Source organism: Cellulosimicrobium arenosum (assembly GCF_014837295.1).
Lineage (GTDB): Bacteria > Actinomycetota > Actinomycetes > Actinomycetales > Cellulomonadaceae > Cellulosimicrobium > Cellulosimicrobium arenosum.
This window is the reverse complement of the sequence record NZ_JACYHB010000001.1, coordinates 57,672-114,759: the sequence shown is the minus strand read 5'-3', so window position 1 is coordinate 114,759 and position 57,088 is coordinate 57,672. Positions and strand designations below refer to the sequence as shown.

The following is a 57,088-nucleotide window of genomic DNA, read 5'->3' as shown; positions in this document are numbered from 1 at the left end:
CCGCTCAACGCGACGACGACGGCGCCGAAGGGCAACCCGGTGCGACGCACGATCCCCTGGTGCAGCACGTCCCAGGGCATCCCGCCCTGGCCGGCCTGGATGAGCATCGCCATGGACAGCGTGTACGCGAGGAGACCGAGGATCAGCTGGACGATCCGGCGCGAGGGTGACATGGCCCCAGTGTCGTAGCCTGTTGGACTCGATCTCTATAGCCAATCGAGCGACAGTGGACCTCATGACCCCTCCCCGACCTGGCACCCCCGGCACGCGCCTCGACGTGCACCGCCACCTGTCGGCCGCCGCCGCGATCCGCCTCCTCGGCACCTGGCACGCGGGTGGCCCGGCGTACGTCGCGCTCGCGGACGCGCTGCGTGCCGCCGTCCTCGCCGGCACGCTCGCCCCACACACGCGGCTGCCCTCCGAGCGGGACCTCGCCGCGGCGCTGAGCGTCTCGCGCACCACGACGGCCGCCGCCTACGGACGGCTGCGCGACCTCGGTTTCGCACGGTCGCTCACGGGTGCGGGGACCGTCGTCGGCCTGCCCCGTGGGGCGGACAGGGCGCCGGCGACGCGTACCGCCGGCGGCGACGCGCCCGCACGCACCGAGCGGGCGACGACCGTGCCCCTTGTCCAGGCGGACCTCTCCCAGGCGACGTCGGTCGCGCCGTCGGGCCTGCACGCGGCCTACGGGCGCGCGCTCGAGCGGCTCCCCGCCTACCTGGGCGACGGTGGGTACGAGCCGCTCGGGCTGAGCGTGCTGCGCGAGGCCGTCGCGGCGCGCTTCACGGCCCGTGGGACCCCGACCACGCCCGACGAGATCCTCGTCACCACGGGCGGCCAGCACGCCATCACGACCGTCGCGGCGACGCTCCTCGGCAACGGCGACCGGGCGCTCGTGCAGTCGCCGACCTATTACCACGCGATGGAGACCCTGCGTCGTGCAGGCGCACGACTCGTCCCGCTCCCCGTCGGGCTCGGCGGCGACGACGGCAGGGCGGGTCTCGACGTCGAGCTCCTCGAGTCGACCGTGCGCCAGGTCGCCCCACGTCTCGTCTACCTCGTCCCGGACTTCCACAACCCGACGGGCTACACCCTGACCCCGGCCGAGCGTGCCGGGGTCAGGGAGGTGGCGGCACGCCACCGTGTCACCGTCATGGCCGACGAGACGCTGACCGACCTGTCGCTGGACACCCCGCCCGGTGACGAGCACGACCCCGCACCCCCGCTGGCCGGGACCGGTACCTCGCCCTACGTCGTCACGGTCGGGTCGGCGTCCAAGTCGTTCTGGGGCGGCCTGCGCGTCGGCTGGGTGCGGGCCCACCCCGACCTCGTGGCTCGTCTCGCGCGCACGCGCCAGTCGGCGGACGTCGCCACCGCGGTCCTGGAGCAGCTCGCCGTCGTCGAGCTGCTCGAGGACCGGCGAGCCGTGCTCGCCGAGCGGCGCGTCACGCTGCGTCGGCAGCGCGACCTGCTGTGCGGGCTTCTCGGCGCCGCCCTGCCCTGGCGCGTGCCGGTCCCACCCGGTGGCCTCTCGCTGTGGGCCGACCTCGGCGCGCCGCTCGCGCACGCGTTCACCGCCGCGGCCACCGCCGAGGGCGTCCTGCTCAACGCCGGGCCGACGTTCACCCCGGACGACAGCTCACCGGACCGGGTCCGCCTGACGTTCTCCCGCCCGTCCACCGAGCTCGAGCGGGCGGTCCCGCTGCTCACGGCCGCGTGGGCGCGGCTCACGGGGTGAGCCGCCCGTCATAGCGGACGCGGAGATCCTCGTGCTCGTCAGCCGGCGCGCAGATCGACCGGCGGCGTGGCCTGCGCACCGTCGTGCAGGAGCCGGACGACGGCGACGCCGTCCCCCGCGAGGCCGCGCCACGTCTCGCCGAGCCACTGCTCCGCGTCGAACTGCGCCGTGAAGACAGGGCTCACGGGCTCCGGCACGACCATGCCGTCGGCGTCCAGAAGCTCCCACACCCACTGCGCCCGGATCATCGCTCACCCCCGTGCGTCTCGGCCGCGCCCCGCACGTGCGGCCCGGGCTCGGGGTGACGGACCAGCGACCGGTTGACACGCGACGCCCAGAGCGGGCCCTCGAACACGAACGCGGTGTATCCCTGGACGAGGTCCGCCCCCGCTCGCAGGTAGTCGCGCGCGTCGTCCACGCTCGTGATGCCGCCGACACCGATGATGGCGCGGTCCGGGCCGAGCCGGTCCCGCAGGCGTGCCACGACCGCACGGCCGCGGACGCGCAGCGGCGGCCCCGACAGGCCGCCCGGCCCGCGCTCGTGCCCGATCGTCGTGTTGACCGCGACGACGCCGTCCAGGTCGAGCTCGACGACGAGCGCCGCGACGGAGTCCACGTCGTCGTCCGCGAGGTCGGGGGCGATCTTCACGAGCAGCGGGACCCGCGCCACCCCGGCGTCGGCCGTCGCCGTGTCGGTCGCCGCGCGCACCGCGAGGAGGATCGGCCGCAGCGACTCGACCTCCTGCAGGTCGCGCAGGCCCGGCGTGTTGGGCGACGAGACGTTCACCACCAGATAGTCCGCGTACGGCGCGAGCAGCCCCGCGCTCGTCGCGTAGTCCTGCGCCGCGCGGTCCGGCGGCGTGACCTTCGTCCTGCCGATGTTGGCGCCCACGACGACGGCACGTCCCGACGGGGTCGAGCGCAGCTCTCGCAGCCGGCGGGCCGCGACCGCCGCGCCCTCGTTGTTGAAGCCCATCCGGTTGCGCACGCCGCGCACGTCCAGCTCGCGCCACATCCGCGGGCGCTCGTTGCCCGGCTGGGCGTGCGCCGTCACCGTGCCGATCTCGACGAAGCCGAAGCCGAGCATCGTCAGCCCCCGCACCGCCCGGGCGTTCTTGTCGAACCCGCCGGCGATGCCGAGCGGCGACGGGAACACCCGTCCCAGCACCTCGACGCTGCCCGGCCCCCCGGCTCCGCGGCCCAGGTAGGGCGCGAGCGCTCCCTGCACGACGTCGCGCAGCACCGGTACGCGACCGGCGGTGGCGATCAGCGAGAACGCGAGCTCGTGCGCGCGCTCGGGGTCCATCCGCCGGAAGACCGTGTCGAAGAGCAACGAGTACAGCAGGGGGGAACGGCGGCTCATGCGGCCTCCTCTGGATCGGGAGCAGGGTCGGGAGCAGGGCCGAGGGACGAGTCCGGGGCGGCACGGGTGCGCCACAGCCACCACAGCCCGACGAACGGCAGGACGAGCGGTACGTAGCCGTACCCGCTGCCGAAGTCGGACCAGACGGTCGCGCGCGGGAACGCCTCGGGGTCGACGAGGGAGAGCGCGCCCACGGCGAGCACCCCGACGAGCTCCACACCCACGGCGACCCACGCGACCCGACGCGCGACGACGCGTCCCGGCCCGCCGCGGGCCAGGGCGACCGTCGCGACGACGTACACGACGGCGGCGAGCGCCGACAGCCCGTACGCGAGCGGCGCCTCGTGCCAGTCCCGCACGAGCTGGACTCCTGCGCGCGCGCTGGCGGCGAGCGCGAAGATCCCGTAGACGGCCACGAGGACACGCCCGAACCCGTCGCCCGTCCGTCGCGGACCCGGTTCGCCCGGTGCCGACGGACCGGTGCCACGCCGTCCGTCAGGTGCGTGCTCGCTCATCGCCGTCCTCACGCGTTCCAGATCTGCCACGCGCGCCACTCGAGGAACGCGACCGTGACCGCTGCGACGGCGAGCACGACCGAGCTCCACCGCGTGCGCTCCGCGAACGCCCAGACGGCGGCCGCGGGCAGGATGAACAGTGTCGTCACGAGGTAGCCCCACAGCAGGACCGGGTCGCTCGGGGCGGTCCCGGTCGCTCCGAGCACGCCCAGCACGATCATCTGCACGACCACCAGGGCCTCGATCCCCGCTGCGACCCACAGCTGGCGCAGGACGACCGCCCGGTCCTGGACGACGAAGACCACGGCCCAGGCCGCGAGCACGACGCAGACCGCGACGACCACGAGCAGGAGGGGAAGGACCACGCGCCGAGAGTACCGGGACGAGCACGCGCGGGCGGAATCGGAGTCGACCGCGGGCCGATGGACGACGGTGCCGCTCGTCGCACCGGCCGCTGCGCGCGGTCAGGGATAGCATCGCTGCTGTGGCTGAACTGATCGTCTCCAGCAAGAGTCCCTCCAGCGCCAAGGTCGACGTCCTCGTCGTGGGCGCCCAATCGACGTCGGACGGCGTCGCGATCGTCGGGGCAGACCTGCCCCGATCCGTGATCGCCGAGGTCGAGGCGCTGGCCCCGGCGCTCGGCATCACCGGCGCCGCCGACGAGGTCAGGACGATCCCGGCCGGGCCGGACGTCGCCGCGGACGTCCTCGTGCTCACCGGACTCGGTCCCCGCGCGGCCGACGGCACGTTCGGCGCCGAGTCGCTGCGCCGTGCGGCCGGGGCAGCGCTGCGCTCGCTCGCGCGGCCGGCGTCCGTGGCCGTCGCGCTCCCGACCGACGGCGAGGCCGACGTGGCGGCCGTCGCCGAGGGCGCGCTCCTGGGCGCCTACGCCTACACCCGCTACCGCACGGGCGACGACAAGGGCGCGAAGCGACCCGCGACGAGGGTCGAGGTGCTCGCCGCGAGTGCGCGCAGCGCCGCGGCGAAGGCCGCGGTCGAGCGTGCGAAGGTCGTGGCGGACGCGGTGAACGCGACCCGTGACCTGGTCAACATGCCGCCGAACGACCTGTTCCCGGCCGCGTTCGCGGACCTGGCCAAGCAGGCGGTGAAGGACGCGGGGGCCAAGGGCGTGAAGATCACCGTGCTCGACGAGAAGGCGCTCGCCGCGGGCGGGTACGGCGGCCTCATGGGCGTCGGCCAGGGCTCGTCCCGCGGACCACGGCTCGTCAAGGTGGCCTACTCCCCCGCGCGCCCGACGGCGAAGGTGGCCCTCGTCGGCAAGGGGATCACGTTCGACTCGGGCGGCCTCTCGCTCAAGCCGGCCAAGGGCATGGAGACCATGAAGCTGGACATGGCGGGTGCGGCCGCCGTGCTGAGCACGGTCGTCGCGGCCGCGCGGCTCGGCCTGCCGGTCGCCGTGACGGGGTGGCTGTGCCTCGCCGAGAACATGCCCTCGGGCACGGCGCAGCGCCCCTCCGACGTCATCACGATCCGCGGCGGCCGGACCGTCGAGGTGCTGAACACCGACGCGGAGGGTCGTCTCGTCATGGCTGACGGCCTGGCCGCCGCCACGGAGGAGTCGCCGGACGTCGTGCTCGACGTCGCGACCCTGACCGGGGCGCAGATGGTCGCGCTCGGCAACCGGGTCTCGGCCGTCATGGGCAGCGACGCCGTGCGGGGCGAGGTCGTCACCGCTGCCGACGCGGCAGGCGAGCAGTTCTGGCCGATGCCCCTGCCCGAGGAGCTGGGTGCGTCCCTGAAGTCCAAGGTCGCGGACCTGTCGAACATCGGCGACCGGTTCGGCGGCATGCTCGTCGCGGGGCTGTTCCTCCAGGAGTTCGTGGGGTCGACCCCGTGGGCGCACCTCGACATCGCTGGCCCGGCGTTCAACGAGGGGTCGGCCCACGGGTACACGCCCGCAGGCGGCACCGGGGTCGCGGTCCGCACGCTGCTGGGATTCGTCGAGGGCCGCGCCACGCGCTGAGCCCCGTTCCCGCCGGCGCCGTCAGGAGCGGCGCTGGCGGGAGTTCCAGTCCCGCATGCGCTGCGGGTACCCCGTGAAGTTCACGTTGTAGACGGGCACCTCGAGCGTGCGTGCGACGTCGAACGCCGTGCGCTCGTCCGGTACGCGCCTCCGGGTCCACTCCCCCGTGGTCGCGATGAGCAGCAACGTCGACCCCGTGTCCGGCGCGGGGGGCTCCACGTAGGCCTCGACACCCACACGGGTGCGCACGAACTCCTGCAGGTGCTGCACGGTCTCGCGACGGGCGTCCTGACGTCCGCCGCCCGAGGGCGTCGGGCGGCGGGAGAACAGACGGGGAAGTCGTGGCACAACCGGCAGGGTACAGCCCACCCGGACCCGCTGCGAGGACGGGGACGCGGGGGTGACGGACGTCCGCTGTCTCGATCGTCACAGCCCCGAAGGGCCCGTTCGATTGGGGAGCACGTGCACGAGGTGCCAAGATGGCACCCGGAGAACGTTCACGCGCTCCCGGCGGCTGCCGCTCCCTCCCGGTCCGTCGACGTGCCGTGGACGTCCGAGCTCGATCTCGCGTTGTTGAAGGAGTCGCACGTGGCCGATCCCGGCACATCATCCGACGTCGTCGTCCTCGGCGGGGGCAGCGCCGGCTATGCCACCGCGCTGCGCGCTGCGCAGCTCGGGCTGAAGGTCGTGCTCGTCGAGTCGGGAAAGCTGGGTGGGACATGCCTGCACAACGGCTGCATCCCCACCAAGGCGCTCCTGCACGCGGCAGAGCTGGCCGACGGCGCGCGCGAGGGTGAGCGGTTCGGCGTCCGCAGCACGTTCGACGGCGTGGACATGGACGGCGTCAACAACTACAAGGACGGCGTGGTCGCCGGGCTGTACAAGGGGCTGCAGGGACTCGTCGCGTCGCGCGGCATCACGTTCGTCCAGGGACACGGTCGCCTCGTCGCACCGGACACCGTCGAGGTCGACGGGACCCGGTTCACCGGCCGGCACGTGGTCCTGGCCACCGGCTCCTTCTCGCGCTCGCTGCCGGGCCTCGAGCTGGGAGGGCGCGTCATCACCTCCGACCAGGCGCTCGGCCTCGACCGCGTCCCGTCGTCCGTCGTCGTGCTCGGCGGCGGGGTCATCGGCGTCGAGTTCGCGAGCGTGTGGAAGTCGTTCGGCGCGGACGTCCAGATCGTCGAGGCCCTCCCCCACCTCGTCCCGAACGAGGACGAGGCGTTGTCGAAGTCGCTCGAGCGAGCCTTCCGCAAGCGCGGGATCGGCTTCTCCCTCGGCGACCGCTTCACCGGTGTCAAGCAGACCGACTCGGGCGTCACGGTGACCCTCGAGTCCGGCAAGACGTTCGACGCCGAGCTCCTGCTCGTCGCCGTCGGGCGCGGACCACGCACGGCCGGGCTGGGCCTCGAGGAGCAGGGGGTGCGGCTGGACCGCGGGTTCGTCGTCGTCGACGGGCGCCTGCACACCGGAGTCGGGAACATCTGGGCCGCGGGCGACATCGTGCCCGGGCTGCAGCTCGCCCACCGCGGGTTCGCGCAGGGCATCTTCCTCGCCGAGCAGATCGCCGGTCTCGAGCCGACGCCGCTCGTGGAGTCGTCGATCCCGCGCGTGACCTACTGCGAGCCCGAGGTCGCGTCCGTCGGACTGACCGAGGCCGACGCGCGCGAGGCGCACGGCTCGGACGCCGTCGAGACCCTCGAGTACAACCTCGCCGGCAACGGCAAGAGCAAGATCCTCGGGACCAGCGGCTTCGTCAAGCTCGTGCGCCGCAAGGACGGCCCGGTCGTCGGCGTGCACATGATCGGTGCCCGCGTCGGTGAGCTCGTCGGCGAGGGCCAGCTCATCGTGGGCTGGGAGGCGTACCCCGAGGACGTCGCCGCCCTGGTCCATGCCCATCCCACCCAGAACGAGGCACTCGGAGAGGCCCACCTGGCACTTGCCGGCAAGCCTCTGCACGCCCACAACTGACCCCAACGATCGAAGGAGACCAGGCAGGTCATGTCTGAGAACGTGCAGATGCCGGCCCTCGGCGAGTCCGTCACCGAAGGCACCGTCACCCGCTGGCTGAAGTCCGTCGGCGACACCGTCGAGGTCGACGAGCCCTTGCTCGAGGTCTCGACCGACAAGGTCGACACCGAGATCCCGTCGCCCGTCGCGGGCACCCTGGAGAAGATCCTGGTCGAGGAGGACGAGACCGTCGAGGTCGGGTCGAACCTCGCCGTGATCGGGGACGGCTCCGGAGGCGGCGACGCCGCTCCGGCGCAGTCGGACTCGGAGCAGCCCGAACCTGAGCCCGAGCCCGAAGCCGAAGCCGAAGCCGAGCCTGCCCAGGCCGAGCCCTCCGAGCAGCCGGAACCCGAGCAGGGGTCCGCTCCCGCCTCCACGTCGGGCTCCGAGGGCGAGGGCGAGGGCGAGGAGATCACCCTGCCCGCGCTCGGCGAGTCCGTCACCGAGGGCACCGTCACCCGGTGGCTGAAGTCGGTCGGCGACACCGTCGAGGTCGACGAGCCGCTGCTGGAGGTCTCGACCGACAAGGTCGACACCGAGGTCCCGTCGCCCGTCGCCGGAACCGTCCAGAAGATCCTGGTCGAGGAGGACGAGACCGTCGAGGTCGGCGCCGTCCTCGCGATCGTCGGCTCCGGCTCGGCACCCGCGCAGGAGGCTCCGAAGCAGGAGGAGCCGAAGCAGGAGGAAGCCCCGAAGCAGCAGTCCCCGGCGACCGAGGCGAAGACTCCGGCGAGCGAGGCGGACGTCCCGGCGCAGGCCGCTCAGGAGGAGTCGTCCTCCACGCAGCCGGCACCGGCCGAGAAGTCCGCGCCGTCGGCACCGGGCGCCACGCCGGCACCGGCAGCGAAGGCAGGCGGCACCTACCTCACGCCGCTCGTGCGCAAGCTCGCTGCCGACAAGGGCGTGGACCTGTCGGACGTCACGGGCACCGGGGTGGGTGGGCGTATCCGCAAGGAGGACGTCCTCGAGGCGGCCCGCAAGGCCGAGGAGAAGGCATCCGCACCTGCGGCCGCCGCGCCCGCTGCGTCGCCCACGGCGCCCAAGAAGCCGTCGGTCCCGGCCGTCTCGCCGCTGCGCGGCACGACCGAGAAGACGAGCCGGCTGCGCAAGCTCGTGGCGAGCCGCATGGTCGAGGCGCTCTCGACCCAGGCTCAGCTCACCACGGCGGTGGAGGTCGACGTCACCCGCGTCGCGGCGCTGCGCAACCGCGCCAAGGCCGACTTCAAGGCGCGCGAGGGTGCGAACCTCACGTTCCTGCCGTTCTTCACGCTGGCGGCCGTCGAGGCGCTGAAGGCGTACCCGAAAGTGAACGCGACCTTCGCCGAGGACGAGATCACGTACCACGGCTCGGAGAACGTCGGGATCGCCGTCGACACCGAGCGCGGTCTCGTCGTGCCGGTGATCAAGGACGCCGGTGACCTCAACCTCGCCGGCATCGCACGCAAGATCGGTGACCTCGGCGCGCGCACGCGTGCCAACAAGGTCGGTCCGGACGAGCTCGCGGGCGCGACGTTCACCATCACCAACACGGGCTCGGGCGGCGCGGTCTTCGACACACCGATCGTCCCGGTCGGACAGGTCGCGATCCTCGGGACGGGCACCATCACCAAGCGTGCGGCGGTCGTGACCGACGCGGACGGGAACGACACGATCGGCATCCGCTCGACGTGCTTCATCTTCCTGTCCTACGACCACCGGCTGGTGGACGGCGCGGACGCGGCGCGGTTCCTGACCGCGATCAAGAACCGCGTCGAGGAGGGCGCGTTCGAGGCCGAGGTCGGCCTCTGACGCTCCCGGCACCCCGACCTGCCTGACCTGCGGGCCCCGACCGTCCCCGGTCGGGGCCCGTGGTCCGTCCGGGCCGTCGTACCCGCGCGTGCGTGCCCGGGATCACCCGTACCGTGGTGACCATGGACATCGTCGTGGCCGGGTCGCACGGCCTGATCGGTTCGGAGCTCCTCGAGAGGCTGCGCGAGGACGGCCACCACGTGCGCCGCCTCGTGCGCCGCCCGCCGCAGACCGCGGACGAGCGCGAGTGGGATCCCGACGCGGGCGTGCTCGACCCGGGGCACCTCGAGGGTGCGGACGCCGTCGTCAACCTCGCCGGGGCAGGTGTCGGCGACCGCCGGTGGACCACCGCGTACAAGCGACTCCTCCTGACCTCCCGCACCCGCACGACCGGTCTCCTCGCCGCCCGGCTCGCCCAGGTCGACGGTCCCCCGCCCGTGTGGGTCCAGGGTTCGGCGATCGGGTACTACGGAGACCGTGGTGGCGAGGTGCTGACCGAGGCCTCCGCGTCGGGCGACGGCTTCCTCGCCCGGCTCTGCCGCGAGTGGGAGGCCGCCACCGAGCCCGCCCAGGAGGCCGGCGTCCGCGTCGCCCACGCACGGACCGGGATCGTCCTGTCGTCCCAGGGCGGAGCGCTCGGGCGGCTGCTCCCGCTGCTGCGGCTCGGTCTCGGCGGCCGGCTGGGACCGGGCACCCAGTACTGGAGCTGGATCACGCTGCACGACGAGGTCGCCGCGCTGTGCCACCTGCTGACCGCGCAGGTGCACGGCCCGGTCAACCTCTGCTCCCCGCACCCGGCGACGAACGCCGCCGTCACGCGGGCGCTCGCCGACGAGCTGCACCGGCCGGCCGGGCTCGCCGTGCCCGCCGTGGCGCTGAAGGTCGCCCTCGGGGAGCTCGCGACGGACATCCTCGGGTCGCAGCGCGGGAAGCCGACGGTCCTCGAGGCGAGCGGGTTCTCCTTCGCCCATCCAGACCTGTCCGACGCGGCGCGGTGGGTCGTCCAGGAGGGCTGAGGGTGCCGGCTATCCGACCTGGCTCACCCGCCAGCCGTCCTCCGTCCACCGCACCGTGAGCACCACGGTCGTGCGCGGCGTCTGCGGGACCTGGATCTCCTGGTCACCGGTGCGCTGCCGGTGCGCCGTGATCGCGTAGTCGACCTCGACCCGGGCAGTCCCGTCGGTGCCGGCGGTCCCGGTGGCTCCCTCCACGGCTCCCCCGTCCGCCCCCTCCTCCGGGTCTGCGGGCCTGGCGTCGAAGACGGTCGCGCGTGCGTCCAGCACGTCGACGCCGTCGAGCTCCGCGACGAGCGCTGCGTCGGTCTCCGCGGCCGGAGAACCCGCCGCGACGACCTGGCGCAGCTCGACCTCCCCACCCGTGAGCAGATCGAGTCGCCGCTGCGTGAGCTCGCGGGCTGCGCCGACGGGGTCCTCGGGGTCGAGCACCGGGCCGTCCGCGAGGGTCTGCGGTTCGGACGTGGACGTCGGGGCAGGCGCCGTGGCCGACGACCCGGCTCCCGGACCCGCCCCGGGGGCGTCGCTGGTCGCGCGGACTCCCGCCACGAGCACCGCGCACCCCGCGACGACGACGGCCAGCACGACCAGACCTCGACGCAGACCCTCGGGCGCCCGTCTCGTCGACCCCGTCCTGGCCCGGCGACGCGCTCCGCCACGCTCGGCGCGCCGGGCGGCGCCCGGCGCCTGCGTCTGCCGCAGACCGGTCGGGGCGAAGGCGTTCGCGACGAGCCGTGCCGGGTCCGGCATCTCGAGGGGGCACGGTGGGGCGGCGTCGTAGCACCGGGCGGCGAACGTGCCCGCCGCAGGACGCGCCCGCGGGTCGTCGCGCAGTGCCTCGACCAGCTCCGCGTGGAGGGCGTCCAGCCGCAACGCCTCCTGCGGGTCCGCTGCCCGCTCGAACGTGGGATGGCTCGACGCCGGCGCCGGCACGAGGTCGACGACGAGCTGGGCCAGGTCGCGCACGTCGTCCGCCTCGGTGCCCGCGACCGGGACCAGCGGCACGGCCACGACGGCACGTCCGTCGGGACCCAGGACGACCGAGCGCGTACCCAGCGCGCCGTGGACACGGTCGGCACGGTGCAGGGCGACGAGCGCCTGCGCGACGGGCACCAGCACAGTGACCGCCTCACCGGCGGCGAGCGGCCGCCTCGCCGCCGCGAGCTCGTCGAGCGTGAGGCCCGGGTGGTGGTCGGTCAGGACGGCGAGCTCGTCGCTGCCCGACTCGAGCACCGCGCGCACGGTGACGAGGTGCTCGTCCTCGACCATGAGCGCGTGCAGGTGCTCGACGAGCCGCTCACGGTCGACGACATCGTGCGGCACGGGCACGTACGAGACGTCGCACGTGCGTCCGTCCGGCCCCACCACTGGACCGTCGGACGACCGACCTGCTGGTCTGGCGGGCTGCCACCCGCCGGACTCGAGAGCCAGTGCCCGGGCCTGGTGGACGGCAGCCTCGTCCGGCCGCGAGCGGCCGCGCCGGAACGGACGCGCTGGGCTTCGGGTCGACTCGGGCATGCGCCCATCTCATCGCGCCGTGAGGCACTGCGCCGGGTTATCCACAGGGCGGACATCCGAACCGTGCGTCCAGGTCAGACCGCGAGCGTGCGCTGCTCCGCGTGGCTGCGCCGTGCGGTGTCGAGCACCTCGGCCGTGCGGACCGCGTCCCAGGGGTCCACCGGGACGGGACCGGCGTCGAGCACCCAGGTCGCGACGGCGGCGTAGAAGTCGGCGTGCCCGCCCGGCGCGCGCGGCACCGCGACACGCTCGCGGCCTCGAGTGATCCAGCCCTCGGAGCCCTCGGGCGCCGCGTCGTCGAACACCTCGAACGGGGACGCGTCGTCCTCGAACGTGGTCACGACGTAGGCACCGCCCGTGCCCAGCACACGCGTGCGCGGCCCGGGAGCGCCGACGAGCGAGCCCGCCCAGAGCCGGCTCACGACCTCGCGCTCCCCCGCACCGTGGTGCAGGACGAGGAAGACGTCGTCCTCGGTCGGCGTGGTCAGCGCGCGCAGCTCGGCCCGCACGGACGTCACGGGCCCGAACAGCTGCGTCGCGGAGTCCACGAGGTGCGGTCCCAGGTCGAGCAGGAGCCCGCCCCCGACAGGGTCGTTCTCCTTCCACCGTTGCCGCGGGACCGGTCGCCACCGCTCCCAGCGGCGCTCGAACGTGTGCACGTCGCCCAGCTCGCCCGCGGCGATCACCTGCCTCAGCGTCAGCTGCTCCGGGTCCCGGCGCCGGTTCTGGAACACGGTCAGCCCGACGCCGGCGGCGTCCGCCGCCTCGACGACGGTCCGTGCCGCGGCCGAGTCCAGCGCGAGCGGCTTGTCGACGACCAGCGGGACGCCCGCCGAGATCACCGACCGGGCGTGCTCGGCGTGCAGCGCCGTCGGGCTCGCGACCACGACCACGTCGTAGGCGTCCCGGTCCGCGAGCAGGGAGGCGACGTCGCCGTGCAGACGGACGTCCGGCCAGTCCTGCTCCGCGTCCGCCCGCCGCTCGGGCGCACGGACCACGACCGCGGTCACCCGGTGCCCGGCCTCGCGCACGAGGCGGGCATGGATGCCACGGCCCGCTCCCCCGTAGCCGATCACCGCGACCCGCAGGGTGGTTCCGCCGACGGAAGGGTGCGCAGAAGTGACCATGTCCCTCAATCTATCCGTGCGTCCGCGGCTTCCTGCACGTCGGGCTCCCGGCAGAATGTACGATTTGGCACGGAACGCGGCGATCGCACAGGATCGCCGCGGGTACCGCCGTCCCCTTACCCCGCCCGAGAGGTCGACCGTTGAGCGCCACCTCCCGCCGTGTCCCGCGGCGCGCCCTGCTGCGCTACGCGCTCATCGCGCTCGCGGTCATGACCGTCGTCCTCGCCAACGTCGTGCTCCAGCGGGCCGGCGCGATGGGTGAGACCGACCAGGACACGGCCTCGCCGTCCGCCACCGCAGCGTCTGGCTAGTCACCCGCGACCTGGACCGGTCGCGGCGCGCTCGCCCGCGGACCGCCGTGCGAGGGCGCTGGGCCACCAGACCCGGTCGCCGATGTCGTGCACGAGCGCCGGGACGAGCAGCGATCGCACCACGAGCGTGTCGACGAGCACCCCGAACGCGACGATGAAGGCGATCTGCGCGAGGAACAGCAGCGGGATGATGCCGAGCGCGGCGAAGGTCGCGGCGAGCACGACGCCCGCAGAGGTGATGACGGAACCCGTGACCGCGAGCGCTCGCAGCACGCCGCGCCGCGTCCCGATCCGCAGGCTCTCCTCGCGCACGCGGGTCATGAGGAAGATCGAGTAGTCCACCCCCAGCGCGACGAGGAAGCAGAAGGCGTAGAGCGGGACGGCGGGGTCGGCCCCGGGGAAGTCGAGCACGTGGTCGAACACGAGCGCGGCCACTCCCAGGGCAGCGCCGAACGACAGGACGTTCGCGAGGACGAGCAGCACCGGGGCGAGGACGGAGCGCAGCAGCAGGACGAGGATCAGCAGGATCACGGCGAGCACGACGGGGACGATCACGCGCAGGTCGCGCTGCCCTGCGAGCTGGGTGTCGAGCCGCTCGGCCGCGGCGCCACCGACGAGCGCGTCGGGTGAGACGTCGTGCACCGCGTCCCGCAGGTCCGCGACCGTGTCGACCGCCTCCTGGCTGTCCGACGGCGCCTGCGTCGTCACGTCGACGCGGACCATGTCGTCGACCACGAGCGGTTCTCCCTGCGCGGGCGCCCCGGGCGCCGCCGCGGGCTGGTCGGTGACCGGCGTCGCCGCGGCCACGCCGTCGGTGGACTCGGCGGCCTGCACGACGGCGTCGAGGTCCTCCGCCGGGACGATGACCGTCGCAGGCTGGGCGGACACCCCCTCGAAGTGCGCGGTGAGCACCTCCTCCCCGTCGACGGAGTCGACCTGGGTGAGGAACACCTCGGAGTCGCCCGTCCCGCTCGCGTCGAGCGTGGGGACGAACGCGGCGCACGCCGCGAGCACGAGCGCGGTCGCGATCCACACCGGGCGGTCGCGACGCCCGACGAAGCTCGCGACGCGCGACCACAGGCCGTGGTCCTCGACCCGGACGGTGTCGTCGTCGGGCGCCGCGCGGACCTGCGCCCCGTCGTCGGCGGCGACGGGCGAACCCTGCCCCTCGACCGCCGCGTGCTCGCCGACGTAGCGAGGCATGCGGGGCCAGAAGAGCGCGCGCGACCGCTGGCCCGCCACGAGGAGCAGGGCGGGCAGCAGGGTCATCGCGGCGACGAACGACGCGACGATCCCGATCGCCGCGACCGGTCCCAGGCTGCGGTTCGAGGACAGGTCGGACAGGAGCAGGCACAGCAGCCCGGCGACGACGGTGCCGGCGCTCGCCGCGACGGGTTCGACGGACGCTCGCACCGCGCGGCGCAGCGCCAGCACGGTCGAGCGGGAGGTCCGCAGCTCCTCCCGGTAGCGCGCGACGACGAGCAGCGAGTAGTCGACGGCGGCGCCGACGACCAGGATCGACAGGATCCCCTGCGACTGGCCGTTGAGGGTCAGGACGTCGTTCGCCGCGAGCTGGTAGACGACGAGGCCGGCGAGGCACAGCGCGAGCACTGCCGTGAGGATCACGATGAACGGCAGGATCGGCGATCGGTAGACGATCGCGAGGATGATCAGGACGGCACCGAGCGCGACCAGGAGCAGCACGGTGTCGATCCCGCCGAAGGCGGTCACGAGGTCGGCGACGAAGCCGGCCGGTCCGGTCACGGAGGTCTCCAGGTCGGCGCCGGCCAGCCCGCCGTCCGACGGGTCGGCCGCGACCAGGTCGCGCAGCGCACCCACGGCGAGCTCGCTGACGCTGTCCTCGTCGGCGCCGACCCGGTCGGCAGCGACGGCGGCGTCGAGCGAGAGCACGACCAGCGCGGCCTCACCGTCCTCGGACGGCACGACGACCGGGTCGGCGATCGACACGTCGCCCAGGGTGGCCGGCTCGTCGCCGCTCGTCCCCGCGAGCGGCGCGTCGGGCGCCGCGTCGGCATATGCCTGCACGAGGTCGAGCTGTGCCTCGGTGAGCTGCGCGCCGTCGGCGGCCGTGACCACGACCAGCGCGGGCAAGGACTCGTCGTCGGTGAACTCGGTCGCGACCTCGGCCGCCCGGGTCGACTCAGCGCTCGCCGGGAGGAACGCGGCGTCGTCGTTGGTCTGGACGGAGCTCAGGTTTCCCTGAGCCTGTCCGCCGAGCGCACCGATCACCATCCACAGACCGATGACTGCGACAATGACCAGGCCACGAAGGGCGCCCGCCCAGCGATTCCTCAGCATGCTGAGTAAGATAGACCAGGAGAAGGGTGGAACGCACGTGGAGCAGCACGCCGAGCGAGAGGACCTCGCGGACCCGGACCCCCGCCGCTGGGCCACGGGTCGGCTCCTGTTCGCCGTCGCGCGCCGCATCGAGCGTGACTGGAACGCCCACCTCGCGTCGTGGGACCTCAACCACGCGGGATTCCCGGTGCTCATGCACCTGATCGGGGCACCGCTCTCGCAGCGCGCCCTCGCCCAGGCGTCGGGCGTCACCGAGCAGACCATGAGCCGCGTGGTCGCCCGGCTCGAGAGGTCCGGCTACGTGACGCGCGGGGCCGACCCGGCCGACCGGCGTCGGCACACGGTGCGCATCACCGAGGCCGGGCGCACCGCGGGTCTCGCCGCGGCACGACGCCGGCCGGCGGAGGACCTCGCGACCCGCGGGCTCGACGACGAGCAGATCGGCGCGCTGCGCGAGGTCCTGCTCACGATGCTGCGCTCCAGCGCTCCCGACGACCCCGACCTCGACCTCCCGGGCCCGGCCGGGCACGGCGACGGTCGCCGCGCACCCGCGGACGAGCGCTAGCCTGACGCGATGGACCTGCTCACCCTGCCCGGCCTGACGGACTACCACGAGGCGTGGGGGCTGCAGCGCACGGTCCACGACGACGTGACGAGCGGCGCACGCCCGGACACCGTCATCCTCGTGGAGCACACGGACGTGTACACGGCCGGTCGGCGCACCCACCGCGACGAGCGGCCCGACGACGGCACCCCCGTCGTCGACGTCGACCGGGGCGGCAAGATCACGTGGCACGGCCCGGGCCAGCAGGTCGCGTACCCCGTCCTCCGTCTGCGCGAGCCCGTCGACGTCGTGGCCTACGTCCGCGCCCTCGAGGAGGCCGTGATGCGTGCGTGCGCGGACCTGGGCCTGGCGACCGTGCGGGTGGAGGGGCGCAGCGGGGTGTGGGTGGAGGCCGACGCGCAGCGCCGGGAGCGCAAGGTGTGCGCGATCGGGGTCCGCGTCGCGCGCGGCGTCACGATGCACGGCCTGGCCCTCAACTGCGACCCGGACCTCGGCCGGTTCGAGCACATCGTGCCGTGCGGCATCACCGACGCCGACGTGACGTCGCTGTCGGCCGAGCTCGGCCGCACGGTGACCCCCGCGCAGGTCGCACCCGCGCTGGTCGAGGCCCTCGACGCGAGCCTCGCACCTCTGCGTGCCGCGGTCGCCGAGTCGGCACCGCTCGCGCGGTAGCCGCGTCCGGGATGTCGTGGACGTCACGTCCGTCCCGACGCCGCGAGACGCCCGCGACCGCCCGCCCTCGCGTACGCTGAAAGCAGTCCGGCGTCGTACTGACACGCACCCTCGGGGCCGCGTGAACCGTCAGACCGCCACGCGGTCGGCTCCGGCGCACACTCGACACGACGACCGGGAGACACCCGTGACGATCGCACCAGAAGGCCGGCGCATGCTGCGGGTCGAGGCTCGCAACTCCGCGACGCCCATCGAGAAGAAGCCCGAGTGGATCAAGACGCGCGCCACGATGGGTCCGGAGTACTCCGAGCTCAAGGGACTGGTCAAGCGCGAGGGCCTGCACACGGTGTGCGAGGAGGCCGGCTGCCCCAACATCTTCGAGTGCTGGGAGGACCGCGAGGCGACGTTCCTCATCGGCGGCGACCAGTGCACGCGGCGGTGCGACTTCTGCCAGATCGACACGGGAAAGCCGGCCGACTTCGACGCGGACGAGCCGCGCCGCGTCGCCGAGTCCGTCCAGGCCATGGGCCTGCGGTACTCGACCATCACGGGCGTGGCTCGCGACGACCTGCCCGACGGCGGGGCGTGGCTCTACGCCGAGACCGTCCGCCAGATCCACGCGCTCAACCCGGGCACCGGCGTCGAGCTCCTCATCCCGGACTTCAACGCGATCCCGGAGCTGCTCGACGAGGTCAACGGCTCCCGGCCCGAGGTGCTCGCGCACAACCTCGAGACGGTGCCGCGCATCTTCAAGCAGATCCGGCCCGCGTTCCGCTACGACAGGTCCCTGTCCGTGCTCACGCGGGCGCGCGAGGCCGGTCTGGTCACGAAGTCGAACATCATCCTCGGCATGGGCGAGACGATCGACGAGGCCAAGGAAGCCCTGCGCGACCTTCACGACGCGGGCTGCGACCTCGTGACGATCACCCAGTACCTGCGCCCGTCGTTGCGCCACCACCCGGTCGACCGCTGGGTCCGGCCGGAGGAGTTCGTCGAGCTGTCCGACGCGGCCGACGAGATGGGTTTCCTCGGGGTCATGGCCGGCCCGCTCGTGCGCTCCTCCTACCGGGCCGGGCGCCTGTGGGGCCAGGCCATGACCCGGCGCGGCATGGCGATCCCGGAGTCCCTCGCCCACCTCGCCGAGCCGATGACCGCCCGTCAGGAGGCCGCGAGCCTGCTGTCCCGCTCTCCCCACTAGACTGAGGCACCATGGCCCGCAAGAACTCCGCATCGACCGGCGCGCCCTCCGCAGGCGACCCGGTCGGCAAGCAGAAGAAGCCCAAGAAGCAGCGCTGGTACCACCAGGTGTGGTCCGCGTACCAGATGACCCGCAAGCAGGACCCGGCAGTGACCTGGGTCATGCTCGGCGTGTTCGTCGGCATCCTCGCCGTGGCGCTCGGGATCGGGCTGTGGTGGGGCCAGTGGGTCTACACCCTGATCGTCGGGATCCCGTTCGCCGCGCTCGGTGCGATGTTCGTCCTCACGCGGCGGGCGGAGCGTGCCGCCTACCAGCAGATCGAGGGCCAGCCGGGCGCCGCCCGGGCCGCGCTCGGCACGATCCGGCGCGGCTGGACGTTCGACGAGGAGCCGGTCGCGATCGACCCGCGGACCCAGGACCTCGTGTTCCGCGGGGTCGGCCGTGCCGGTGTCGTCCTCGTGAGCGAAGGCCCTCCGGGTCGCGCCAAGCGCCTGCTCGACAGCGAGCGCAAGCGGGTCGCCCGCGTGCTGCCCAACGTGCCGGTCACCACGGTCCAGGTCGGTGACGGCGAGGGCCAGGTCGCGCTGCCGAAGCTGCCGCGCACGGTCCAGAAGCTGAAGCCCACCCTCACCAAGCCGGAGACGGCCCAGGTCTCCAAGCGGCTGCGCGCGCTGGGCGCGGCACGCCTGCCGATCCCGAAGGGCGTCGACCCGACGCGCGCCCGGCCGGACCGCAAGGGCCTCAAGGGTCGCTGAGCCGTACCCGCCGCGCGGACCGCCGTCCGTGCCAGGACGGACGGGCGTCAGGAACGGACGAGCAGGGTTCCAGCCGCGCGGTCGTGCAGGCTCCGTCCGTCCGTGTCCCACACGACCGCAGGGACGACCAGGCACAGCAGGAGGGTGCGCAGGACCGCGCGGCCCAGCCCCACCATGCGGGCCGGGTCGTCCGCGCGCCGGACCCGCATCCCCAGGAGGCGGTGTCCCACGGTCGAGCCCAGCGTGCTCACGAGCAGCACGTTCTCGATCGCGAACACCAGGGGCTGAGACCACACCGGCAGCGCAGAGATGCCCTCGAAGAATCCGTGGGCGGCGGGACGGAAGAAGAGGTAGGCGACCAGGGTCGCGAGCGTCCAGTCGACGACCAGTGCGACCACGCGTCTTCCCAGGGTCGCGAGCGATCCCGGACCCTCGGGCGGCAGCCCGAGCCGCGCACCGCGCCCCTCTCGTCCGTCCGACCCGCCTCCGGGCGAGCCCTCGAGCCACGACCCCATGTCTCCGCGTGAAACCACGGGCACCAGCCTACGTTTCGCCGTGTCGCAGCATGGACACCCGCGACGCCTCGACGCACGCGGCGGTAGGGTTTCGCACGGCGCACCGGCCCGTCACCGGCTGCGGCTCGCCTCGTGGCGACTCGTGCGTAGCACGAACGTCACACAGGGACGCCGGACGTAACACGGACGAAACAATGGGTACACGGCTTTGAAACGGCCACGGCCTAAGTTCGTGGGCGCCACGTCAGCGGCTCGCCGCCGATCAGCCCGAGGGCATCACCCGATCAAGGAGCAAACGGATGTTCAACAGCGCGGAGGAGGCAATCGCCTTCACGCGGAGCGAAGGCGTCGAGTTCGTCGACGTCCGGTTCTGCGACCTGCCCGGCATCATGCAGCACTTCAACATCCCCGTCGCCCAGTTCGACGAGGCCGCCTTCGAGGACGGCCTGATGTTCGACGGATCGTCGATCCGCGGCTTCCAGGCGATCCACGAGTCGGACATGAAGCTCGTGCCGGACGTCAAGACCGCGTTCGTGGACCCGTTCCGCAAGCGCAAGACGCTCGTCGTGAACTTCTCGATCGTCGACCCCTTCACGGGTGAGCCGTACTCGCGCGACCCGCGCAACATCGCCGCCAAGGCCGAGGCGTACCTCGCGTCGACGGGCATCGCCGACATCGCGTTCTTCGCTCCCGAGGCCGAGTTCTACGTCTTCGACGAGGCGCGCTTCGCGACGAACCAGCACTCGAGCTTCTACCACCTCGACTCGGTCGAGGCGGCGTGGAACACGGGTCGCGAGGAGGAGGGTGGCAACCTCGCGTACAAGACGCGCTACAAGGGTGGCTACTTCCCCGTCTCGCCGTCCGACCGCTTCGCCGACCTGCGTGACGAGATGGTCGCGACGCTCGGCCAGGTCGGGCTCGACGTCGAGCGCGCGCACCACGAGGTGGGCACCGCCGGTCAGCAGGAGATCAACTACCGCTTCAACACGCTGCTGCACGCGGCCGACGACCTGATGAAGTTCAAGTACGTCATCCGCAACGTCGGCTTCGAGGCCGGCAAGTCGGTCACCTTCATGCCGAAGCCCATCTTCGGCGACAACGGCTCAGGCATGCACTCCCACCAGTCGCTGTGGCTGAACGGCGAGCCGCTGTTCTTCGACGAGAAGGGCTACGGCGGCCTGTCCGACCTCGCCCGCTGGTACATCGGCGGCCTGCTCAAGCACGCGCCGTCGCTGCTGGCCTTCACCAACCCGTCGGTGAACTCCTACCACCGACTGGTGCCCGGCTACGAAGCCCCGGTCAACCTGGTCTACTCGGCCCGCAACCGCTCCGCGTGCATCCGCATCCCGGTCACCGGTTCGTCGGCCAAGGCCAAGCGTGTCGAGTTCCGCGTCCCGGACCCGTCGGCCAACCCGTACCTCGCCTTCGCCGCGCAGCTCCTCGCCGGCATCGACGGCATCAAGAACCGCATCGAGCCGCCGGAGCCGATCGACAAGGACCTGTACGAGCTGCCGCCCGAGGAGCACGCGCAGATCGCTCAGGTCCCGGCATCGCTGGGCGAGGCGCTCGACGCGCTCGAGGCCGACCACGAGTACCTGACCGAGGGCGACGTCTTCACCCAGGACCTCATCGAGACCTGGATCGACTACAAGCGCACCAACGAGATCGACCCGATCCGGCTGCGCCCGCACCCCCACGAGTTCGAGCTCTACTACGACATCTGACAGTCGGAGTTGAGCACGCCCCGCCAAGGGGTCTGAAACGGCGTCTGACCTGTACGAACGCTTCGCAGCGTTGGGCAGCGTCGGACGCCGTTTCGCGTCGTCGTGTGCCATCCGTGTGTGAACTGTGGCCGGAAGCACGGCGACCATCGCGGAGCGCTGTCCGTCGGCCTGCCGGGCGACTCGGGGCCCACGACTGGCTGGCCGCCACGGTGGGTGACCCTTCTCGCACGGTTGCGGTCGGTCGACGGGCACGACGTCGGCGTCCCCGGCGCTCGTCAGCCCGCGCGGGCGACCTCGACGCGCTCGACGGCGTCGTCCAGCGCATGGGCGGACGGCAGCTCGGCAGCCGGGCGGAGCCCGGCATAGCCCTCGGCCTCGGCCTCGCGGCACCTGCCCTGGTAGACCTGCCCGCCGCCGAGGTACACCGCCATCTCCGCACGCTTGCCGGGCACGTTGCCGCCGAGGAACCAGGCGCCCGCCTTCAGCCCCTCGGTGTACATGACGGTCGCCCTGGCGGCGCGATCGGTCTCCGTGCGCCACCACTCCTCCGCCGCACGCGTCGCCTCGAGCTGGTCCACGTCGTTGTCCCGCGCGAACGTGATCGTGCGCTGCAGCCACTGCGCACCGAGCTGGACCGGCACCGGCAGGTTGGACAGCGGCGTCTGCGGGCCGAGCGACATGAAGAAGTTCGGGAACCCGTGCACCGAGATCCCCAGGTAGGTACGCAGCCCGTCGCGCTCCCAGCGCTCGCGCAGCGTGATGCCCTCGCGCCCGACGACGTCGATCGCCGTCAGGGCCCCGGTCATCGCGTCGAACCCGGTAGCGAGCACGAGCACGTCCAGCTCGTGCTCGACGCCGTCGACGACCACGCCGCGAGGCGTGACCTGTGTGATCGGTGTGGCGAGCACGTCGACGAGCTCGACGTTCTCCCGGTTGAACGCGTCGTAGAACCCGTGACCCGTCGGCGGACGCTTGCCCATGAAGGTGTACGTCGTCGGGCACAGGGCCTGCGCGGTGCCAGGGTCGGTCACGGTCTCGCGGATCTTCGACCGGATGAACTCGGACGCGTACTCGCTGGCCTCGGGGCTCGTCATGACGTCGGTGAAGCACTCCATCGCGAAGTGGAAGCCGCCGGACCGCCACCTCGACTCGAACACCTTGCGCCGCTCGTCCGCGTCGACGTCCAGCGCGGAGTGCGCAGGGAAGTCCATCGGCACCCCGAACGGGTGCTGCGCCGCACGCTCGAACACCGCGTCGTAGTTCTCGCGGAGCCACGCGAGCTCGGTCGGCGTGACCGCGGGGCTCGTCGACTCGACGACGTAGTTCGGCGTGCGCTGGAAGACCGTCACGTGCGCGGCCTGCCCGGCGAGCTCCGGCAGCATCTGGATCCCGGACGCCCCGACCCCGATCATCCCCACGCGCTTCCCGGTGAGGTCCACGCCCTCGTGCGGCCAGCGGGCGGAGTGGTACGCGGGACCGGCGAACGAGTCGATCCCGGGGATGTCCGGGTACACGGGGCGAGACAGCAGACCGGTGGCCGACACGAGGTACGTCGCCTGCAGCCGGGAGCCGTCCGCGAGCGAGAGCGTCCACAGGTTGGTGGCGTCGGAGTGCTCCGCACGCTCGACCCGGGTGCTCAGCCGGATGTCCCGACGCAGGTCGAGCCGGTCCGCGACGAACTCGAGGTACGCGCGGATCTCCTCGCCGCGCGGGTACCGCTCGGTCCAGTCCCACTCGTCGCGCACCTCGGTGGAGAACGTGAACGCGTAGGAGTCGTACGCGGAGTCGGTACGCACGCCCGGGTAGCGGTTGGACCACCAGGTCCCGCCGATGCCGTCGGCACCGTCGACGACGAGGGTGGACAGCCCGATCTCACGGAGATGGTGGAGCATCGCCAGGCCGGAGTACCCGGCCCCGACCACGACCGCGTCGTACATCTCGTGGTCAGCGCGTGCGGTGTTCATCATCTGTTCCCCCTCGTCAGGCGGGCGACACGGTGCGATGCGCCCGGATGCCTACGGCGTCGCGGTACACCGTGCCACGGCGGCATCCGCAGCGCCAGAGGTTGCAGCGCCCTCGCGAGCTCGTGAGCGGCGTGCTCGGATGCGACCACGAGACGGCGAGCAGGACAGTGCAGACCGCTGGCGACCGCCCCTCACGCCGCGGCGCGGTCAGTCCTCGCCGTAGAAGAGGGGCTCCATGACGGCGCGTGCCCGGCGGGCGGTGCGCAGGTAGAGGTCCTCGAGCTCCGCGCCGGTCTCCACGCCCTCGAGGTCGAGCACACGGGCGAGCCCGTACAGCGCCTGGCGGTCGTGCGGGAGCACGTCGGCGCCCGTCCCGCCGGACCGGCCGGACCACAGCACGAGAGCGCTGCGCAACCGGGACGCGAGGAGCCACGCCTCGCCGAGCACCGCGGCGTCGTCGGGGGCCACCAGGCCCGCCTCCACCGCCGCGGCGAGCGCGTCGACGGTCGACGTCGTGCGGAGCCCCTCCAGCTCGTGCGCGTGCTGGAGCTGCAAGAGCTGGACGACCCACTCGACGTCCGCCACTCCCCCGCGTCCGAGCTTGAGGTGACGCGACGCCTCGACGCCCCGGGGCAGTCGCTCGGACTCGACCCGGGCCTTGATCCGCCGCACCTCCCGGAGCTGACCGGCATCGAGACCCCCGACGGGATACCGGACGGGGTCGACCACGCCGAAGAACGCGGCACCGAGACCCGGCAGGTCGCCCGCGACGGCCCGGGCGCGCAGCAGCGCCTGGGACTCCCACACGCTCGACCAGCGCTCGTAGTACTCCGCGTAGGACGCGAGCGAGCGCACGAGCGGGCCGTTGCGCCCTTCGGGTCGCAGGTCCGCGTCCACCGGCAGCGCCGGCTCGGGGCCGACGGCCGACAACAGCTTCCGCAGGCGCGTCGCGACCCCGGTCGCGTAGCTCTGGGCGTCCTGCTCCGAGGCGCCTGCCACCGGCTCGTGGACGAACATGACGTCGGCGTCGGAGCCGTATCCCATCTCGCGGCCGCCGAGACGTCCCATCGCGACGACGAGCACCCGGGCGGGGGCCGACGCCGGGACCTGCGCGTCGTACCCGAGCTCGCCGCGCGCGACGAACTCCGCGATCCGCAGCCCACCGACGAGGACGACGTCCGCGGCGTCGGAGATGCTGCGCGCCGCGCTCACGGCGTCGACGAGCCCCAGCACCTCGGCCGCACCGGTCCGCGCGAGCTCGCGGCGGCGCACCGCCCGCAGGCTGACGGTCGCCGGGCCCGACTCCTCGGCACGGGTGAGGATCGCATCGGTCTCGGACACGAGCCGCTCGGCGCCGCGCGGCTCGAGGTCACGGTCGGAGGCGAGCCACCGCACCGACTCGGGCGAGCGGTCCATCGCGTCCGCGAGGTAGCGCGAGCTCGAGAGGAGCTGGGCGAGGCGGTGCGCCGCGGTGCCGGAGTCCCGCAGGAGCTTGAGGTACCAGTGGGTGGCACCGAGCCCCTCCGACAGCTTGCGGAACGCGAGGAGACCCGCGTCCGGGTCGGCGCCGTCCGCGAACCAGCCCAGCATGACGGGCAGGAGCTGGCGCTGGATCGCCGCGCGCCGGCTGACACCCTCGGTCAGCGCGGTCACGTGCCGCATGGCCCCGGCGGGGTCCCGGTAGCCGATCGCCGCGAACCGCACCTTCGCGGCGTCGGGCGTCAGGCTCGCCTCGTCGGGCGAGAGCTGCGCGGTCGCCGGCAGGAGCGGGCGGTAGTACAGCTCCTCGTGCAGGGCGCGCACGTCGCGACGCGTGTCGCGCCACCGCTCCACGAGCCCTTGCGCACCCTCGGCCCGCATCCCGAGCGAGCGGGCCAGGCGGCGCAGCTCGTCGTCGTCGGTCGGCACCAGGTGCGTGCGCCGCAGCCGGACGAGCTGGATGCGGTGCTCCAGCGCCCGGAGGAACCGGTAGCACACCCCGAGCCGGGCCGCGTGCTCACGACCCACGTACCCGCCTGCCGCGAGCTCGGTGAGCGCGGTCAGGGTCCCGCGGCTGCGGATCGACTCGTCCGCACGGCCGTGGACGAGCTGGAGGAGCTGGACGGTGAACTCGACGTCACGCAGCCCGCCCTTGCCGAGCTTGAGCTGGCGGTCCGCCTCGGCGGCCGGGACGTGGTCCTCGACCCGCCGGCGCATCGCCTGGGAGTCCTCGACGAAGTTCTCCCGGCCGGCCGCGGCCCACACGAAGGGCGAGACGGCCTCCTCGTACTCCAGACCCAGCTCGCGGTCCCCGGCCACGGCGCGCGCCTTGAGCAGCGCCTGGAACTCCCAGGTCTTGGCCCAGCGCTCGTAGTACGCGACGTGGCTCGCGAGTGTGCGCACGAGCGGACCCTGCTTGCCCTCGGGTCGCAGCGCCGCGTCGACGGGCCACAGGGGCGGCTCGCCCGAGGTGCCCGAGCACGCCCGGGCCAGCCCGGTCGCCAGGCGCGCGCCGACGCTCGTGGCGTACGCCTCGTCGTACCCGTCGACCGGTTCCACGACGTAGACGACGTCGACGTCGGAGACGTAGTTGAGCTCGCGCGCGCCGCACTTGCCCATCGCGACGACCGCGAGACGCACCCCCTCGCCGTCGTCGTCCAGCTCGCTGCGCGCGATCGCGAGCGCCGCCTCGAGCGCGGCCCCCGCGAGGTCCGCCAGCGCGGCTCCCACCCCGGGCATCCGTGACAGCGGGTCGACGACGGTGAGGTCCGTCGCGGCGATCCGCAGCAGCCGTTCGCGATAGGCCCGCCGCATGCCGTCGACCGCCGCGGGACCGGGCTCGGCCGCGACCGGGACGGGCGCGTCGGGATCGGCGTCGACGGCCCGCAACAGCTCGGCCCGGACGAGACGCGCGTCGACGCCCGTCCCGGGCGTCGGGTCGGCGACCAGGCGGAGCAGCGACGGACGACGCACGAGGTCGTCGCCCAGCGCGACCGAGGCGCCGAGCACGGCCAGCAGCCGGTTCCGGGGCGGTCCCGCGACCAGGAACCGTCGGGCCAGGTCGACGTGCTCGTCGTCGCGCAGCACCGCCGACGCGAGGCGCACCACCTGCAGGAGCGCGAGATCCGGGTCGGCGCAGTCGCCGAACGCGGCGAGCAGGTCGTCGTCGACGTCGGGTGCGTCGCCGGTGCGCGATCCCGCGCCCCCGACGCCGGCGAGCTCGAGCAGCTGCGCGAGGTCCCGGTCGGTCAGCAGGCCCGCGGACCGGGTGATGTCGGCGAAACCGTACCGGGCGAGACGGCTCGTGAGCGTCCGGCGCCGACCGCTCGAGGGTCCCGCCGCTGGGGTCGTCACCGAGCCGCTCACAGGACCTGGAGGAACCGCTTCAGCTCGAACGGCGTGACCTGGGCGCGGTAGTCGTCCCACTCCCGGCGCTTGTTGCGCAGGACGAAGTCGAAGACGTGCTCGCCCAGGGTCTCGGCGACCAGCTCCGAGGACTCCATGACGGACACGGCCGCGTCGAGGGACTGCGGGATCGGCTTGATGCCGAGCGCGCGGCGCTCCGCGTCGGTCAGCTCCCACACGTCGTCCTCGGTGGCCTCGGGGAGGTCGTAGCCCTCCTCGATGCCCTTGAGCCCGGCGGCCAGCATGACGGCGAACGCGAGGTAGGGGTTCGCGGCAGAGTCGAGCGCGCGGTACTCCACCCGGCTCGAGTTGCCCTTGCCCGGCTTGTACATGGGCACGCGCACGAGCGCCGAGCGGTTGTTGTGCCCCCAGCACACGTAGCTCGGGGCCTCGGCCCCGCCCCACAGTCGCTTGTACGAGTTGACGTACTGGTTGGTGATCGCCGTGATCTCGGCCGCGTGGACCAGCAGTCCCGAGATGAACTGACGGGCCGTCTTCGACAGCTCGAACTGGGCGCCCGGCTCGTGGAACGCGTTGCGGTCGCCCTCGAACAACGACATGTGGGTGTGCATGCCCGAGCCCGGCTGGTCCGCCATCGGCTTGGGCATGAAGGACGCGAACACGCCCTGCTCGAGCGCGACCTCCTTGACGACCGTGCGGAACGTCATGAGGTTGTCCGCGGTCGTCAGCGCGTCGGCGTAGCGCAGGTCGATCTCGTTCTGCCCCGGGCCGGCCTCGTGGTGGGAGAACTCCACCGAGATGCCCATCGACTCGAGCATCGTGATCGCCGCGCGCCGGAAGTCGTGCGTCGACCCCCGCGCGAGGTGGTCGAAGTACCCGCCCTGGTCGACCGGCTGCAGCGGCGACTCGGCGTCGGCCGGCTGGTTGAACAGGTAGAACTCGACCTCAGGGTGGGTGTAGAAGGTGAACCCCTTGTCCCCCGCCTTCGCGAGCGTGCGCTTGAGCACGTTGCGCGAGTCCGCGAGCGACGGCTCGCCGTCCGGCGTGAGGATGTCGCAGAACATCCGCGCCGTCCCGTGCCGCTCACCGCGCCACGGGAGCACCTGGAACGTCGTCGGGTCCGGCTTGGCGATCATGTCCGCCTCGTACACCCGCGTCAGGCCCTCGATCGAGCTGCCGTCGAACCCGATCCCCTCGGCGAAGGCGGACTCCAGCTCCGCCGGGGCGACCGCGACCGACTTCAGCATCCCGAGCACGTCGGTGAACCAGAGCCGGATGAAGCGGATGTCGCGTTCCTCGACCGTGCGGAGCACGAATTCCTGCTGCCTGTCCATGCGCCCATCCTGCCTGATCCGTGTGACGTTTGGGTGACACGGACCGAGGCGCGGACGTGACGGGCGTCTCGGCAGCCGTCCTGCGCGGCTCGCCACACCCGGTGTGCCGTCCCCTAGGCTGGAGCACATGGCTGATCTGCGCGTCGCGCTGGCACAGGTCGACACGTGCGTGGGAGACCTGGACGGCAACGCCGCCCTGGTGCTGGCGCGCACCCGACAGGCCGCCGCCGCGGGCGCACGGCTCGTCGTCTTCCCCGAGATGACCCTCACCGGGTATCCGATCGAGGACCTGGCCCTGCGCGCGTCGTTCCGCCGCGCCGCGTGGGCCGCCGCCGCCGACGTCGCGGCGCAGCTCGCCGCCGAGGGCCTCGGCGGGACCGCCGTCGTGCTCGGCACCGTGGGCACCGCGGGGAACCCGCGCGGCGCGGGGGCCGCCGAGCGCGAGGCCTCCGGGTCGCCGCGTGACCTCCCGACGAACCGCGCGGTCGTGCTGCGCGACGGCGCGGTCCAGGCCGCGTACGACAAGCACCACCTGCCGAACTACGGCGTGTTCGACGAGTTCCGCATCTTCGCCCCGGGAGAGACCACCACCGTGGTCGAGGTCGCCGGGCGACGCGTGGGCATCGCGATCTGCGAGGACATCTGGCAGGAGGGCGGCCCCGTCGCCGAGATGGCGACGCTCGACGAGGCCGGCAACGGTCTCGACCTGCTCGCCGTGCTCAACGGCTCGCCCTACGAGGAGGGCAAGGGCCACGTCCGGACCGACCTCGCGGCGCGCCGCGCACGCGAGGTCGACGCGCCCGTCGCGTACGTCAACCTCGTGGGCGGGCAGGACGACCTCGTGTTCGACGGCGGCTCGTTCGTGCTCGACCGGGCCGGTGACGTGGTCGCCCGCGCGCCTCGGTTCGTCGAGGACCTCCTCGTGTGGGACCTGCCCGACGACGGCGCCGCCCCGCGGGGTCCGGTCTCCCCCGAGCTGCACGCCGACGAGGAGGTCTACCGCGCGTGCGTGGCAGGGCTCGCCGGGTACGTGCGCAAGAACGGTTTCCGCTCGGTCGCGCTCGGGCTGTCCGGCGGCATCGACTCCGCCCTGACCGCCACGATGGCGGCGGACGCGATCGGCGGGAGCAACGTCGTCGGCGTCTCGATGCCCTCGACCTACTCGTCGGAGCACAGCAAGGACGACGCCGCCGATCTCGCGAAGCGGCTCGGCGCCGACTACCGGGTCCAGCCCATCGCACCCATGGTCGCCGCGTTCCAGGACCAGATGTCGCTCGACGGCGTCGCGGAGGAGAACCTGCAGGCACGCGTGCGCGGCGTCGTGCTCATGGCGATCTCCAACCGCGAGGGTCATCTCGTCATCGCGCCGGGCAACAAGTCCGAGCTCGCCACCGGGTACGCGACGATCTACGACGCCGGCAGCATCGGCGGGTTCGCACCGCTCAAGGACGTCGACAAGTCGCGCGTGTGGCAGCTCGCGCGATGGCGCAACGACAAGGCCCTGGACGCCGGCGAGATCCCGCCGATCCCCGAGTCGTCCATCACCAAGCCCCCGTCGGCCGAGCTCCGTCCCGGCCAGACGGACCAGGACTCGTTGCCGCCGTACGACCTGCTCGACGAGGTCCTCGACGCGTACATCGAGCACGCCGAGGGCCGCGCCGAGCTGCTCGCGCGCGGGTTCGACCCCGACGTCGTCGACAAGGTCGTCACGCTCGTCGACCGCGCCGAGTGGAAGCGCCGACAGTACCCCCCGGGCCCCAAGGTCACGGCCCTGGCGTTCGGCCGCGACCGGCGCCTGCCGATCACGTCCCGGTGGCGCGAACCGCTCGACTGACACCACGCCCGGAGCACCGCACGCACGCACCAGCTCTTGCCCAGCCCTACCCAGGAGAGGCCGTCGATGTCCGCCCACACCCCGCCCGACCCGTCCCTCGCCGGCGGTCCTGCCGCGCCGCCGCGCCGCGTGCGCGTGCACCACCTCACCGAGCTGAAGGCACGCGGCGAGAAGATCACGATGCTCACGGCCTACGACGCCGTGACCGCACAGATCTTCGACGCCGCAGGGATCGACGTGCTGCTGGTCGGCGACTCCATCGGCAACACCATGCACGGGCACCCCACGACGCTGCCCGTGACCGTCGACGACCTGATCCCGCCCGCGCGGGCGGTGGCCCGTACCGCCCGCCGCGCCCTCGTGGTCGTGGACCTTCCGTTCGGGTCGTACGAGGCCGGACCCGAGCAGGCGCTCGCGACGGGCGTCCGCTTCCTCAAGGAGACCGGCGTCAACGCGGTCAAGCTCGAGGGCGGACGGCGCGTCGCGGCCCAGGTCCGGGCGCTCACGGACGCGGGGATCCCCGTCGTCGGCCACCTGGGCTACACGCCGCAGTCGGAGAACCTGCTCGGCGGGCCGCGGGTCCAGGGCCGCGGGGACGACGCCGCGGAGCGGCTCAGCGAGGACGCGCTCGCCGTCGCCGAGGCCGGGGCGATCGCCGTCGTGCTCGAGATGGTGCCCGTCGACGTCGCCGCGCGCGTCACCGAGATCCTGCGCGTGCCGACCATCGGCATCGGCGCCGGGCAGCAGTGCGACGGCCAGGTGCTCGTCTGGACGGACATGGCGGGGATGACCGACTGGTCGCCGCGCTTCGCCCAGCGGTACGCCGAGCTGGGCGAGGCGCTGGGCCGCGCGGCCGAGGCGTATGCGGCCGACGTGCGAGGCGGTGCGTTCCCCGACGAGGCGCACGGGTTCACCCGCTGACCCGAGGAGCGGCGTGCGTCGGTCAGCCGTCGGACGCCGCCCACGCGACGAGCCCGTCGACGACCGCCTCCGCGTACCGCTGGCGGCCGCCCTCGGTCTCCATGAGCGCGCCCTCGTCCGGGTTGCGCATCTCGCCGAGCTCGAGCATGACGACCGGTCGCTCCGAGTGGTTGAGCGTCGCCAGGTCGCTGCGCCGCGAGATCGCGCCGTCGTAGGTCGCCGACGGCGTGAACCCCGCGCCGGTGAGCGCGTCGACGAGCTCCTCGGCCAGCGCGAGGCTCGGTTCCCCCTGGGCCACGTGCGCGGGCGGGTCCGAGACGATCACGAAGAACCCGTGCGCAGCACGGTCCTCGGTCCCGTTGGCATGCACCGAGACGAGCACGTCGGTGTCGTGCTCCTGCGGGAAACGCCCCCGCGCGTCGACGCACGGGCCCACCCCGACGTCGTCGGGCCGGGTCAGGACCGCCGTGGCCCCGAGGTCCGCGAGCTCCTCCGCGAGCCGCGAGGACACGTCCCACGCGAACGCGTGCTCGGGGTACCCGCCGTCGGTCGAGGTCCCGACCGTGTTGCACGCCTTGGTCCCGCCGCGCCCGTCGGAGACGGGAGCGTTGATCGTCAGCGGGTGGTCCGCGTTGCCGCCGTCGTGCCCCGGGTCGATCGCGACCCGCAACCCGTCGAGGGGCGCCGGCGGGTCGTGCGCGGCACCGGCGTCGTCCGTCGCGGAGTCAGGCTCCGGCGGGACGGTCGACGGGTCGGGCGTCGGGTCGGGCCTCTCCGCCGAGACGGCGGCCTCGGTCGCGCCGGGTTGCGTGCCTGCACGCACCTGGAGCGCGACGAGGAACACGAGCCCGCCCACGACGAGGCCCGCGAGGAGCAGCCCGAGCCGCCCGGCCCAGGCGCGCCCGGGGCCGGTGCTCGGGGCATGGCTCACTCGCCACGCTCGCGACGGTCCTCGGCGTCCCAGGCGTCGCTGCGCTCGCGAGCCAGCCGCAGCGCGTCCTGCGCCTGCTCACGGGTGTCGTACGGTCCCATCCGGTGCGTCCACGCCCCGGCCCGGCCCTGGTGGACCTCGCCCGTCGCGGTGTCGTAGTAGTAGGCGTCGTCGCCCGATCCCTCGGTGTCTGGTGTGCTCATCCCCCGATCTTCCCTCAGATCACCCGCTCCCACCGCCGCCGTGCGCTCGGACCGGCCGCCGCGTTCGTAGACTGTGACCATGGCTGCACCGACCCCCGCGACGGCGCTCCCGGACGCCCGCGGCCCCCTGGTCCCCGGCGTCGTCGGGCCGCGACGCGCCGTCCCGTCGTCGATCCCACGCCCGGAGTACGTGGGCCGTCCCGGTCCGCAGCCCTTCACCGGCAGCGAGGTCAACGACCCCGACACGATCGAGCGCATCCGGGTCGCCGCGCGCATCGCCGCACGCGCGCTCGTCGAGGTCGGGCGTCACGTCGCTCCGGGCGTGACCACCGACGAGCTCGACCGCGTCGGGCACGAGTTCCTGCTCGACCACGACGCCTACCCGTCGACCCTCGGGTACCGCGGATTCCCCAAGTCATTGTGCACCTCGGTGAACGAGGTCGTGTGTCACGGCATCCCCGACTCCACGGAGCTCGCGGACGGCGACATCGTCAACGTCGACATCACGGCGTTCGTCGGGGGCGTGCACGGTGACACCAACGCGACGTTCGGCGTCGGCCGTGTGGACGAGGAGTCCGCACTGCTCGTGGAGCGCACGCGCGAGGCGCTCGCCCGGGGGATCAAGGCCGTCGCACCCGGTCGCGAGGTCAACGTCGTCGGCCGGGTCATCGAGCGCTACGCCGCGCGCTTCGGGTACGGAGTGGTCCGCGAGTACACCGGGCACGGCGTGGGGCGGGCGTTCCACTCCGGGCTCGTCGTGCCCCACTACGATGCGGCGCCCCTGCACGACACCGTGATCGAGCCGGGGATGGTGTTCACCATCGAGCCGATGCTCACTCTCGGTACGTCCGAGTGGCGGACCTGGGACGACGGGTGGACGGTAGTCACCGCAGACCACGCGCGGACCGCTCAGTTCGAGCACACGCTGCTGGTGACGGACGACGGAGCGGAGATCCTGACACTGCCATGAACGCACACGACAAGCACCCGGCCACGAGCTCCGACTCCCTCGCCTTCGGCATCGACATCGGCGGGAGCGGCATCAAGGGCGCGCCCGTCGATCTGACGACGGGCGAGTTCGCCCACGAACGCCGTCGCATCGCGACCCCGCAGCCCTCGACCCCCCAGGCCGTCGCCGAGGTCGTCGCCGAGCTCGTCGCCGACTACGACCTCCCGACGCACGTGCCGATCGGCGTCGCGTTCCCGGCACCGCTGTCGCACGGCATCGTCCGGTCCATCGCCAACCTCGACCCGTCGTGGACCGGGGTGGACCTGCCCGCGCTGGTGGCGCGGGAGACGGGACGCCACGTCGTGGCGGTCAACGACGCCGACGCCGCGGGGGTGGGCGAGGTCCGCTACGGTGCCGCGCGGGACGCCGAGGGCGTCGTCCTCGTCGCGACACTCGGGACGGGGATCGGGAGTGCACTGGTCGTGGAGGGCCACCTGCTGCCGAACTCGGAGCTGGGGCACCTCGAGATCGACGGGCACGACGCCGAGACCAGGGCGTCGGACGCCGCGAAGGATCGCGACGAGCTCGGCTGGGACGAGTGGGCGGAGCGGTTGCAACGCTACTTCGGTGTGGTGGAGGACCTGCTCTCGCCGGACCTCATCGTCGTCGGCGGCGGCGTGAGCAAGAAGCACGAGAAGTTTCTCCCGCTGCTGCACCTGCGGGCGCCCATCGTGCCCGCACAGCTGCGCAACGCCGCCGGGATCGTGGGCGCCGCGTCGCTCGCCGCGGAGGACGCTCGACGGAGCGCCGCCCGCCCCTGAGGCGCTGCTACCGACGGAGGAGCGACGGCGGCCGAGAGGCGTGGTCCACCCTCAGGCGGTGGTCACCTCGTGCCGGTCGGCGCCGAAGATGGCGTCGACCCCGAGCATGTGCAGCACGTCCGTCACGACGGGCGGCGGGTTGCGCAGGGTCACGGACAGCCCTTCCTCCGCACCGATCGTGTAGAACTGCACGAGGAACGCGATACCGGTCGAGTCCATGAAGGTGACCTTGGACGTGTCGATGACCACCGGCACGTCCCGTTCGAGCGCGTTCGCCAGTGCGGCGCTCGCCTCGCTGCGCAGGGCGACATCGATCTCGCCCCACATGTCGACCACGCTGACGGCCTCTTCCTCGAGGACACGGATTCCTCCGGTCTCGATGTCGCCGACCCCGTGCACTGTCTCCTGAACCTGCACCAGCACCGCCTCGCCTCTTCGTCCTGCCCCTCGACCCGCGGCCCGGCTTCCGACCGTCAGGACCACGCCGGCTGCTCGACGTGCCGCCCGCACACGGTGGTCTCGTCGTGCTTCGTCGCACATCGGGACCGCCACGAGAGGGCTGCGACATTCAGAGTACCGCACGGATGCCGCGAAATAGCCCCGGCGTGGCCAAGGCTTTACCCGCACGCGCGACGGCCGCCGACGGGACGCCTCGGGAGGCGCTCGTCGACGGCCGCGGTCACCCTGCGATCATCGTCAGCCGGTGCGTGTCAGCCGGTGTTCTGCAGACCTGCCGCCACGCCGTTGACCGTCAGCAGCAGGAGGTGCTGGAGCTCGTCCTTCACCGGACCCTCGGCGCCTGCCCGCAGCCCGCGCAACGCACGCACCTGCAGCAACGAGAGCGCGTCGACGTACGGGCTGCGCAGCTGCACCGCGCGACCCAGGACGCGCCGCCCGGCCAGCGGCCAGGCGTTGCCCGTGACCGCCAGGACCTGCTCGCGGGTCAGCCGCATCTCGTCCAGGACGGCCTGGGCGAGGTCGTCCCGGTCGCCGAGGGCCAGGTACTGCTCGGCGATCCGCTCGTCCGACTTCGCGAGCGACATCTCGACGTTGTCCAGCAGGGTCGCGAACAGCGGCCACTCACGGTGCGCCGCCTGCAGCAGCTCCAGGTCGCCGAACTCCTTCAGCGCCGTACCGAGCCCGTACCAGCCGGCCAGGTTGATGCGGGCCTGGGACCACGAGAACACCCACGGGATGGCCCGCAGGTCCTCGAGCGACTCGACCGAGAGCCCGCGGCGCGCCGGACGCGAGCCGATGGGCAGGAGGCCGACCTCCTCGAGGGGCGTGACCTGCGCGAACCACTGCGGGAAGCCGTCCGCCCGGACGAGCTCGTGGAAGCGCCGGCGCGACGACGCGTCGAGCGACGACGCGAGATCCCGGTAGCGTTCCGTCGCCTCCGAGTTGCGCCGCTCCGTCGACGGCGCGGACGCGAGCAGGGTCGCGGCCGCGACCTGCTCGATGTGCCGCGAGGCGATCGTCGGGTCGCCGTAGCGCGCGAGGATCACCTCACCCTGCTCGGTGAGCTTGAAGCGTCCGTCGACAGAGCCCGGCGGCTGCGCGAGCACCGCGCGGTTGGCCGGGCCGCCCCCGCGGCCGAGCGCGCCGCCGCGACCGTGGAAGAGCGTGAGCGTGAGGTCGTGCCGCTGCGCCCACTGCGCGATCCGGCTCTGCGCGTCGTGCAGCGCGAGCGTCGCGGCGACCGGCCCGACGTCCTTGGACGAGTCCGAGTAGCCGAGCATGACCTCGACGCGTCGCCCGTTCTCGGCCAGCCGGCGCTGCACCTGGGGCAGCTCGAGCATCGCCTCGAGGATGTCGACGCTGTTCCGCAGGTCCGCGAAGGTCTCGAACAAGGGGATCGCGTCGACGACGGGGGCTTCGTCGGCGCCCTCAAACGCGAGCTCCGCGAGCTGGTACACCGCGGCGAGGTGCGCGGGCTCCTGCGTGAACGACACGATGTACCGGCGCGCGGCCCGCGGGCCGTACCGCTCCTGGATGGCGCCCAGGGCACGGAACGTGTCCAGCACCTCCCGCGTGCGGTCCGCGAGCTCGCCGTGCAGTCCGTGCTCGTCGATGTCGGCGAGCGCGGCGGCGTGCACCTGCGAGTGCTGGCGCATCTCGAGCTCGGCGAGGTGGAAGCCGAACGTCTCCACCTGCCACACGAGCTGCTGCAGGTCGCCGTAGGCGGCCCGGGGCGCGCCCGCCGTGACCAGCGAGTCCTGCACGACCCGCAGGTCCGCCTCGAGCTGCTCCGGCGTGGCGTAGGCGAGGTCCGCGTCCCGCGCGCGCGTGGCAGCGACGCGGTCCGCGACCACGAGCATCACGGCGCGGTGCGGTTCGTGCGGCGACGCTGCGGACGCCGCTGCCGTGATCTCCTCGGAGAGCCGGCGCTGCCGCTCCCACAGGGCTCGGAGCCCGTCCGACGGAGGAGTCCCCTCCTGGTCGACCGTGAGCTTGCGCCCCACGAGCCGGCTCTGCTGCTCGAGCGCGGCGAGCGCTCGGTCCGCCGCGACCGCCGCAGCCTGCCTGCTGATCTCGGCGGTGACGTTCGGGTTGCCGTCGCGGTCCCCGCCGATCCAGGTCCCGAGGCTCACGAACGGACGGACGAGCGGCTCTTCACGACCCGCCTCGTCGCCCAGGAGCCAGTCGTCGAGGCGCCGGTAGACCGCGGGGAACGTGTCGAACATCGTGGCGTCGAAGACCCCGAGCGCCGTCCGGACCTCGTCGAGCACCGACGGCTTGTGCTCGCGGATGGGGGCGGTGCGCCACATCGTGTCGATCTCGGCGAGCAGGCGACGGTCGTTCTCCGCGAGGGACGTGCCGCCGAGTCCCTGCGAGTCGCGCTCGTCGAGCAGGGTGGCGATCCGACGCACCGCGCCGGACACGGCCCGGCGTCGTGCCTCGGTCGGGTGCGCCGTGAGCACGGGACGGAACTCGAGCCCGCGCAGCCGCCGCAGCGCCTCGGGCCGGCCGACCTCCTCGACGAGCTGGCCGAACGCCTCGGGGAGCGAGTCGTCCGGGGACACGTCGCGGGTCGCGAAGTCGGCCTCGCGCTCGCGCAGCACGCGCACGCGGTGGTACTCCTCCGCGAGGTTCGCGAGGTGGAAGTAGCAGGTGAAGGCACGCGCCACCTGTTCGGCGCGTCCCATGGTCAGCGACTCGACGTGGACCGCGGCCTCGCCGAGCGCATCGCCCGCGGGATCGTCGTAGGCGCGGATCACGAGCTCGCGCAGGCGCTCGACGTCGCCGAGCAGCTCCTGGCCGCCCGTCTCCTCGAGCACGGTGCCGAGCAGCGAGCCCAGGAGCCGGACGTCGTCGCGCAGCGGCGCGGGGACGTCGTGCCTGGCGAGCCCGCGGTCCGTGGCGTCGGAGGTCGCGCTGCCCAGGGTGGCGGGGGCGGTACCTGACGGTGTGGGAGGTGGGGAGAGGTCGTTCACGGGAACGAGAGTATTCCTTGACCGACCCCAGGTGTGAAATCGTCCGCTGGGTGATCGTCGCCGACGGTCATCGCGAGGCGCGCCGGGCACCGACCAGGACTGCGTCGAACGGCGCGTTCGAGGCGATGCGGTCCTCGACGCCGCGCGTCGTCACGTCCTTCGCGACCCCGACGGCGTCGGCGACGGCCGAGCCCTTGGCGATCTCCGCCGTGATCGCGGCCGCGAACGTGCAGCCCGCCCCGCTGACCCGCTCCTCGCCGATCTTCGGCACCCGCAGCACGTGCACGTCGTCCCCGTCGACGAGGACGTCCACCGCGTCCGGTCCGGGCAGCTCCACCCCGCCCTTCGCGACGACGTACTGCGGGCCGAGGTCACGGATGCGGCGCGCCGCGTCGACGAGCTCGTCGAGCGTCTCGATCCGGTCGACGCCCGCGAGCGTGCGGGTCTCGAACAGGTTCGGGGTCACGATCGTCGCGAGCGGCAGCACCTGCTCGCGCAGCGCGGTGTCGGTGTCGAGCGCCGCGCCCGGCTCCTGACCCTTGCAGATCAGGACCGGGTCCAGGACGACGTGCTCCCACGGTCGCGACCGCAGCGACGCCGCGACGACGTCGATCGTCGCGGGCGTGCCGAGCATGCCGATCTTGACGACCGACGGCTCGTGCGTGGTGACGGCAGCCTCGAACTGGTCCGCGACGACCTGGGGGTCGACCGGCACGAACCGGTGCGCCCAGCCGTTGCGCGGGTCGAACGAGACGATGCACGTCAGCGTCCCGACGCCGTAGGCGCCCAGCTCCTGGAAGGTCCTGAGGTCCGCCTGGATACCTGCGCCGCCCGTGGACTCGGAGCCGGCGATCACGTAGGCGATCGGGGTGTGCTGGGTCATCAGAGCCTCCTCGAGACGAGCGGGCCGGGGCCCGCCGGCGTTCGTGCGTACCGTCGCGTCGACGGACGAGGGTGCGGACGAGTCGGTCTGTACGCCGGGTTCTGTCCCCGCGCGCGGTTGCCCCCGCGCGGGTGACGGCCATCCATCTACGACGTACGTTGCCGCACGCCTCCAGCGGTCTACCCGGGAGCTCGGGCGAGCAGCCCTCGAACGCTCCCTGTCTGACCTTGCTCCAGGTGGGGTTTACCGAGCCGGACCGGTCACCCGGCCCGCTGGTGGTCTCTTACACCACCGTTTCACCCTTACCCGACCCGGCCGGAGCCAGGACGGGCGGTCTGTTCTCTGTGGCACTGTCCCGCGGGTCGCCCCGGGTGGGCGTTACCCACCACCTTGCCCTACGGAGCCCGGACGTTCCTCGGCGGGCGGACCTCGCGGCCCGCACCGACGCGGCCGCCCGACCGACTCGTCCGCACGGACCAGACTACCGGCAGCGGGACTAGACCTCGACGCGGTACCCGAGCGCCAGCTCGTCACCGCCGACGCCCCGGATCCCCCAGTTCTCGCGCGGGCTCTCCAGGACGACCAGCTCGACGTCGTCCGCATCGAGACCGAGCGCGGGAGCGACGTCGTCGTACACGGCCCGGACGAGCGCCCGCTTGGCCTCGGGGGTACGGCCGGTGAAGCACACGACCTCCACGACGAGGTAGGCGTCGGAGCGCGGGGCGACCAGGTCGCCGTCCTCCAGGAGCACGAAGCGGTGGAACCGCTTCTCCTCGGCAGCTGCCAGGCACGCACGAGCGCGGCGTGCAGCGCGTCCGACACCTGTGCGCGCCGCTCGCCCCAGACGCGACGCAGTCCGTAGATCTTCACCTGGGCCATCGAGCCAGCCTAGCGACCGTAGGGTAGGTCGGTGCTCGTGCTGCTGCCCCCGTCCGAGGGGAAGACCCCCGCCCCGGACGGCACCGCGCCCGTCGACCTCGCGGGCCTGTCCTCCCCGGGTCTCACCGCGCAGCGCGAGCGCGTGCTCGACGCGCTCGTCACCGCGAGCGCCCGCGACGACGCGGCCCGCGTGCTCGGTGTCAGCCCGGGCCTCGTCGCCGAGATCCGCCGCAACGTCGGTCTCCGCACGGCGCCCGCCGCGCCGGCCGCTCGGGTGTACTCCGGCGTGCTGTACGCCGCCGCAGACCTTGCCGGGTCGCTCACGATCGGGGGCGAGGCCGCAGCCCGGTCTCGCGACGACGTGCGCATCGTCTCCGCCCTGTGGGGTGCGGTCTCTCCCGCCGACCGGATCCCCGCCTACCGGCTGTCGATGGGTGTCGACCTGCCCGGCGTCGGGCGCCTCGCCGCGTCGTGGCGCGCGGAGCTCGGGACGGCGCTCGACGACCGGGCCGCGGGTGACGTCGTCGTCGACTGCCGGTCCGCCACCTACGCCGCGGCCTGGCGCCCCCGCACCGTCGGAGACGACGCCGCGCAGTGGGTCGCGGTGCGCGTGCTGCGCGAGGCGGACGGGAAGCGCGCAGTCGTCTCGCACAACGCGAAGCACACGCGGGGTGTGCTCACGGGACACCTGCTGCGCCGTCCGGGCGCGGTCGCGTCGGTCCACGACCTCACGAAGGCGGCCGACGAGCTCGTCGGGACCAGCCTGCTCGACGCCACGACGCGCGACGACGGCACGGGGCGGTTCACGCTCGAGCTCGTCGTCCGCTGACCACCGCGACGACCCGGGGTCCTCGCGTCCACCCGCGGGTCACAGGTCGCCCGGGACCCCCGCTGCGACCAGCTCGGTCGTCCCGTCGCCCCACAGCCGCAGGATGCTCACGGAGCCCGGGGGGACGCGGAGCAGGGACCACCGCGCCGGAGCCGCCTGCACCGCGACGCCGATCGCGGCGCGCACCTGCACGGCGTCCGCCACGACCACCGCCCCGCGATCGGCCGGGCCGGTCGAGCCGGTCGGGGCGTCCACGAGGTGGGTGCGCACGAGGTCCTCCAGCACGGCACGGACCTCTTCTCCCCCGTCCGGGGACGACGGACCGAGACGCTCGTCCGTGGTGACGCTCAGCCCGAGCCGACGGCCGACCGCCAGCGCGGTCTCCTGCGACCGTGCCGTCGGGGCTGCGACGAGCACGCTCGGGCGCGTGAGGTCGGCCCATGCGGAGCGCCCGAGCCGGAAGACGAGGTCCGCGGCACGCGCCGCCTGCGTGCGACCACGAGCGGTCAGGGACTCACCAGGACCCGTGGACCTGCCGGACCCGGCGACGGCACCGGCCGGTGTCTGCGCGCTGCGCACCAGCACGACCGTCAGAGCGGGCGCAGCACCGGGTCGCGCGTCGTCGCCCACCGTCCGCCCGCCGGAGGCCGACGGTCCGGCCTCGTCCGTGCCGACGAGAGGCTCAGCACCCGACGGCGCGGCCCGCGGGTGGTCGCGGACGAACCTGCCCTCGGTGTCCGTCGCCCGCGTCGCGAGACGGTCGGCGTCGGCGTTCTGCGCTCGCGGGACCCACTCGTAGGTCACCTGCTCGGGCGGCAGCACCGCCGCGGCCTCCGCGGCGAGGCGTCGCACGTCGTCGCGCTCGATCTGCCGCCGCCCGGACATCTGCTCGACGACGAGGCGCGAGCGGGTCCGGACCGTCACGCGCGCGTCCGGGTCGATCCTCGCCGCCGCACGCAGGCCCGCGACCAGCCCGGCGTACCCCGCCACGTCGTCGGTCGTCGCCCCGAGGAACATCGCCCGCTCGGCGAGCACCTCCCCGGTGGCGCCGTCGCGCACGAGCGCGCCGTAACCCGCGGGGCCCGGGTCGCCGCGCGATCCGCCCTCGGCCTCGACGACGAGGTCGCGCGTCGTCGCGTCGTCCCGACTCACTCCGCCGGGGCCTCGGTGCGGACGACGATGTGGCCGTAGTCCTCGAGCCGCACCACCTGTTCCGGGGCCGCCGACGTGATGACGTTGAGCTCCGCAGGGCTGAGGGACACGTTCAGGCCCTCCAGGTACCGACCGCGCAGGGCGACGACACCCCGGCCGCCGTTCTGGTCCCGCACCCGCTCGTAGAGCGCGAGGAGCCCGGAGTCGAGCCCCGCGACCAGCTCCGCGCGCCGTGCGGCCACCTGGGCCGCCTCCTCGTCGACCTCCGCGAAGCGTGCGTCGCGCGTCGCGACGACCTCGTCGCGGGCCGCCTGGAGCTCGGCGTTCGCCGCGTCCAGCCGGGCCAGCGCCGCGTCGTGCGCCTCGAGCCGCTCCATGACGTCGAGCTCGACCTCCTCGAGCGCGGACTGCCTGCGCGCGAGCGACTCGAGCTCGGAGACGAGCGCCTGCGCGTCCTTGGCGCCGACCTGCCCGGAGTCGAGGCGGCCCTGGTCGCGCGTCGCGCGGTTCCGGACCTGCTCGACGTCGGCCTCCGCCTTCGTCAGCTCACGGCGCAGGTCCGAGGCCGCGGTGCGCGAGTCGACGAGCGAGGCGGTGAGGTCCGCCACCTGCGCGTCGAGCTCGGCGATCCGGGCGAGCTCGGGCAGGTTGGCGCGCCGGTGGGCGAGCTGCTGGGTGCGCGTGTCGAGCTCCTGGACGTCGAGCAGGCGGAGCTGGTCGGCTGGGGGTGCGGTGGCCACGTGGTTCGTTCCTCTCGTGCGACCGGGGCCGGCCGTGGTCGGCCGGGCGGTCAGCGGGTCGGTTCCGGGGGCGGCGGGGCGGACGCGAACCGCGCCGTCCACGGGTCAGTGACGGTCGTGCTGACCCGGGTCTCGACGCTCGTCCCCCGCTCGGCGAGCGCACGGACCAGGTCCTGGGCAGCGTAGCGGAGCCAGGGCCACTCGGACGCGAAGTGCGGGACGTCCACGAGATACGGGGTCGCGGCCTCCCGGTCCGTCCCGTCGGGTCCGCCCGCGCCCGGCGCGCCACCTGTGCGGCTCTCGCGCCGGGCGCGCTCGCGCAGCTCGGAGACAGGGTGGTGGCGCAGGTCCGAGGTGAGGTAGACGTCCGCCCCGCTCGCGCGCACGGCGTCGAACAACGAGTCTCCCGAGCCGCCGACGACCGCGACCGACTCGACCCGGGCGTCGAGCTCGCCCGCGACGCGCACGCCCTGGACCGTGGCGGGCAGGACGCTCGCCACGCGCTCCGCGAACGCCCGCAGCGTCGTCGGTTCCGCGAGCCGGCCCACGCGACCCGTACCGGTCAGGCCCGAACCGGGTGCGGGGACGAGCGGGGTCCGGTGCAGCAGGTCGAGCGCGTCGGCCAGTGCGTCGGCGACACCACGGCGCGCTGCGTCGGCATTGGTGTGCGCGACGTACAGCCCGCACCCGCCCCGGATCAGCCGGTGGACGAGCGCGCCCTTGAAGGTGGTCGCGGCGACCGAGTGGACGGGGCGCAGGTACAGCGGGTGGTGCGTCACGAGCAGGTCGGCGCCCCACTCGAGCGCCTCGTCGGCGACGTCCTCGACCGGGTCGACGGCGAGCAGGACCTTGCGCACGGGTGCGTCCGGGTCGCCCGCGACGAGCCCGACGGCGTCCCAGTCCTCGGCGGTCGACGGCGGGTAGAGGGCGTCGAGGCTCCGCGCGACCCCACCGAGCATGGGAGAGGCGGACGGTGCGGGGGCCGCAGCGTGCGGGTTCGGGTCGGACGCCATGTCGGCAGGCTACCCGGCGTGCCCGCCTACTTCGCCTGCGCGTAGTCGTCGACGACGGCGACGCTCAACGGGAAGTCGACCGGGAAGTCGCCGAACAGCAGCCTTCCTGCCTCCTCGGCGGCCGCCGCCACGACGGCGGCGACATCGTCCACCAGGGACTCGGGCGCGTGCACGACGACCTCGTCGTGCAGGAAGAACACGAGGTGCGCACGCCGTGCCAACGGCTCTGCCGCCGCACCGGCGACGTCTCCCGTCCCCAGCTCCCAGAGACGACGTCGGATCGACGCCAGCCAGCACAGCGCCCACTCGGCCGCCGTGCCCTGGACCACGAAGTTGCGCGTGAAGCGGCCCCAGGCACGGGTCTGCGCGCGTGCCCGTGCCGATGCGTCGGCGCCCTCGGCTCCGTCGGCGCCCTCGGCGGCGTAGGCACCGGTCTGCGCCGCGTGCCATGCCTCGCCCGGCCCGGGCGAGCTCCGCCCCAGTCGGGTGGTGACGGACTCGCCGCGCTCCCCCGCACGTGCCGCACGCTCGACGAGAGCGATCGCGTCGGGGAACGCTCGGGCCAGCCGTGGCAGCACGAGTGCGCTGTCGCCCGTCGTCCCGCCGTACATCGCGCCGAGCATGCCGACCTTCGCGTGCTCACGGCTCGCCACCGCCCCCGAGGCGACGATCCCGGCGTACAGGTCGACGCCCCGACCGGCGTCGGCCATCCGTTCGTCGGACGCGAGTCCCGCGAGCACGCGCGGCTCGAGCTGGGCGGCGTCGGCGACGACGAGCTTCCAGCCCGGGTCCGCGACGACCGCGCGGCGCACCTGGCGCGGCAGCTGCAGCGCTCCCCCGCCGCTCGACGACCACCGGCCCGTGACGACACCGCCGACGACGTACTCGGTGCGGAACCGCCCGTCGCGCACCCAGGTGTCGAGCCACGTCCAGCCGTTCGCCGTGAGCAGCCGCTGCAGCCTCTTGTACTCCAGCAGCGGCTCGACCACCGGGTGGTCGAGCCGCTCGAGGTCCCCCTTGCGCAGGGACCGCGTCCCCACCCCCGCGTACTGCAACGCCTTGAGCAGGTCGGGGTGCGAGTCGGGGTTCAGGGTGGGCGGCGCGTCGATCGCGGCACGGATCGTCCGGGCGAGCTCCTCCATGCGGGCGGGTCGCTCGCCCGGCCGGGGACGCGGCCCGAGGACGCCCGCGAGGATCTCGTCGTGGACGTCGGCGCGCCACGGCAGCCCGGCGTGGTGCATCTCCGCGGCGACGAGCGCACCTGCGGACTCTCCCGCCACGAGCAGGCGCAACCGGCCGGGTGCGTCGGGGCCGGTCGCCCCGGCGAGCGCGGCGAGCTGGTCCGCGAGCTCCGGCAGGGGGTCGAGGTCGGACGGTGCGACCTGCCCCCGTGGGGTCGCCCCACCGAGCTCGAAGAGCGCGTCCGGACGGGCCGGCAGGGTCGGGTCCGGACCGGCGGGGGCGGCACCCAGCGCGTCCCACTCCCCCGGAGGCCGTGTCGCGAAGGGTGTCCCGGCGGTCAGGGCCGACCGTCGCAGGATCGCCCGGGACAGGCGGAGGTCGTACGCGCGCTCGACCCGCCCGCCCGCCGCGAGGAGCGCCGGGTACCACCGGTTCGTGTCGTCCCACACGACACGGTCGGCCGCGCCGACGGTCTCGGCGAGCGTCCCGCGTCCGGTCGTCGTTGCGTCGCCGCGCGGGAGACCGTGGGCGTCTGCTCGTCGGAGCACGACGGACGTGCCCGAGCCGACGGCCCGGTCCCCCCGGTCCCGGGATCCGACGGCGCGCGCGACGGTCAGGTACACGGTCGCAGTCTGCCCCACCGCACCCACGCGCCGGTCGTCAGTCGTCGAGGGCCGGCTCGCCGACGGCTGCCGCGGACTCGCTGCGCTCGACGTCCAGCTCGGCGTTGAGGACACCCCCGGCGAGGACCGCGATGCTCGTGAGCCACAACCACAGGACCCCCGCGAGGACCAGTCCCAGCATCTGCCCGGCCACCTGGACGACGGCGGTCGCCCCCTCGTCGACCCCGGGCGTGCTCGGGACCGCGAGACGTACGTAGATCCCGAACCCCCACGCCACGAGCACGACCCCGAGCGTCCCCACCCCCGCCCCCGGCAGGCAGCGCCGCCAGGTGTTGTCGACGTTCGGGGCATAGCGGTAGAGCAGGGTCAGGAAGGCCACGGACATGGAGACCGCCACGGGCCATCGCAGCACGTCCCACGCGACGCGGAAGGCGTCCCCGAGCCCGAGCCTGTCGGCCAGCGCGGCGCCGTCGCCCAGCAGCGGCCCGACGACGATCATCGCGACGACCGCCACGAACGTCGCCACGGCGCCCAGCGCGAAGGACATGCCGAGGACGTACTGCGCGACGACGCCGCGGCGCTGCTCCACGCGATAGGCGTCGTCCAGTGCCCGCACCGCGGCACGGAAGACGCGGCTCGCGAGCCACAGCGCCACGACGAAGGCACCGAGCGCGAAGCCGGTACGACGCTCGGCGAGCAGTCCGTCGACGAGCGGGGCAAGCACGTCGCTCGCGACCTGGCCGGAGAACACCGTGGTGAGGCCGTCGACGATCGTGGTGCGGATCTCGTCGACGCGCGCGTCGCCGAGCAGCGGGCGCAGGTAGCCGAGGCTCGCGCCGAGCGCCGTGGTCAGGGGGACGAGAGAGATGAGCCCGTAGTACGACATCTCGGCGGCGAGGCCCGGCACGCGGACGTCCGACGAGCGGTAGCCCGCGCGCACCGCCACCTCGAGCACGGGGACACCACGGACACGGACGGGGGTGCGGGCGGCGCGGCGGACGAGCCGGTCGCGCAGGTCCGGTCCGTTCGCGGCACGCTCGACCCGCCACGCGTGGAGCGGCCGCGCGACGTGCTCGGTCGTCCACGCCCCCGCCGCCAGGGCTCCGCCGCCGAGCAGGACCGTGGCGAGGGCCGCCCACGCGGTCCGGCCCGCGCCCTCGAGGCCGGGCACGACCCAGGTGACCGTCACGAGCGCCGCGGTCGCCGCGAGCAGGGCGAGGATGGTCGACGTCGCGGTGCTCGTCGCCGTCCGCACGGCGGGGACGCGGCGAGCGACGACCGCGAGCGCGAGCGCGAGCGTCATCACGACGACGAGCACGTGACTCGACCCCCGAGGTGACGGACGTGATGGACGCGGCGGGAACGGACCGCAGGACTCGGACCGCGCAGGAGTGTCAGGGTGCGGGCGATGGTGAGTCCCGGTGGGTCAGCTCCGCCTGGATCTCGCGGATCGTCGTCGCGAGCACCCCGGAGGCGAGGAGTCCTGCGCCCAGCGGTCCCGACGGGTCCTCCCCCAGCAGCGGCAGGCGAGACAGCGCCGTCCGGACGGCCGGCGCCATGTGTCCGAGCTGCCAGCGGACCTCGTCGTCGCGTGCGTCCTCGCGGTCGGGCGCGGCCAGGGCTGCGGCCTTCGCCGCGTACGCGGCCGCCCCCAGCGCGTGGGCGCCCATGTGTGCGACGCCTGAGGCCTGCCCTGCGGCCCGAGCGGCGGCCACAGCGGCGGGGCCCCGGACGGACCCGGCGGCGCGGCCCGCGACGAAGCGGCGGCGGATCTCCCCGGCCGTCTCGAGCTCACCGAGCGCGAACGCGCGGGCGCGGTCGATGCCGTCGCGCGCGCGATCGTCGTCAGGCGCCTCGGCCTCGAACAGCGGCAGGACCCGCTCCGCGCAGTCCGCGGCCCACGACGCGACGAGCCGACGATCGGCGTCGCCGAGCGACTGCGGGGATCCCATGCGTCAACTCTCGCACAGCACGGCAGCGATCCTGCTGGGCGGGCAGCTCGCCACGCCCACACCGCCGCCACCCACGATGATCTGCATGCCGCCATGGGTGAGCACGACTCACGGTCAGCTCGTCACCGGGACGGCGTGGCGTCGCCGGCGAGCGAGTGCGATGCGGCGGTCTGGATCTCGGCGGCGCGATGCTGGTACTCGGCGATGACGGCCAGCTCTTCCGTCGTGTAGTCGGCGTTGAGCTCGCTGAGCCCCGACATGAGGCCGTCGAACAGCGTGCCGATGCGTTCAAGGCCGGAGGCGGTGCCGATCACCGAGACCTTGCGGCCGTCGCCCGGGTGGGGCCGGCGTTCCACGAAGCCCTTGTCCTCCAGCCGGTCGAGCGTGTCGCTGAGGGAGTTCTTGCGCATCGCGGCGTGCTCGGCCAGCTCGCTGACCGTGGCGTGCCGGTGGCGGTGGACGAGCTCGAGCACCTTCTCCTCGGACGGGCCGAGGCCGACCCTGCGGGCCAGGTTGGTGTGGAACAGGATCACCGCGGTGCTCAGCTCGCGCCCCGAGTCCGCCAGTGCGGCCAGCAGCTCGTCACGGCTGGCTGGCTTCTCAGAACTGCTTCGGTTCACGGATGACATGCTACCGTCGTCTTGTTCGTTCGGCCGAACGATCTTTCGGATGGGGCGCCGCGTGCGCAGCCGGAGGCGCGGTCGGTCGTCGCAGAGCACGGGTCGGCTCCGGCACCTGCGGCGAGACGAACGACTGACGTCCACCGAACGAGCTACCCGGAGAGGGAACGATGAAGACTCTGATCATCGGCGGCGGCATCGCGGGCTCCACGCTCGCTCACGCGCTGCGACGCTACGGACACGACGCAACGGTCGCAGAGGCGCGCGGGAGCCACCGCGACACCGGCGGCGCGTTCCTCTACCTCGCCCCGAACGGCATCAACGCTCTCCGCGCGATCGGCCTCGGAGACGTCCCTTCCGCGACCGGCGGGTTCGAGGCGGCCGGGATGGACTTCTACAACGCCCGAGGCCGCCGGATCGCCGAGCTCGACGGCAGTGACGACCTCGAACGCTACGGCGCGCACGGCATGGTGCTACGGCGAGCACGGTTGCACGGCGAGCTCGCCGAGCGCGCACAGGCCGAGGGAGCGGAGTTCTTGTTCGACGCCCGAGTGGTGGAGCTGCGGACCCAGCCCGACGGTATCGAGGCGACCTTTGCGGACGGACGTGCCCTGACCGCGGACGTGGTGATCGGGGCGGACGGCATCTGGTCGACCGTTCGGCGCCTGACCTGGCCCGATGCACCCGAACCTTCCTACGGCGGAATCGTGGACTGCGGCAGCTGGACAGAGGCCGACCTGCCCGACACGACCGGACAGCAGATGTACTTCGGGCATCGCGCGTTCTTCGGCTACACCGTCAAGGACAGGGTCGCCTACTGGTTCACCAACCTGCCCCGCCGCGACGAACCCGACCGGCACGAGCTCGCCGACCTCGACCAGGACGCCTGGATGGCCGGCATCCGCCGCCTCCACGAGAACGACCCCGCCCCGATCCGCGCGATCCTCGACGCCGCCGAGCACTCGCTGGGCGCATGGCCGCTGTACGACATGCCGTCGCTCGAGACCTGGCACACCGCGCGCACCTGCCTCATCGGCGATGCCGCGCACGCCGTCAGCCCGTCCACCGGGCAGGGCGCGAGCCTCGCCATCGAGGACGCAGCGGTGCTCGCGCACTGGATGCAGCAGGAGTCCGAACCGCGAGCAGTGTTCGAGGGGTTCACCGCCGACCGGAAGGCCCGAGCGGAGAAGATCGTCCGCTTCGGACGTCAGATCGGAGCACGCAAGGTCTCCTCAGCGGCTGGCAGCCTGTTCCGCGACCTCACCCTGGGGATGTTCCTGCGGATGGGCGGCAAGGCCACCGCCGAGCAGTACGGATACCAGTACGCCTACCGCGTCCCGGAACAGCAGCCTCCTTCATCGACCGTCGACCCGGGCGCGCCGGATGTCTGAGGCGACCGCCTCACCCGGCCCGGCTGCGTCTCGAGGAGGCGTTCCCGGTGCGAGCAGATCCGCCCGGTCACGGGGCCGGTCGACGACATTGCACATCAGAGTGCGCAGAACCCCTGGTGGTGGGCCCGGAGGGACTCGAACCCCCGACATCCACGGTGTAAGCGTGGCGCTCTGACCAGCTGAGCTACAGGCCCCCGAAACAGCGGTGCACAGCCTACCGGTTCCGTCGCGCGGCCCGGACCGGCATGAGGTCAGAGCTGCGCCAGCGCACGCCGGTAGGAGTCCAGGTCACGAGCGCGACCCGGTGGGTTGACCACCGACCACCGGACGACCCCGTCGGCGTCGACGAGGAACGAACCACGGACGGCGAGCCCACGTCGCTCGTCGAGGACCCCGTACGAGCGGGCGACCTCCCCGTGCGGCCAGAAGTCGGAGAGGAGGTCGAACCCGAACCCCTGCTGCTCGTCCCACGCCTTCTGGGCGAACACGGAGTCGCAGGAGATGCCGAGCAACGTCGCTCCGGCGGTGTCGAACGCCTCCAGGTTGTCGCGCAGGCCGGCCAGCTCGTGGGTGCACGTGCCGGAGAACGCGAACGGGTAGAACACCAGCAGCACCGGGCGTCCGCGATGACCGCCCAGGTGCACCGGCGTGCCATGGGTGTCCGGGAGCGTGAAGTCCGGGGCGAGGTCGCCCGGCCGGGGGTGCCGGTCCTCAGCGACCGCGGCCACGCGTCCCGAGCCGGGTCGCCGACCAGTCCTCGGCGATGGCGAACGTGCTCGTCGCGTGGAGCCCGGCGGTCGTCGCGGCCTCCTGGATGACGTCGTGGCCCACGTGCCCCTCACGGCTCGGCTTGCGCGTCAGCACCCAGATCGTGCCGCCGTCGTCGAGCACGGTCTGGACGTCGACCAGCATGTCGGTCAGGTCGCCGTCGTCCTCGCGCCACCAGACGATCACGCCGTCCGTGACGTCGTCGTAGTCCTCGTCGACCAGCTCGCCGCCGACCCGCTCCTCGATCGCGACCCGCAGGTCGTCGTCGACGTCGTCGGACCAGCCGAACTCCTGGACCACGTTCCCGGGCGCGAACCCCAGGCGGTCGACCTCGCGGGATCCTGCCGTGTCCGTCACAGTCGTGCCGTTCCTTTCCCTCGTGAGCGTCGTCAGCACGTCGTCGGCGCGGCCACCCGAGGGCGTCGTCACCTGCCGTGTCCCGCAAAGGTAGCCCACCGCACGCGGCGATGCCCGACAGCAGGTGGGGCGTGGACGTGTCCCGACGCCCCCTGTCGCGGAAATCACGTCACCTTGACCTGGCTTTGGTGTGACTTCGGGCCCGGATGAGAACACAATGGGGAGAACCACCTGGTCTCGCGAAGAGGCGCGGACGCCAACAGCGGCCACGACCGCGTGCCGGAGTGGCTCCGAGACGGGCGATGGTCGTGCACCCCACGACCGGCGCCCGGCATCCGACGAGATATGAGGTTGCTGGTGGCTTCGTACGACGAGACCGGACCGCTGATCAACGGCTTGCTCAGCCAGGTACCGGACATCGACCCCGCCGAGACCGGTGAGTGGGTCGAGTCCCTCGACGGCCTGATCGACGACCGTGGGGGCCCGCGCGCCCGATACGTCCTGCTGAACCTGCTCAAGAGGGCACGCGAGCGCAACGTCGCCGTCCCCGCGTCCTTGACGAGCCCGTACGTGAACACGATCGGTGTCCACGACGAGCCCTACTTCCCCGGCGACGAGGCGCTGGAGCGCCGCTACCGGTCCTGGATCCGCTGGAACGCCGCCGTCATGGTGACGCGCGCACAGCGCCCCGGCATCGGGGTCGGAGGGCACATCTCGTCCTACGCGTCGGTCGCGACGCTGTACGAGGTGGGGCTCAACCACTTCTTCCGCGGCAAGGACCACCCCGGTGGCGGCGACCAGATCTACTTCCAGGGCCACGCCTCTCCCGGTGTGTACGCCCGTGCGTTCCTCGAGGGTCGGCTCTCGGCCGACCAGCTCGACGGGTTCCGTCAGGAGAAGTCGCACGCGGGCGGCGGCCTGCCGTCCTACCCGCACCCGCGGCTCATGCCGGACTTCTGGGAGTACCCGACCGTCTCCATGGGCCTCGGCCCGTCGAGCGCGATCTACCAGGCATGGACGGACCGGTACCTGCACAACCGCGGGATCAAGGACACGAGCCAGCAGGACGTGTGGGCGTTCCTCGGCGACGGCGAGATGGACGAGCCCGAGTCGCGCGGCATGCTGCAGCTCGCGGCACAGCAGGGGCTCGACAACCTGACGTTCGTCGTGAACTGCAACCTGCAGCGTCTCGACGGTCCGGTGCGCGGCAACGGCAAGATCATCCAGGAGCTCGAGGCGCAGTTCCGCGGAGCGGGCTGGAACGTCATCAAGGTCATCTGGGGCCGCGAGTGGGACGTCCTGCTCAACGCGGACAAGGACCGCGCCCTGGTCAACCTCATGAACGCCACGCCGGACGGCGACTACCAGACGTACCGGGCCGAGGACGGCGCGTTCATCCGCGAGCACTTCTTCGGACGCGACCCGCGTACCAAGGCGCTCGTGCAGAACATGACCGACGACGACATCTGGAACCTCAAGCGCGGCGGCCACGACTACCGCAAGCTCTACGCGGCCTACGCCGCGGCGCGTGCGCACACCGGTCAGCCGACCGTGATCCTCGCGCACACGGTCAAGGGCTACGGGCTCGGGTCGACCTTCGCCGGCCGCAACTCGACGCACCAGATGAAGAAGGTCAACCTCGCCGACCTCAAGACGCTGCGCGACTCGCTGCGGATCCCCATCACCGACGAGGAGCTCGAGGCCAGCCCCTACGAGCCGCCGTACTACCACCCGGGTGCCGACGCGCCGGAGATCCAGTACCTGCTGGACCGGCGCAAGGGTCTGGGCGGGTTCGTCCCGGAGCGCCGCTCGAACCCGAAGCCGGTCCAGCTGCCGGGCGACAAGACGTACGAGATCCTCAAGAAGGGCTCCGGCCAGCAGGAGATCGCCTCGACGATGGCGTTCGTGCGGCTGCTCAAGGACCTGATCAAGGACAAGGAGTTCGGCAAGCGCATCGTGCCGATCATCCCGGACGAGGCCCGCACGTTCGGCCTCGACTCGATCTTCCCCTCGGCGAAGATCTTCAACACCCAGGGCCAGCACTACCTCGCCGTGGACCGCGAGCTCATGCTGAGCTACAAGGAGTCCGAGGCCGGGCAGATCATGCACACCGGCATCAACGAGGCCGGTTCGGCGTCGGCGTTCCAGGCGGTCGGCACGTCCTACGCCACGCAGGGCGAGATCATGGTGCCCGTCTACATCTTCTACTCGATGTTCGGGTTCCAGCGCACGGGCGACCAGTTCTGGGCGGCCGGCGACCAGCTCACGCGCGGGTTCATCATCGGTGCCACCGCGGGCCGCACCACGCTCACGGGCGAAGGCCTGCAGCACGCCGACGGGCACTCCCCGATCCTCGCCGCCACGAACACCGCGATGGTCCAGTACGACCCGGTCTACGGGTACGAGATCCGCCACATCGTGCGCGACGGCATCGAGCGCATGTACGGCGACGGGTCCGACGGCCGGGACCAGAACGTCATGTACTACATCACCGTCTACAACGAGCCGATGGTCCACCCGGCCGAGCCGGAAGACGTCGACGTGGAGGGGATCCTGCGCGGCATCCACCGCGTCTCCGTCGGCGAGGGCGACGGCCCCCGGGCACAGCTCCTCGCCTCCGGCGTGGGCGTGCCGTGGGCGCTCGAGGCGCAGCAGCTCCTCGCCGAGGACTGGGGCGTCGCGTCCGACGTGTGGAGCGTGACGAGCTGGAACGAGCTCCGCCGCGACGGCCTCGCGGCCGAGCGGGACGCGTTCCTGGACCCGGGCGCTGAGCCCCGGGTGCCGTACGTGACCCAGAAGCTCTCCGGTGCCGAGGGTCCGTTCGTCGCGACGAGCGACTACGACCACCTCGTGCCGGACCAGATCCGCCAGTGGGTCCCCGGTGACTACACGGTGCTCGGTGCCGATGGTTTCGGGTTCTCCGACACCCGGGCAGCAGCCCGCCGTCACTTCAAGATCGACGGGCCCTCCGTCGTCGTGCGGACCCTGCAGGCTCTGGCCAAGCAGGGCAAGGTCCCGGCCGACGCGTCGGCCAAGGCGATCGAGAAGTACCGCCTGATGGACGTGACGGCCGGCACGTCCGGCAACGCGGGCGGCGAGTCCTGATCACGGTCGCAGCCTGACCGCGCGACGACGACGGCCGCTCACCCGCGAGGGTGGGCGGCCGTCGTCGTGCGCGGCTCCGAGGCCGTGCTCGTCAGGCGTCGGCGCGCCGAGCCTCCGCCGCAGCCACCGCGTCCTCGAGCTCGGACCGCATGGCGGAGACGGCCCTGCTGTCGGGATAGTCCGCGAGCGCGTCCAGGTGCATCCGCGCCTCCAGCAGGCGATCGGCCTCGACCGCCGCGAGCACGACCTGCCGGCCCGCCTCGGGCACGTGCTCGCGCGCACGCCAGTGCCCGACGCCGAGCCCGAGCGCCTCGCCCGGCTGCCCTGCCTCGCGCAGCACCTGGATGGACTGCGCGAGCGCCTTGCCCGTGGGCTCGCGCTCGGCCGCGGTAGCGAAGCGACGCACCGCTCCCTCCGGGTCGTCCTCGAGCGAGAGCCGCCCGAGCTCGATGAGGGGGAACCAGCCCTTCGGGTGGCCGGCGAGCTCCTCGGCGAGCGCCCACACCGCGAGATCGGCGGCACGCTGCTTCTCCACGTCGTCCACCGGCGCGGCCAGCGGGTCGTCCGCAGGAGCCCCCTCTGCGGCGCGGCGTCGGACGAGCTCGGCGAGCGCGCGGAAGGCGCGCTCGTCGTTCGGGTCGTCCACGAGCACCGCACGCAGGGCGTCCTCGTGCACCGTGTCGCCGCGACGCTCCCCCGTCCGGGGGCGACGGGTCCCCACGGTCGACGCCGACGTCTTGCGTCGGATGAGCTTGCGCAGTCGAGGCAGGATGGCCATGAACCGACCCTATCGGCTCTCCACGACCCACACCTTCGTGAGCGCCCGTGTCACCGCGAGCGTTCCCGCTCTTTGTCGGGTCCCGACAAGTCGCGACGGTATGCTCGCCCCGTGACCGCGACCACTCCCCCTCCCGCACGCCCCGCCCGGTCAGCAGGACAGCCCGGGAACGCGGACAACCTCCAGCGGCTGCGGGACGGCAGCGGGCTCCTGATGGCAGCCGCCCAGCGGCGGCTCGACGAGGAGGTCCCCTGGTACCGGGACCTGCCCGCGGAGGACCGGTCGTACGTCGGGCTCGTCGCCCAGTCCGGCATCACGGCGTTCGTGTCGTGGTACGCCGACCCGCAGGCGCCGCCTCACGGCGTCAGCGAGATCTTCGCGGCCGCGCCGCCCGAGCTGACCCGCTCGATCTCGTTGCAGAACACCCTGCTGCTCGTGCGCATCGTCGTCGAGGTCGTCGAGGCGCACTCCGACCGCCTCGCCGCCCCGGGCGGCGAGCGCGACCTGCGCGAGGCCGTGCTGCGGTACTCCCGCGAGGTCGCCTTCTCCGCCGCGGAGGTCTACGCGCGCGCCGCCGAGGTCCGCGGAGCATGGGACGCCCGGCTCGAGGCGCTCGTGGTCGACGCCCTCGTGCGGGGCGAGGGCGACGACTCGTTGCGGTCCCGCCTGTCGGCGCTCGGGTGGGGTGGCCGCGGGTCGGCGCTCGTGCTGGCCGGGACGATGACCGCGCCGCTGGACGAGGTCCGCACCGCGGAGCTGCGCCGCGCGACCCGCCGTGTCGCCGGGGACGGCCTCGTCGGCATCCACGGGGACCGCCTCGTCCTGGTGCTCGGCGGCGAGGGGGACCTGCAGGCGGCGGCGGCCTCCCTCCTGCCGCGGTTCGGCCCCGGTCCCGTGGTGATCGGGCCGACCGTCGCCGGCCTCGACGAGGCGGGCCGCTCGGCGCAGGCCGCGCTCGCCGGGCTCCGGGCGGCGCCCGCGTGGCCGCAGGCTCCCCGGCCCGTGCTCGCGGACGACCTGCTCCCCGAGCGTGTCCTGACGGGCGACACGACCGCGCGGCGCACGCTCGTCGCGCAGGCGTACCGGCCGCTCGCCGAGGCCACCGGGTCGGTGCTGGAGACGCTGTCGGCCTATCTCGGCACCGGACGCTCGCTCGAGGCGGCGGCCCGCACCCTGTACGTGCACCCGAACACCGTCAGGTACCGGCTGCGCAAGGTCGCCGAGATCACGGGCTGGGACCCGCTCGACGCACGCGAGTCCTTCGTCCTGCAGATCGCCCTCGCACTGGGACAGCTCGCCGCGGCACACTGAACGCCACCAGACCGGCGCTCTTGTAGGTTGCGCACAAACGCCCTCCACAAGGTTGGTGCGGGTCGTGACGACGGGATCGGGTGCCGCGTTGGCACAGTTGACGGGTGCTCGCCGTCTTGTGCCCTGGACAGGGCTCCCAGTCCCCCGGAATGCTCGCCCCGTGGCTCGAGCTGCCCGGCGTCCCCGACCTGCTCGCCGTACTCGGTGCGGCCGCAGAGACCGACCTGCTCGCGCACGGCACGACCTCGGACGCCGACCTCATCCGCGACACCGCGGTCGCCCAGCCGCTCATCGTGGCGTCGTCCCTGGTCGCGCTCCGCACGATCCTCGACGGGCGCGACCCCGCAGAGGTCGTCGACGTCACCGCGGGCCACTCGGTCGGTGAGCTCGCCGCCGCCGCCGTCGCCGGCGTGCTGGACGACGCCGGCGCCGTCGGGCTGGTCTCGTACCGCGCACGGTTCATGGCTGAGGCGGCCGCCGCCGAGCCGACAGGGATGAGCGCGGTCGTCGGGGGCGACCCCGACGAGGTCCTCAGCGCGATCGAGGCGGCCGGGCTGTGGCCCGCGAACGTCAACGGCGGCGGCCAGGTCGTCGCCGCCGGCGCCCTCGAGAACCTCACGCAGCTCGCCGCGGACCCGCCGGCGAAGGCCCGGGTCGTTCCGCTGCAGGTGGCCGGTGCGTTCCACACGCCGTTCATGCAGCCCGCGCTCGAGAGGTTCGAGCCCGTCGCCGCCGGCTGGGACTGCGCCGACCCGCGCGTGACGCTCCTGTCGAACGCCGACGGCGAGCCCTACGCCCGCATCGACCTCGAGGGCAGCGAGCACGGCAAGGCACGCGACGTCGTGCGCCGCCTCACCGCGCAGATCGCGTCGCCCGTGCGCTGGGACCTGTGCCAGGAGACCCTGGCCGAGCTCGGCGTGACCGCGGTCCTCGAGCTCGCGCCGGGCGGTGTGCTGACCGGGCTCGCCCGCCGGTCCCTGCCCGGGATCGAGACGCTCGCCGTGAAGTCCCCGGCCGACGTCGACAAGGCCCGGGACCTGATCTCGCGGCACTCCGCCACGGATGGGGACACGCAGAGCTCCACGGAGACGTCGGCGTGAGCCCCGTCGCGCTGCGCCAGGCGGTGGGGCCGGCACACTCGCGCGTCCTCGCGATCGGCACCGCACGTGGCGAGCACGTCGTGACGAACGACGACGTCGCGGGCCCCATCGACTCCTCGGACGAGTGGATCCGCCAGCGCACCGGCATCATCACCCGGCGCCGGGCGGGCGCCGACGTCGACGTCGTCGACCTGTCCGAGACCGCTGCGCGCGACGCGCTCGCACGCGCCGGGCTGCAGGGCGGCGACATCGACACCGTGATCGTCTCGACCGTGACGTACTTCCACCAGACTCCCGCCGCTGCGGCCGTGCTCGCCGAGCGGATCGGCGCGACGCCCGCGGCCGCGTTCGACGTCTCGGCGGCGTGTGCCGGGTACGCCTACGCCATCGCGCAGGCCGACGCGCTGGTGCGGGCCGGCACCGCCCGGCACGTGCTCGTCGTGGGGGCCGAGAAGATGAGCGACTTCATCGACCCGACGGACCGCTCCATCTCGTTCCTGCTGGGCGACGGGGCCGGCGCCGCGATCGTCGGCCCTTCCGACACGCCGGGCATCGGGCCGACGGTCTGGGGCTCGGACGGGGCCAAGGCGCAGGCCATCCGCCAGACCCACGCGTGGTCCGCGCTCCGGGATGACCCGACGCTCGGGTGGCCGACCCTGCGCCAGGACGGCCAGAGCGTCTTCAAGTGGGCGAGCTTCCAGATGGCCCCGGTCGCCGCGAAGGCGATGGCCGAGGCGGGCGTGAGCCCGGGCGACGTGGCGGCGTTCGTCCCGCACCAGGCGAACATGCGGATCATCGACCAGATGGTCAAGCAGCTCCAGCTCCCCCCGACCGTCGCCATCGGTCGCGACATCGCCGACACCGGCAACACCTCCGCGGCATCCATCCCCCTCGCGACCCGGCGCCTGCTCGACGAGGGGCAGGTCTCCTCCGGAGATCTCGCCCTGCAGATCGGCTTCGGCGCCGGTCTCGTCTACGCGGCGCAGGTGATCGTCCTGCCGTAGGGAAGAATCGTCCCCGCAGTACCTGGACGTGCACCCGCACCGAACCGTCCGGACGTGTCGAGACCGCTCGACATCGCCCGGGCACCGCCACAGGGACCGGCATCCGGCCCCACGACAAGGAGAAGACATGGCCCACACCGAGCAGGAGGTCCTCGCAGGCCTCGCCGAGATCGTCGCCGAGGAGACCGGGCTGCCGACGGACGCCGTCGCGCTCGAGAAGTCCTTCACGGACGACCTCGACATCGACTCGCTCTCGATGATGACGATCGTCACGCACGCCGAGGACAAGTTCGGGGTCCGCATCCCCGACGAGGAGGTCAAGAACCTCACGACGGTCGGCGACGCGGTGACCTACATCACGAACGCGCAGGGCTGACCCAGGTCCTGCCGCAGGCAACGGGCGGGTCGGCGACACCAGCCGACCCGCCCGCACCCGCTGTTCCCCCACTCAAGGAGCCACCATGCCCGCCCCAGAAGTCGTCGTCACCGGCCTCGGCGCCACGACCCCGCTCGGCGGGGACGTGCCCTCGACCTGGACGGCCGCCCTCGC

At 73.2% G+C, this 57,088-nt stretch carries 52 protein-coding genes, 1 tRNA gene and 1 other RNA gene (2 of these 54 only partly in view); 23 read left to right on the top strand and 31 right to left on the bottom strand.

From position 1 onward, the window contains the following. Nucleotides 1-173, bottom strand: partial view of a membrane protein YczE gene (gene yczE, locus IF651_RS00530; protein ID WP_241743955.1) — the 5' portion only. The gene continues 484 nt to the left of window position 1, outside the view; the window shows 173 of its 657 coding nt (coding positions 1-173); the start codon lies at nucleotides 171-173; its stop codon lies off the left edge, out of view. Nucleotides 174-235: 62 nt separating this feature from the next. On the opposite strand from yczE, the gene yczR reads away from it, so the two are divergent. After that, a complete protein-coding gene (gene yczR, locus IF651_RS00525; protein ID WP_191827138.1) occupies nucleotides 236-1,738 on the top strand; it encodes a MocR-like transcription factor YczR in 1,503 nt (500 codons plus the stop codon). Between the two features lie 38 nt (nucleotides 1,739-1,776). Here the strand turns inward: yczR and IF651_RS00520 are convergent, their stop codons facing one another. The 4 genes from IF651_RS00520 to IF651_RS00505 are packed head-to-tail and all read right to left on the bottom strand — an operon-like array spanning nucleotide 1,777 to nucleotide 3,981. Continuing rightward, nucleotides 1,777-1,986, bottom strand: a complete 210-nt coding sequence (locus IF651_RS00520; protein ID WP_191827137.1) for a hypothetical protein — start codon at nucleotides 1,984-1,986, stop codon at nucleotides 1,777-1,779. Continuing rightward, nucleotides 1,983-3,101, bottom strand: coding sequence for a quinone-dependent dihydroorotate dehydrogenase (locus IF651_RS00515; RefSeq protein WP_191827136.1), 1,119 nt, complete (start codon nucleotides 3,099-3,101; stop codon nucleotides 1,983-1,985). The genes IF651_RS00520 and IF651_RS00515 overlap by 4 nt, the downstream gene beginning before the upstream one ends. Then, the gene (locus IF651_RS00510) at nucleotides 3,098-3,616 is read right to left on the bottom strand and encodes a hypothetical protein (protein WP_191827135.1); all 519 of its coding nucleotides are present in this window, start codon (nucleotides 3,614-3,616) and stop codon (nucleotides 3,098-3,100) included. The genes IF651_RS00515 and IF651_RS00510 overlap by 4 nt, the downstream gene beginning before the upstream one ends. 8 nt (nucleotides 3,617-3,624) lie before the next feature. Next, nucleotides 3,625-3,981 (bottom strand): hypothetical protein, encoded by a 357-nt coding sequence (locus IF651_RS00505; protein ID WP_191827134.1) that lies wholly within the window; start codon nucleotides 3,979-3,981, stop codon nucleotides 3,625-3,627. A gap of 119 nt (nucleotides 3,982-4,100) precedes the next feature. On the opposite strand from IF651_RS00505, the gene IF651_RS00500 reads away from it, so the two are divergent. Next, a complete protein-coding gene (locus tag IF651_RS00500) occupies nucleotides 4,101-5,600 on the top strand; it encodes a leucyl aminopeptidase (RefSeq protein WP_191827133.1) in 1,500 nt (499 codons plus the stop codon). A 21-nt stretch (nucleotides 5,601-5,621) separates the two neighbouring features. Here IF651_RS00500 and IF651_RS00495 read toward each other — a convergent pair whose 3' ends face one another. After that, complete coding sequence (locus IF651_RS00495; RefSeq protein WP_338403680.1) at nucleotides 5,622-5,948, bottom strand: oxidoreductase; 327 nt, start codon at nucleotides 5,946-5,948, stop codon at nucleotides 5,622-5,624. A gap of 240 nt (nucleotides 5,949-6,188) precedes the next feature. Here IF651_RS00495 and lpdA point away from each other — a divergent pair, with 240 nt between their 5' ends. The 3 genes from lpdA to IF651_RS00480 all read left to right on the top strand — a co-directional run bounded on the left by lpdA (nucleotide 6,189) and on the right by IF651_RS00480 (nucleotide 10,414). Beyond that, on the top strand, nucleotides 6,189-7,571 hold the full coding sequence (lpdA, locus tag IF651_RS00490; protein ID WP_191827132.1) for a dihydrolipoyl dehydrogenase: 1,383 nt from the start codon (nucleotides 6,189-6,191) through the stop codon (nucleotides 7,569-7,571). A gap of 30 nt (nucleotides 7,572-7,601) precedes the next feature. After that, the gene (gene sucB / locus IF651_RS00485) at nucleotides 7,602-9,398 is read left to right on the top strand and encodes a 2-oxoglutarate dehydrogenase, E2 component, dihydrolipoamide succinyltransferase (RefSeq protein ID WP_191827131.1); all 1,797 of its coding nucleotides are present in this window, start codon (nucleotides 7,602-7,604) and stop codon (nucleotides 9,396-9,398) included. Nucleotides 9,399-9,520: 122 nt separating this feature from the next. Beyond that, entirely contained in the window at nucleotides 9,521-10,414 is an 894-nt protein-coding gene (locus tag IF651_RS00480; protein ID WP_191827130.1) for a TIGR01777 family oxidoreductase, read from the top strand. 9 nt (nucleotides 10,415-10,423) lie between these two features. Here IF651_RS00480 and IF651_RS00475 read toward each other — a convergent pair whose 3' ends face one another. Together IF651_RS00475 and IF651_RS00470 are read right to left on the bottom strand one after the other, a co-directional pair. Continuing rightward, the gene (locus IF651_RS00475; protein ID WP_191827129.1) at nucleotides 10,424-11,776 is read right to left on the bottom strand and encodes a hypothetical protein; all 1,353 of its coding nucleotides are present in this window, start codon (nucleotides 11,774-11,776) and stop codon (nucleotides 10,424-10,426) included. A gap of 227 nt (nucleotides 11,777-12,003) precedes the next feature. After that, nucleotides 12,004-13,056, bottom strand: coding sequence for a Gfo/Idh/MocA family protein (locus IF651_RS00470; protein ID WP_191827128.1), 1,053 nt, complete (start codon nucleotides 13,054-13,056; stop codon nucleotides 12,004-12,006). 140 nt (nucleotides 13,057-13,196) lie between these two features. On the opposite strand from IF651_RS00470, the gene IF651_RS00465 reads away from it, so the two are divergent. Continuing rightward, nucleotides 13,197-13,367 carry a hypothetical protein gene (locus tag IF651_RS00465; RefSeq protein WP_191827127.1) on the top strand — a complete coding sequence of 57 codons (171 nt, stop codon included), beginning with the start codon at nucleotides 13,197-13,199 and terminating at the stop codon, nucleotides 13,365-13,367. Here the strand turns inward: IF651_RS00465 and IF651_RS00460 are convergent, their stop codons facing one another. Next, on the bottom strand, nucleotides 13,368-15,686 hold the full coding sequence (locus IF651_RS00460; protein WP_191827126.1) for an MMPL family transporter: 2,319 nt from the start codon (nucleotides 15,684-15,686) through the stop codon (nucleotides 13,368-13,370). Here IF651_RS00460 and IF651_RS00455 point away from each other — a divergent pair. From IF651_RS00455 to IF651_RS00440, 4 genes are all read left to right on the top strand, one after another. Further along, nucleotides 15,685-16,251 carry a MarR family winged helix-turn-helix transcriptional regulator gene (locus IF651_RS00455; RefSeq protein WP_191827125.1) on the top strand — a complete coding sequence of 189 codons (567 nt, stop codon included), beginning with the start codon at nucleotides 15,685-15,687 and terminating at the stop codon, nucleotides 16,249-16,251. The two genes, IF651_RS00460 and IF651_RS00455, sit on opposite strands and share 2 nt — an antisense overlap. 9 nt (nucleotides 16,252-16,260) lie before the next feature. After that, entirely contained in the window at nucleotides 16,261-16,923 is a 663-nt protein-coding gene (lipB, locus tag IF651_RS00450; RefSeq protein WP_191827124.1) for a lipoyl(octanoyl) transferase LipB, read from the top strand. 187 nt (nucleotides 16,924-17,110) lie between these two features. Next, entirely contained in the window at nucleotides 17,111-18,121 is a 1,011-nt protein-coding gene (gene lipA, locus IF651_RS00445; protein WP_191827123.1) for a lipoyl synthase, read from the top strand. A gap of 11 nt (nucleotides 18,122-18,132) precedes the next feature. Further along, nucleotides 18,133-18,876 (top strand): DUF4191 domain-containing protein, encoded by a 744-nt coding sequence (locus IF651_RS00440; RefSeq protein WP_191827122.1) that lies wholly within the window; start codon nucleotides 18,133-18,135, stop codon nucleotides 18,874-18,876. Between the two features lie 47 nt (nucleotides 18,877-18,923). On the opposite strand, the gene IF651_RS00435 is transcribed toward IF651_RS00440, so the two are convergent. Then, entirely contained in the window at nucleotides 18,924-19,409 is a 486-nt protein-coding gene (locus IF651_RS00435) for an RDD family protein (protein ID WP_191827121.1), read from the bottom strand. Nucleotides 19,410-19,690: 281 nt separating this feature from the next. Between IF651_RS00435 and glnA the strand changes: the two genes are divergently transcribed. Further along, nucleotides 19,691-21,115: a type I glutamate--ammonia ligase gene (gene glnA, locus IF651_RS00430; protein ID WP_191827120.1), complete on the top strand. Its 1,425-nt coding sequence runs from the start codon at nucleotides 19,691-19,693 to the stop codon at nucleotides 21,113-21,115. Between the two features lie 275 nt (nucleotides 21,116-21,390). On the opposite strand, the gene IF651_RS00425 is transcribed toward glnA, so the two are convergent. From IF651_RS00425 to IF651_RS00415, 3 genes are all read right to left on the bottom strand, one after another. Beyond that, on the bottom strand, nucleotides 21,391-23,082 hold the full coding sequence (locus tag IF651_RS00425; protein WP_191827119.1) for a flavin-containing monooxygenase: 1,692 nt from the start codon (nucleotides 23,080-23,082) through the stop codon (nucleotides 21,391-21,393). Between the two features lie 204 nt (nucleotides 23,083-23,286). Then, entirely contained in the window at nucleotides 23,287-26,412 is a 3,126-nt protein-coding gene (locus tag IF651_RS00420) for a bifunctional [glutamine synthetase] adenylyltransferase/[glutamine synthetase]-adenylyl-L-tyrosine phosphorylase (RefSeq protein WP_191827118.1), read from the bottom strand. An 8-nt stretch (nucleotides 26,413-26,420) separates the two neighbouring features. Further along, nucleotides 26,421-27,758 carry a glutamine synthetase family protein gene (locus IF651_RS00415; RefSeq protein ID WP_191827117.1) on the bottom strand — a complete coding sequence of 446 codons (1,338 nt, stop codon included), beginning with the start codon at nucleotides 27,756-27,758 and terminating at the stop codon, nucleotides 26,421-26,423. A gap of 127 nt (nucleotides 27,759-27,885) precedes the next feature. Between IF651_RS00415 and IF651_RS00410 the strand changes: the two genes are divergently transcribed. Together IF651_RS00410 and panB are read left to right on the top strand one after the other, a co-directional pair. Continuing rightward, entirely contained in the window at nucleotides 27,886-29,592 is a 1,707-nt protein-coding gene (locus tag IF651_RS00410; protein WP_191827116.1) for an NAD+ synthase, read from the top strand. A gap of 66 nt (nucleotides 29,593-29,658) precedes the next feature. Then, entirely contained in the window at nucleotides 29,659-30,513 is an 855-nt protein-coding gene (panB, locus tag IF651_RS00405) for a 3-methyl-2-oxobutanoate hydroxymethyltransferase (protein WP_191827115.1), read from the top strand. A gap of 22 nt (nucleotides 30,514-30,535) precedes the next feature. On the opposite strand, the gene IF651_RS00400 is transcribed toward panB, so the two are convergent. Further along, complete coding sequence (locus IF651_RS00400) at nucleotides 30,536-31,444, bottom strand: N-acetylmuramoyl-L-alanine amidase (RefSeq protein WP_191827114.1); 909 nt, start codon at nucleotides 31,442-31,444, stop codon at nucleotides 30,536-30,538. Next, nucleotides 31,441-31,647 (bottom strand): SPOR domain-containing protein, encoded by a 207-nt coding sequence (locus IF651_RS00395; protein ID WP_191827113.1) that lies wholly within the window; start codon nucleotides 31,645-31,647, stop codon nucleotides 31,441-31,443. The genes IF651_RS00400 and IF651_RS00395 overlap by 4 nt, the downstream gene beginning before the upstream one ends. Nucleotides 31,648-31,726: 79 nt before the next feature. On the opposite strand from IF651_RS00395, the gene map reads away from it, so the two are divergent. Both map and ppgK read left to right on the top strand, forming a co-directional pair. Beyond that, nucleotides 31,727-32,617, top strand: a complete 891-nt coding sequence (gene map, locus IF651_RS00390; RefSeq protein WP_191827112.1) for a type I methionyl aminopeptidase — start codon at nucleotides 31,727-31,729, stop codon at nucleotides 32,615-32,617. Beyond that, nucleotides 32,614-33,417 carry a polyphosphate--glucose phosphotransferase gene (gene ppgK / locus IF651_RS00385; protein WP_191827111.1) on the top strand — a complete coding sequence of 268 codons (804 nt, stop codon included), beginning with the start codon at nucleotides 32,614-32,616 and terminating at the stop codon, nucleotides 33,415-33,417. The genes map and ppgK overlap by 4 nt, the downstream gene beginning before the upstream one ends. A gap of 51 nt (nucleotides 33,418-33,468) precedes the next feature. Here the strand turns inward: ppgK and IF651_RS17915 are convergent, their stop codons facing one another. From IF651_RS17915 to IF651_RS00360, 5 genes are all read right to left on the bottom strand, one after another. Then, a complete protein-coding gene (locus IF651_RS17915; protein WP_338403679.1) occupies nucleotides 33,469-33,834 on the bottom strand; it encodes an STAS domain-containing protein in 366 nt (121 codons plus the stop codon). Between the two features lie 293 nt (nucleotides 33,835-34,127). Further along, nucleotides 34,128-36,800, bottom strand: a complete 2,673-nt coding sequence (locus tag IF651_RS00375; RefSeq protein ID WP_191827543.1) for a phosphoenolpyruvate carboxylase — start codon at nucleotides 36,798-36,800, stop codon at nucleotides 34,128-34,130. 118 nt (nucleotides 36,801-36,918) lie between these two features. Beyond that, the gene (locus IF651_RS00370; RefSeq protein ID WP_191827109.1) at nucleotides 36,919-37,734 is read right to left on the bottom strand and encodes a hydroxymethylpyrimidine/phosphomethylpyrimidine kinase; all 816 of its coding nucleotides are present in this window, start codon (nucleotides 37,732-37,734) and stop codon (nucleotides 36,919-36,921) included. A 74-nt stretch (nucleotides 37,735-37,808) separates the two neighbouring features. After that, nucleotides 37,809-38,200, bottom strand: an RNA gene (gene rnpB / locus IF651_RS00365) — RNase P RNA component class A. Between the two features lie 30 nt (nucleotides 38,201-38,230). Continuing rightward, nucleotides 38,231-38,485, bottom strand: a complete 255-nt coding sequence (locus tag IF651_RS00360) for a tautomerase family protein (RefSeq protein ID WP_338403678.1) — start codon at nucleotides 38,483-38,485, stop codon at nucleotides 38,231-38,233. A 159-nt stretch (nucleotides 38,486-38,644) separates the two neighbouring features. On the opposite strand from IF651_RS00360, the gene IF651_RS00355 reads away from it, so the two are divergent. Then, a complete protein-coding gene (locus IF651_RS00355) occupies nucleotides 38,645-39,442 on the top strand; it encodes a peroxide stress protein YaaA (protein WP_191827108.1) in 798 nt (265 codons plus the stop codon). A gap of 39 nt (nucleotides 39,443-39,481) precedes the next feature. Here the strand turns inward: IF651_RS00355 and IF651_RS18100 are convergent, their stop codons facing one another. From IF651_RS18100 to IF651_RS00320, 7 genes are all read right to left on the bottom strand, one after another. Beyond that, on the bottom strand, nucleotides 39,482-40,594 hold the full coding sequence (locus IF651_RS18100) for a reverse transcriptase-like protein (RefSeq protein ID WP_191827107.1): 1,113 nt from the start codon (nucleotides 40,592-40,594) through the stop codon (nucleotides 39,482-39,484). Next, nucleotides 40,591-41,334, bottom strand: coding sequence for a CT398-like coiled coil hairpin domain-containing protein (locus tag IF651_RS00345; protein WP_191827106.1), 744 nt, complete (start codon nucleotides 41,332-41,334; stop codon nucleotides 40,591-40,593). The genes IF651_RS18100 and IF651_RS00345 overlap by 4 nt, the downstream gene beginning before the upstream one ends. 50 nt (nucleotides 41,335-41,384) lie before the next feature. Beyond that, entirely contained in the window at nucleotides 41,385-42,347 is a 963-nt protein-coding gene (locus IF651_RS00340) for a Nif3-like dinuclear metal center hexameric protein (RefSeq protein WP_422110420.1), read from the bottom strand. Nucleotides 42,348-42,373: 26 nt separating this feature from the next. Continuing rightward, entirely contained in the window at nucleotides 42,374-44,146 is a 1,773-nt protein-coding gene (locus IF651_RS00335) for a bifunctional 3'-5' exonuclease/DNA polymerase (RefSeq protein WP_194719737.1), read from the bottom strand. Nucleotides 44,147-44,189: 43 nt separating this feature from the next. Beyond that, nucleotides 44,190-45,470: a YhjD/YihY/BrkB family envelope integrity protein gene (locus IF651_RS00330; RefSeq protein ID WP_191827105.1), complete on the bottom strand. Its 1,281-nt coding sequence runs from the start codon at nucleotides 45,468-45,470 to the stop codon at nucleotides 44,190-44,192. Between the two features lie 76 nt (nucleotides 45,471-45,546). Continuing rightward, nucleotides 45,547-46,104, bottom strand: a complete 558-nt coding sequence (locus IF651_RS00325) for a putative immunity protein (RefSeq protein WP_191827104.1) — start codon at nucleotides 46,102-46,104, stop codon at nucleotides 45,547-45,549. A 122-nt stretch (nucleotides 46,105-46,226) separates the two neighbouring features. After that, on the bottom strand, nucleotides 46,227-46,724 hold the full coding sequence (locus IF651_RS00320; RefSeq protein ID WP_191827103.1) for a MarR family transcriptional regulator: 498 nt from the start codon (nucleotides 46,722-46,724) through the stop codon (nucleotides 46,227-46,229). 170 nt (nucleotides 46,725-46,894) lie between these two features. Here IF651_RS00320 and IF651_RS00315 point away from each other — a divergent pair, with 170 nt between their 5' ends. Next, nucleotides 46,895-48,115 (top strand): FAD-dependent oxidoreductase, encoded by a 1,221-nt coding sequence (locus IF651_RS00315; RefSeq protein ID WP_191827102.1) that lies wholly within the window; start codon nucleotides 46,895-46,897, stop codon nucleotides 48,113-48,115. A gap of 117 nt (nucleotides 48,116-48,232) precedes the next feature. On the opposite strand, the gene IF651_RS00310 is transcribed toward IF651_RS00315, so the two are convergent. The 3 genes from IF651_RS00310 to IF651_RS00300 all read right to left on the bottom strand — a co-directional run bounded on the left by IF651_RS00310 (nucleotide 48,233) and on the right by IF651_RS00300 (nucleotide 49,240). Continuing rightward, a tRNA-Val gene (locus IF651_RS00310) sits at nucleotides 48,233-48,309 on the bottom strand. 57 nt (nucleotides 48,310-48,366) lie between these two features. Further along, the gene (locus IF651_RS00305) at nucleotides 48,367-48,843 is read right to left on the bottom strand and encodes a redoxin domain-containing protein (RefSeq protein WP_191827101.1); all 477 of its coding nucleotides are present in this window, start codon (nucleotides 48,841-48,843) and stop codon (nucleotides 48,367-48,369) included. Further along, a complete protein-coding gene (locus tag IF651_RS00300) occupies nucleotides 48,827-49,240 on the bottom strand; it encodes a DUF3052 family protein (RefSeq protein ID WP_191827100.1) in 414 nt (137 codons plus the stop codon). Before IF651_RS00300 ends, IF651_RS00305 begins: the two co-directional genes overlap by 17 nt. Before the next feature lie 357 nt (nucleotides 49,241-49,597). Here IF651_RS00300 and aceE point away from each other — a divergent pair, with 357 nt between their 5' ends. Then, entirely contained in the window at nucleotides 49,598-52,345 is a 2,748-nt protein-coding gene (gene aceE, locus IF651_RS00295) for a pyruvate dehydrogenase (acetyl-transferring), homodimeric type (protein ID WP_191827099.1), read from the top strand. Nucleotides 52,346-52,436: 91 nt separating this feature from the next. On the opposite strand, the gene IF651_RS00290 is transcribed toward aceE, so the two are convergent. Next, a complete protein-coding gene (locus tag IF651_RS00290; RefSeq protein WP_191827098.1) occupies nucleotides 52,437-53,123 on the bottom strand; it encodes a hypothetical protein in 687 nt (228 codons plus the stop codon). Between the two features lie 111 nt (nucleotides 53,124-53,234). On the opposite strand from IF651_RS00290, the gene IF651_RS00285 reads away from it, so the two are divergent. The 5 genes from IF651_RS00285 to IF651_RS00265 form a co-directional block, all read left to right on the top strand. Then, nucleotides 53,235-54,434: a PucR family transcriptional regulator gene (locus IF651_RS00285; protein ID WP_422110419.1), complete on the top strand. Its 1,200-nt coding sequence runs from the start codon at nucleotides 53,235-53,237 to the stop codon at nucleotides 54,432-54,434. A 104-nt stretch (nucleotides 54,435-54,538) separates the two neighbouring features. Then, a complete protein-coding gene (locus tag IF651_RS00280) occupies nucleotides 54,539-55,534 on the top strand; it encodes an acyltransferase domain-containing protein (RefSeq protein WP_191827097.1) in 996 nt (331 codons plus the stop codon). Continuing rightward, complete coding sequence (locus IF651_RS00275; RefSeq protein ID WP_191827096.1) at nucleotides 55,531-56,538, top strand: beta-ketoacyl-ACP synthase 3; 1,008 nt, start codon at nucleotides 55,531-55,533, stop codon at nucleotides 56,536-56,538. Before IF651_RS00280 ends, IF651_RS00275 begins: the two co-directional genes overlap by 4 nt. Nucleotides 56,539-56,665: 127 nt before the next feature. Next, a complete protein-coding gene (locus IF651_RS00270) occupies nucleotides 56,666-56,914 on the top strand; it encodes an acyl carrier protein (RefSeq protein WP_191827095.1) in 249 nt (82 codons plus the stop codon). 85 nt (nucleotides 56,915-56,999) lie between these two features. Next, nucleotides 57,000-57,088, top strand: partial view of a beta-ketoacyl-[acyl-carrier-protein] synthase family protein gene (locus IF651_RS00265; RefSeq protein WP_191827094.1) — the beginning only. The gene runs 1,153 nt beyond the window's last position; 89 of the gene's 1,242 nt are visible here — the first part of the coding sequence; the start codon lies at nucleotides 57,000-57,002; its stop codon lies beyond the right edge, outside the window.

What these genes read in the sequence shown, in the direction of transcription:
- yczR (WP_191827138.1), top strand. Translation starts at nt 236, where the DNA reads ATGACCCCTCCCCGACCTGGCACCCCCGGCACGCGCCTCGACGTGCAC.
- IF651_RS00520 (WP_191827137.1), bottom strand. Translation starts at nt 1,986, where the DNA reads ATGATCCGGGCGCAGTGGGTGTGGGAGCTTCTGGACGCCGACGGCATG.
- IF651_RS00515 (WP_191827136.1), bottom strand. Translation starts at nt 3,101, where the DNA reads ATGAGCCGCCGTTCCCCCCTGCTGTACTCGTTGCTCTTCGACACGGTC.
- IF651_RS00510 (WP_191827135.1), bottom strand. Translation starts at nt 3,616, where the DNA reads ATGAGCGAGCACGCACCTGACGGACGGCGTGGCACCGGTCCGTCGGCA.
- sucB (WP_191827131.1), top strand. Translation starts at nt 7,602, where the DNA reads ATGTCTGAGAACGTGCAGATGCCGGCCCTCGGCGAGTCCGTCACCGAA.
- IF651_RS00480 (WP_191827130.1), top strand. Translation starts at nt 9,521, where the DNA reads ATGGACATCGTCGTGGCCGGGTCGCACGGCCTGATCGGTTCGGAGCTC.
- IF651_RS00470 (WP_191827128.1), bottom strand. Translation starts at nt 13,056, where the DNA reads ATGGTCACTTCTGCGCACCCTTCCGTCGGCGGAACCACCCTGCGGGTC.
- IF651_RS00455 (WP_191827125.1), top strand. Translation starts at nt 15,685, where the DNA reads ATGCTGAGTAAGATAGACCAGGAGAAGGGTGGAACGCACGTGGAGCAG.
- IF651_RS00460 (WP_191827126.1), bottom strand. Translation starts at nt 15,686, where the DNA reads ATGCTGAGGAATCGCTGGGCGGGCGCCCTTCGTGGCCTGGTCATTGTC.
- lipB (WP_191827124.1), top strand. Translation starts at nt 16,261, where the DNA reads ATGGACCTGCTCACCCTGCCCGGCCTGACGGACTACCACGAGGCGTGG.
- IF651_RS00440 (WP_191827122.1), top strand. Translation starts at nt 18,133, where the DNA reads ATGGCCCGCAAGAACTCCGCATCGACCGGCGCGCCCTCCGCAGGCGAC.
- glnA (WP_191827120.1), top strand. Translation starts at nt 19,691, where the DNA reads ATGTTCAACAGCGCGGAGGAGGCAATCGCCTTCACGCGGAGCGAAGGC.
- IF651_RS00425 (WP_191827119.1), bottom strand. Translation starts at nt 23,082, where the DNA reads ATGATGAACACCGCACGCGCTGACCACGAGATGTACGACGCGGTCGTG.
- IF651_RS00415 (WP_191827117.1), bottom strand. Translation starts at nt 27,758, where the DNA reads ATGGACAGGCAGCAGGAATTCGTGCTCCGCACGGTCGAGGAACGCGAC.
- IF651_RS00410 (WP_191827116.1), top strand. Translation starts at nt 27,886, where the DNA reads ATGGCTGATCTGCGCGTCGCGCTGGCACAGGTCGACACGTGCGTGGGA.
- panB (WP_191827115.1), top strand. Translation starts at nt 29,659, where the DNA reads ATGTCCGCCCACACCCCGCCCGACCCGTCCCTCGCCGGCGGTCCTGCC.
- IF651_RS00395 (WP_191827113.1), bottom strand. Translation starts at nt 31,647, where the DNA reads ATGAGCACACCAGACACCGAGGGATCGGGCGACGACGCCTACTACTAC.
- map (WP_191827112.1), top strand. Translation starts at nt 31,727, where the DNA reads ATGGCTGCACCGACCCCCGCGACGGCGCTCCCGGACGCCCGCGGCCCC.
- ppgK (WP_191827111.1), top strand. Translation starts at nt 32,614, where the DNA reads ATGAACGCACACGACAAGCACCCGGCCACGAGCTCCGACTCCCTCGCC.
- IF651_RS00370 (WP_191827109.1), bottom strand. Translation starts at nt 37,734, where the DNA reads ATGACCCAGCACACCCCGATCGCCTACGTGATCGCCGGCTCCGAGTCC.
- IF651_RS00340 (WP_422110420.1), bottom strand. Translation starts at nt 42,347, where the DNA reads ATGGCGTCCGACCCGAACCCGCACGCTGCGGCCCCCGCACCGTCCGCC.
- IF651_RS00325 (WP_191827104.1), bottom strand. Translation starts at nt 46,104, where the DNA reads ATGGGATCCCCGCAGTCGCTCGGCGACGCCGATCGTCGGCTCGTCGCG.
- IF651_RS00315 (WP_191827102.1), top strand. Translation starts at nt 46,895, where the DNA reads ATGAAGACTCTGATCATCGGCGGCGGCATCGCGGGCTCCACGCTCGCT.
- IF651_RS00290 (WP_191827098.1), bottom strand. Translation starts at nt 53,123, where the DNA reads ATGGCCATCCTGCCTCGACTGCGCAAGCTCATCCGACGCAAGACGTCG.
- IF651_RS00270 (WP_191827095.1), top strand. Translation starts at nt 56,666, where the DNA reads ATGGCCCACACCGAGCAGGAGGTCCTCGCAGGCCTCGCCGAGATCGTC.